Consider the following 57,671-nt stretch of genomic DNA (forward strand, 5'->3'; position numbering starts at 1 on the left):
CAGCGTAACAAACTGCTTTCTCATCAACATTATTTCCACCCAACGTTCATCTTCCCTCCTCAAATGATTATTATTTTTGCGTCCCTCTCAAGATTCCTCTCTCTAAAATAATAAGAGGCTGTCCTTTTGAGACAACCCCATTATTCTTTGCGGGGCCGACGGGACTCGAACCCGCGGCCTCCTGCGTGACAGGCAGGCGCTCTAACCAAACTGAGCTACGACCCCTTTGAAATTCTTTTTGTATTCACCATTTTTTCTTCCACAACCTCGTTCGACATTCTCAAAAGTGTTAGGTGTTGTGTTAGGTGGTTCATTGACATGCAAATATAAGAAAAAGTACAGTAAACACAAAGCCGTTATTTTTTCTCATGTGTTGCTAATTTTTCAAATGAGGTTCTTATTGATTTGAGAAAATCCAATCTCTCTAATCTATTCAACGCCTCAGTGTTGATAAAAAGGGGATGCCTTCAATCTTTTCATCTCAACTTTTCAAGAGGTCTAAGAGAGATGTATTTACATAGAGATGATACTTACCGACAAAACTTTCCCGCAAAATCTTTGCTTGGACAAGTTCGTTCAGGTATCTGCTCGCCGTTCTATAATGGACATCTAATCGTTTTCCCAAATTCACGGGAGTCATGACCGGGTGAGAAAATAACGCTTCGACCAACTCTGCGGTATATATTTTTTTATGCTTTGTGCGAACATGTTCTCTTATCTTTTCAAGCAATTTCATAACCCGCAACAACGTATCCTTTGTTTGTTTGGCTTGTGAGTGGAATCCCTTGAGCATGTACAGAATGAACTCATGCCAACGCTGATGCGAATTGACTCCCTGTAGCAACGTGTAATACTCACCGCGGTTCTTGTTAATATATCCGCTGATATATAAAATCGGGAGTGAGAGAAGTCCCTGTTCCATTAACGAGAGAACCATCAACATTCTCCCTGTTCGCCCGTTGCCATCAGCAAAAGGATGAATTGCTTCAAACTGGTAATGTGCAATTGCACATTTAATAAGCGGGTCAATGCCATCCTCTGCATGAAGAAAATTTTCCCAATTCCCAATCAACCCTTGTATGTTCTGTGCTGGAGGCGGAGTGTAAAGAATTTCACCCGTTGTACTGTTGGAAATTGCATTGGGAATTGTTCGATACCCCTTTTTTGCATCAGGGAGAAGTCTGCTATGCAATCCCTGAACAAGACGGGTGGAGATTGGTATTTTTTTTATTTGTTCCGCTCCCCAAGAGATTGCTTCACGGTAGCGTAATACTTCTTTATCGAGCGGTCGTTGTTCCGCTTCAGGAAATAACTGCATCTGCAACACTTGTTCTACGGTCGTATTAATATTTTCTATGCTTGAACTTGCAACCGATTCCCTGATGATTGCGGGCGAAAGAAACAACATAGGATTCGGCACGGAAGAGGAATAACCATTCAATTCCCCTAGCTCAGTTCTTGCTCTCAACAAAACATCGAAGAACTGTTCATGTCTGAAATTGAGAGACGGGGGAAGAAACGGTAAATCAAATGGCACGGCCGGGACAAATTTCATATAGGACAAAATACGAAAAAATATTCTGTATCGCCATTGATATGTGACACCGTGTCACATATTTCTGCTGTTTTTCAAATAGAGGAACTCTATTTTCCTCTTGCATCAAAATTCATTTTCATTTTTTCCTATATTACAGCATGATATTACCGCTCAAAAATAATACACTCAGGCAACTTACAATTATTCTCCTATTAGTTGTTTCTACCACGCTCGCCTATTGGAAAACATTCGATAACAAATTCCTCAACTTCGATGACAGCGGATATGTTACAAAGAACGAGCAGGTGAAATCTGGATTGTCCTGGGAGACAGTTCGCTGGGCTTTCACCTCCGTGAAAGAAAGCAACTGGCATCCTCTGACGTGGCTTTCCCACGCGCTTGATGTTTCGTTGTTTGGCGTTGACGCGAAATATCATCACGCAACCAATCTCCTCCTTCATCTTCTCAGCACGATACTATTATTTCTTGCTGTCGAGCGAATGACGAAAGCTGTTTGGCAAAGCGCGTTCGTCGCGTTTATGTTTGCGCTCCATCCGCTCCATGTTGAGTCGGTTGCATGGGTTGCAGAACGGAAAGATGTTCTCAGCGGCTTGTTCTGGATGCTCACGTTTCTCGCGTATATACAATATCATAAAACTTCCCGAACGCAATGGTATATTTCTTCTCTCATTTTTTTTGCATTGGGATTACTTGCAAAACCGATGCTTGTCACCCTTCCATTCGTATTGCTCTTGGTAGATTACTGGGCGTTGAACCGTTTTCAACTTCCATTTGATGTATCGCCGAAAGAGAAAAAAAACAATCTCGCCGCGTTGCAACAATGTGTCAAAGAAAAAATTCCGTTGTTCGTTCTTTCGATTGCATCAAGCATCGTTACGTTCATCGTGCAGAAACAAGGTGGAAGTATGGCGGGAACTGTTGACTTATCGTTTTCCGACAAAGCGGCAAATGCGCTTGTTTCCTACGCACAATACATCCGCAAAACGTTTCTTCCTACCGACCTTGCGGCGATGTATCCACATCCCGGCTCTCAGTTACCATTGTGGCAAATTCTGGTTTCGCTCATCCTCCTCGGAGCCATAACTGCGTTTGTCTGGCGAAGGCGACGTGAACATCAATATCTTCTCGTCGGCTGGCTGTGGTTTTTCGGAATGTTGGTTCCGGTCATCGGTCTAGTGCAGGTCGGGTTGCAGGCAATGGCTGACCGCTACATGTATCTTCCGATGATTGGTCTTTCGTTCATGCTCGCATGGGGAATTCCTTCGCTCCTTCAACGATGGAAATTTCCTCGATTCGTTCTTCCTGCTCTATTTATAGTATCCTCTCTTTTGATGTTCGGAGGAACGTTTGTTCAAACGTCATACTGGAAAGACAGCAAAACATTGTTTGAACGGGCAATTGCCGTTACTAAAGATAATCACCTTGCGCATAACAATCTCGGCGCAGACCTTGCCGACTCTGGGAAACATGCTGAAGCATTAGTGCATCTTCGTGAAGCGTACAGGTTGAAACTGAACGGTGTTTTGATTCGAAGTAACTTAGCACGCTCGTTAGTTGCACTCGGCGAGCGTAAAGAAGCGCTTGAACATTACAAGTTTGTTCTTTCTCAAATCGGAGACGACCCAGCTTTGTATTCCCGCATCGGGGATGTTCTCGCCGATGAAGGAAGAATTGCGGAAGCGATAGTGCATTTTCAAAAAACTCTTCAAATGGATTCCCTCGATATTTCGACACGATGTAAGCTCGCGAAACTGTACACACAAGTTTCAGAGATGGAAAAAGCGAGAACGGAATGTTCTGTTATCTTAACGCATCAGCCGAAAAATTCGCTCGCGCACGATATTCTCGGTACCATTGCCGGAAGCGAAGGAAAATACGATGAAGCATTGAAAGAATTTTTGATTGCGCTGGAACTCGATTCATTGAACAGTGAAGCGTATCTCGACCTTGGAATTCTGTACGAAAAAACCGGGAACATTGATGGCGCGTTTACAGCATACGAGAACGCAATCCGTATCAATCCCCAATTGATGGATGCAGAATACAAACTCGGGACACTATTCGCGCAGAAAGGTAAGCCGGTTGAAGCAGAACTCCACTTCAGGCGTTTAGTGGAACTTGAACCGGGAAATAATAAGAACAGAATTGACCTCGGAAGAATTTATACTATCAATAATAAATTTGAAGAAGCAGTCCTGCAATTTACGGTAGTGTTATTGGCAGATTCACATAACATTCTGGCGCATTATCATTACGCAAACCTTCTTGTAAAAACCGGACAGATTGAAAAAGCGAAGTACCACTTTTCTGAGGCGGTCAGAATTGAGCCGTCGTTTCAACCGGCTCAGGTTGCGTTGCAACGACTTTCAGAATAACACGTCACTGATTGTTCGGGGAGGCAGTAGATATTTTTCTCTTGTACACCACAAGACTGCTCTGCTGATATTGATTTGTCGTCAGAGAATCTTCCCATTGCTTTGATTGAATATCGAACCCGCCTTTTATTTCATACTCATTCTTCAGCAATTGATTCAAATACGCTAAGATGAATTTCGGACTTTGCTTCTGTGTCAGCCAACTGTTTTTTGAACGGGAAAAGACAATCACTTCCGGCGGATGTTCCTGCAAATCCCGTATCGTTTCCTGCTGGTACTTCAACACAAACGGAGATTGAAGCATCAGCGGATACATGATGACAAACCGTGTCGGGCTTTTTCGTTTGGCATAAAAATAAATCTCCGGTTCGGAACCGGCAACAAACACAACATCGTCCGGCGTGGAAAGCGCCTTCACCTTTTCTGCAACGATTCCCGCTTCGTTGAACGGATTCATCGTACCGTAGAACCATTCAATCATCTCTGCGGATGATTTGGAATATTGAGGAAGGATTGGCAGCGTTACCAGCACGATGACAACAGCAAGAACGATATTTTTTTTCAGAGCAGAATGCTGTGAAAAATATTTTTTGAACTGTTCAAAGAATGAATTCAACGAGAGCGCACTGATGATTGCCAAAAACGGGACCACGATAAAGTAATAATGTCCCGCCGCGCTTTTGTAAATCGTCAGCAAAGAAATCAACAGGAGCGATGAAGAGAACCACCACTTTGCCGGACGACGAATCAGAAAAAAAATCAAGAGCAGAATCAGAATCCACCAGTTATTGAAAAACTCTTTGAGAAAGAACATCGCCGGACCGAATCCTTCAGTGGCAAACTGCGCAAAGTACCAGTTATATTCCACTGCACACTCCCAGAATGTTTTTCCCGAATCATGCAGAAGAAACGGTGATAACAAAACGAGCGAGGAGATGACAAATCCGCCAATAGCGAAGAGAGCAGACCGAGCATGAACAGTTTGATGTTGGTTTCGTCTGCGCGATTCAAAGAACCAGACAAGAAAAACAAACGCACAAACTGTAATTGAAATCGGTTTGAATAAAATTGCAAGCGCACTGCAAACTCCGGCGACGAACCAAAGCAGTCCATCATTACTCCATGTTCTGTGGGAATAACAGAACAAAACGCCAAGCAACGGAAGCAACATAAACACTTCCGTATTTGCGGCGAAGGGCGAAAGGACAGGCAACGTAAGCATCGGAGCCATGAGCCAGACCGAAACAATTCCTGTCCATCGGTTGAATTCACGGGAAACGAGCAATCCGGTGAGCAGTAGCGTAAGCACTAAAGAGAGTGTCGCGAGAATTCTCGGCGGAAGAATTGAATCACCATCGAACAACTGACCGAGCATGTACGTGTAAATTATCATCGGCGGTTTTTGGAGAAACGAATTCTCATACGGCATAATGTTTTGTTGCATCAGCCATGCGGAGTATGCGTATTCTCCTTCATCGCGTTCGAACGGCATTGTGAAACTGTGCCAGCGAAGAAGCAAAAAGAACAAAAGTCCGCCGAAGATGGCAAGCCATTGCGCCGTTGAAAATTTTTCGCGGGGAAGTTGCCGGGCGTTACTCACCGATGCTCATAGTTAAATCCGTACACGATTTTATTTCGAGAAGAAATATTTTAATGCCGTCCACACAGTTCCAAGTCCATAGCGGATACTTCTCCGAAAATTGATGCTTGAACTTTCCGGAAAGTATCTTACAGGAACCGGAATTTCTCCAATGCGAAATCCCTTTGCAACAATCTGAAACATCACCTGACTATCGAACACGAAGTCATCGGAGTTGCTCATAAAGTCAATTTGTTCAAGCACTTCGCGTTTGTACGCTCTCATTCCTGTATGCCATTCAGAAAGATTCTGTCCACTGACGATATTTTCAAACAACGAAAGCAAACGGTTGGCGACGTATTTATATTTCGGCATCCCTCCAGCCAATGCTTCCTTGCGAGAACGAATTCTCGAACCCAACATCACATCGAAATATCCTTCCGAGATGTAACTGACAAAATACCGGATCAATTTCGGGTCGTATTGATAATCGGGATGAAGCATGATGACAATATCGGCGTCGCGCTCTAAAGCAAGCGTGTAACATGTTTTCTGATTACCGCCGTAACCTTTGTTCCGCTCGTGACGATGAACGAACATGCCCAACTGTGTTGCAACTTCGACCGTTCTGTCATTACTGCAATCATCCACGAGAATCATTTCGTAAACAAGTCCCTTCGGGACATCGTTGACAGTTTGTTCAAGTGTTTTTTCGGCATGATAGGCAGGAAAAACGACAACGACTTTTGGATTCGTTGTTTGAGGAGAGAGCGGTTGGTTTTCAGTCATAAGCGGATTGAAAATACCAACTCATCTTCACATATCAAAAAGAAAAAGCTCGTAAACAAAAAAAAATCCCGTCCTGCATTTCTGCAAGACGGGATAATTTTTCTCTGATTGGATTCGTGGAGTGTTGGAGTCTTGGAGTAACTTCTCGATACTCCAGAACTCCAATTCTCCATTATTCCTTTACTCCATTGGTACTACCGCACCAACATCATCTTCTTCACGCTGTTGAAGGTATGTTTGATACCATCGGCATCAAGTCCTTCCGCTTCGAGACGATAGAAGTACACGCCTGTGGGGAGACTTGTCGCGTCAAATTCGATTTCCTGAAGTCCTTCTTCAAGTTCCTGATTGTTCAACAACGAACCGATTTCCTGACCGAGAAGATTAAATATCTTCAACGTCACGTTCGACGGAACCTCAAGTTCGAATTGAATCATCGTCATCGGGTTGAACGGATTCGGGTAGTTTTGTTCTAACCGATACGTAAGCGGTTGAACATCGCTCTGCCCGAACTTTCGCTCGAACCGTTGTAATGAGAACGCGACTTCCGGTATGCTGTGCAAGTACGATGCTTTGTACAATGATTTTCTTCCTTTTACTGCCAAGGGCTTTGTCGAAATTGTATCAACGACAGCATTCGTAGTCGAAAGACTCTTTGAAAGGTCTTGTGAGAATTCTTTATTCAGTCGCAACATCACACTATCGAGAACCCGTAAATAGGATCTCCCGTAGCGATAGGTTGTATCGGAAACACTTGCACTAAGTTTGACTATTTTTCGTCCCATCGTTAATACCGTGTCATAGAAATGAGAAATCTCTCTCAATGTCTTTCCGACGAGTACGCTATCACTGAAATCTGCATTCTTCGGACAAGCATACACCAGTTCGCCATACCCGGGTGTTGTGATGCCCAGGTCGCTCGCCGCGATGTTTGTTTTGAATGTAAGGAATAGAATTTGACCGTAGTTCAATGCATTTCCTATTTCTGATTCAGCAACGTTTTCACCGTACGCAGTAATATAATCTGTCGGATATTTCTGCTTTTGTTTCCTACTGTCATACTTGAGTTTTTGATCATTATACAACCAATGCTTTGCCGCGCTTGCTTTGTACGGGTGTAAAGCATCTAATTTGTAATAATACCATCCATAAATGAGCGAACTATCCGGACGTTCAACACCAGCAAGCATATACCCTGTGGGTGAATCGAACCCGCGATTTATATGGACGGAATCCCGCACGTTTCCACCGGTCGGTTTTTTCGCAAATCCGCTCTTCTGTCTTGCACCGGCTGATTTATTATATTCACGAACAGTAAATGTTCTGAACTTTGTTGTATCAAGAATAAAGAAGTTCCCGAACACATATCCGCTTTCATCTTCATTACTTAATAACTGGAATGAATAAGGATTTCCGTTTGCCGGTTTTGTTTGTCTCCAGTATGAATCACCTGCTTCTTTCAATGTATAGTTGTCTGCCGGTACCGGGTCGAATGAGAAGTTTCCATTTTCATCCGTCACGGTTGTCTCAGGGGCAGTATGGGAACCGACGAGAACAATTTTCTGTCCTGCAAGATATTCTTCGCAGACTTCATCAAACGTCCCGGTGCTGTCGTAGTCACGGAATTTGTAACCGCTGACTGTACCAAACTGAACATTGGCAAAATCTTTTCCGGCATAAACGCTTCCGCTTGTCACAGACAACGTATATGAATCTGTTGAAGGAATCGTATGATACCAATCATCTGAAGGTTGAACTTCACTTACATCATACGTTCCGGCTGTTAAACCACCGAAACTGTACTCACCGTTTGCATCGGATGAATCTTCCGCAACGAGTGAATTACCGTTCCAAAGTTGAATGAGCCAACCCTGAAGCGTTGGTTCGCCTGCATCAATGGTCGAGTCGCCATCGGTGTCCTGATACTTCGTTCCACTGATAGAACCGAGTTTGAAGTTAGCAAAATCTTTTCCGCTCACATTCGAGCCGGAAGAAATCGTCACAGCGTATGAACCTGATGCGGGGATAGTCTGAATCCATCCCGACTGTAATACTTCACTCACTGTATATGTTCCGGGCGCGAGATTACTGAACATGTAATCACCATCGCCGGAGGTTGTATCTTTTGCAACCAATGTTTCACCGTTATACAATTCAATCACCCAACCGTTTAAAGTCGGGTCGGATGCCGTTACGCTATCGCCTGCAATGTCTTCATATTTCTTACCGGAAATAGAAGCCGGTTGGTAATTCATGAATGTTGCATCGGCGATGCTTACCGAACCGGATTGAACTGTTACCGAATGTGAACCGCTTTGCGGGAATGAACGAATCCATCCATTCTGCATTTGCTCGGTGATTGTCCATGTGCCTGCATCAGAAGGACCGAAAGTGAATGAACCTGTTCCGTTCGCGTTTGTTACAACTGTCTTTGTTGAAACGCCTTTCGTTGCAACAATCGTCCAACCGGAAAGTCCTTGTTCGTTATCATCATGTATACCATCACCGTCTGAATCCCCGATTTTCCAAACCGGAAGTGAGACACTCTGGAAATTACCAAAATTAACACCCGATACATTTTGACCGGCAGTTAAGTTAATATCTGCAGGATTTGTACTTGTCTGTGTCCAACCATTCTGTGCAACTTCACGAACTGTATATGTTCCGGAGGTAAGATTGCTAAAAGAATAATTTCCATTTGCATCGGTTGTAGCAGAAGCAGTTGCAGAACCGGTCAAGTTGATGACCCAACCTGCCAATCCGTTATCTCCTTCATCCCGTGAACCGTTGCCGTTTTTATCATTGTACTTTGTACCGCTGATGCTACCTTGAAGAATAGTAACATGCGCTGTTACAACACTGTCACATCCATTTGCCGCAACATATGCGTGGCTGTAATCACCAGAGCTTGTGACCATTTGACCCCATGGTAATTCGTATGGATTTTGTTCTGTACTTACTGAAAATTCAGTAGCAGCACCGTAATTGATTGTGATGTGTGCAGTCACTGTGCTGTCACAACCATTTGAGCCGACAAACTTATGACTGTAATCGCCGGAGGTTGTTACCGTCGTATCCCACGGGAGTGAATAGGTATCACATGCCGTTGCAGAAAACTCTGAACTTGTACTGAGGTTAATTGTCACGTGTGCGGTCACTACACTATCACAACCATTCACAGTCTGATATGTGTGTGAATAATCTCCTGAAGTTGTTACCGGCTCACCACCCCAAGGTAGTTCATAACTATTACATGCGGTAGCAGAAAATTCTGTGCTGACATTCGGATTGATAGTCACCTGGGCAACAACAACGCTGTCACATTCATCTGAGCCGGAATATGTATGCGTGTAATTACCGGACTCGGAGACTGTTCCGCCCCACGGCAACGTATATAAACTGCAAGCAGAAGCAGAGAAATACGTAGTCTCCGGTTCACAAACAATTCCTATCGTAACTGAATCAGATGCATAGTTGTTTGCTTCGTCCCATTCATCAATGCTCAGCGTCGGGTCAATGTATGCATAAAATTGCATCGAACCATTTGGCTGAATTGCAGGAATCGTATATGTCAGATTGACTGTTGATGATGCACCGATAGGAAGATTGACATACGAATCACTTCCAATCTGAGTTCCGGTTGTAAATGGATTTCCCGAATAGAATCTCACGAGAGCGTTACTAACATTGCTGTTAGAAGTAGCATCATTCTTGAATGTAGCGGAGAGATGAATATCACTTCCGGCATTCACGGCATTTTCGGTAATGGCGAACGATTCTACATACAAATCTTTTCGTGAAGCAACAATTGTGATGTACGCGTTGTTGCTGCTTGAATCTCCATGCGAATCATACACACGAAGTCCGACCTGACCGTTGTATTCGTTGGCAAAAACAACCGTTGCAGTGTCAGTGTTTGCATCTCCATACATACCGTCACCATTTGTATCCCAGTTGTATGCAACAACGGAATCGTTCGGTGCATCGGGGTCGTACGATGTGGAGCCATCCAGAAGAATTGGTTCTCCCACTCTGCCTGCGTATGCCGGTGCCCCGCCTGGAGGAATAGCAACTGCAACCGGTGCATGGTTGGCTTCATTAGAGATAACAACTGTCGCTGTTTCCAAGTCATATAGTGCTGGACTACTATTGTCTTTGACACGTAATGTAATTGTGTACGTACCGTTTGATGCGTATCCAGGATTTGTCGGGTTCAAACCAACTGCATCCGGAGATTCAAAATCGGTTCCATCTGCGGCATCAAAATCCCAGAGATACTCGATAATTGTTTTTGAAGGATCTAAATGATACGAGTTAGAACCCTTCACCTGAAACGCTGTGTTCGGTGGTTTCGAACTTATTGGGTCAATAACTGCAATTGGCGGAGGTACGACAACACCTTGCGTGAGGACAAGAACACCAAATGCTGTTCCCATATTTGTGGCGCCGTTCACCCAGTAATAATCATTCCAACTTCCATTTGCTTGCTGACCGTTGGTAGGATGGTGAAGAAGGACATCACGATATTCCTCGTACCAGTTGTGTGAACCGACGTTTGTTACACCTGTTCTGTTATCAAGGAGTCTCATACCTTTTGTAACAGAATACATGGCGTACATATTTCCGTTTTTATGGTCCGGGCTCTCGTGATACGTACCAGCATCCCAATTGTTATCTAAAAACGAGATAGCATTCACCACAGCGGCATTTGAGGAATTAGCGCCGATAGAAACAAGAGAGACAATTCCAGCACCCGTCTTTGCAATATTGAGCCATTCGGAACCACTGGTATAACCAAACCCACCGTTCGCGTTCTGTGAATATTGTAACCAAATCAGTAATTCATCTTTGACAAACTGAGGAATTGTCATGCCCCACGTGCTTTGAGCCGCTTCGAAAACAAGCGCACTCCATTGCACCGCAGAGTTATCACTACTACCATAATCGGCAGTGTTAATATTATAGCGCCAACCGCCCCGTTGATTACCACTTTCGCTTTGTGAATATGCGAGTTGGTCAATTGCGTCAACCATGAAAGCGTAATAAGATTGTCCTGCATGAGGACCGTTTCGAATAATATCCGCCTGTGCGCTTGCGGCAGTTCGATGAGCGGCAACAAGTGCGAGTAAGCCGACACCGTTTGCATAGTTGTCATAATTTAAGTATGCACCGAGTCCATCTCCATCAGAATCAGGATTCCCTGCGGTCTGGGCAGAGATTGACATTGTAGAAGAGAGATTAAGCATATAATTTAATCCCATGCGGACAAATTCTGCATAAATATCCGTGTTAAAATCGTTTGTCGGTAAATGTCCGTTTTCTTCAAATGATAGTAAGGGCAATCCGGTTGAACCGATGTAACTGTAAGAATCTCCGGTCCATGAACCATTTGGTTGTTGATTGAGATATAAATAGAGTAACCCGTGTTCAATTGCCATGTTCGTTTCAATCTGAGGCGTTGAAGCGGCATAAATACGAATCGTTGATTGGTCAACATCCACTGCGTTCACTGCATCCTTCACAGTCAGTGTCATTGTACGCGTTCCTGCAGTTGTGTATGTGTGCGGCGCGCCAATAAAATGCGGATTGGATACTGTTCCTGAATCTATGTTACCATCGCCGTAATCAAGCCAATATTGGTACGGTGGCGTTCCTCCATCAACATTTCCCCAAATAGTTAATGCCTGATTTGCAAGACCGTTTCCATACGCGCCATTGACGCCATAACTCGGCATCGTGTTGACACGAAGCGGCGGCTGCCAGTTACCGAAATTGCGGTTTGAGTGTGTACTTCCATTAGTGACATTGATGGTAAAGTTATTTCCGGGGAGAGATTGTTCCCAGCCAGCCTGAAGTTGCTCACCGAGTGTGACACTACCAATAACGGGCGCGCTGATTGAATAATCACCATTCGCATCTGTTGTATCAAAGTAGGTGTTGTTGACATGAATAACCCACCCTGGCAGACCTGGCTCACCGGCATCTTTTACGCCATCACCATCTAAGTCATGAAATTTAACACCGGAAAATGTGCTGGGTTGTAGCTGGTAATTTCCGAAATTATATCCGGGATAATTATTGTTATCATAAAAAAGAGGATAATTATAATAACCTCCGCTCGGATTCGATACTAACCAACCGGATTGAGTGGTTTCAACTACGTAAACATAGTCATATCCATAATAGAATGGTGAGAACGTAAGCGTGTAATTTCCGTCAACATCGGATATAGCAGAATAGCTACCACCCGAATAATAAGGATATGCATTAATAGTCCATCCTTGTAAACCAGATTCACCTGCATCTTTTACACCGTTACTGTTAAGGTCATTGTAGACAGTTCCACTAACCGTTGCTCCAACAAGGGATGTGGTTTTAGATTGACCAACAGATTTTCTTAACTCTAACTCTTTTGCTTCATCTAATTTGACAGCAAATTTACTTCGCGCTTCTTCTAATGAAGGTTGTTGCGGTTGCTGTTGAGATTGAGGTTTCGATTTGAACCGCGCGTTAAATTCATCTGCCTTTTGTTGAGCAGATACTGCTTTCGCTTGATAGAACTCTTGCCATAATTGGTCGGGAGTTTTATCCGGCTGTGCGGGAGGCTGTGGTTTTTGCGTATAACCATTCAGCAACTCCCTTCCCTTCCCTAGGATTTGATCGTTTTGTTGCGCTGACGTTGTGGTTGTAAACAACACGACAACCATCAAACAACAAAGTATAAATTGAAAGAACTTTTTCATGAGACCCTCATTAAAGAACATTGAATAATATGGTGATTTTGAAACTAAAACTTCTGAACCATTGTAAAAAGGACAAAGTATTTTCTATTTTTACAATGTTGTTGGCAAAGAAAGAACTCAATTTCTCTACCTTGAACGTTTGGATAATAAGCATTATTTACGACATAGTCAATACCACAAATAGGGTATTTTTATAATTATTTTGATAAAATAAAAATAGGCGACTTCTAATTAGAAGTCGCCCGTATTCAGATAAATAAGTCGTAGTGTTTTATTTAATTAAGAGCATCTTTCCCACATCTGAGAATCCCCGATGTAATCCGCCCACGTCTTTTCCCTTCGCTTCAATCCGATAGAAATACACTCCGGAGGGGAACATTGTTGCGTCAAACTCAATTTCATGGTACCCTTCATCATGGATTTCATTATTGAGGAGTGTTGCTACTTCCTGACCGAGCAAGTTATAAATTTTCAAGTTGACTGTACTATTAACCGATAACTGATAACCAATAACTGTTACCGGGTTGAACGGATTCGGGTAATTCTGTTCCAACCGATACGCAACAGGTTGTACCTCGGATTCACCGAATTGTTCGTCATATCGTTGCAAGCGCACGGCAACTTCCGGAACACTGTGAAGATATGACGCCTTGTACAGCGATTTCGCTCCGCGCACTGCCAACGGTTTTGTAGAATACGTGTCAACCTTCGTCGAAGTGAATTCATTGTTCAACCGGACAACAACACTATCAAGCAAACGCAAATAGAATTTCGGATAGCGATAGACTGTATCGCCGGTGTTGCGTATCAATCTTCCTAACGTCAGGACAGTATCATAGAAGTGAGAAATCTCGCGTAATGTTTTTCCGACAAGAACGCTGTCACTGAAATCCGCATTCTTCACACAACCATATACCAGTTCACCGTACCCGGGAGGTGTAATTCCCAAATCGCTTGCCGCGATATTTGTCTTGAACGAAATGAAATGTGCCTGACCATAATTCAACGCGTTCCCGATTTCTGACTCGGCTACGTTTTCACCATACGCGGTAATGTAATCCGTGGGCTTCTTTGGTAATTTCGGTTTGCCGGGAAGCCGCGGATACGTCACGATGCGAACAGCGGAAGGATTATATAACCACGACTTCGCGGCGCTCGGTTTATACGGATGTGTTGCATCAAGTTTGTAATAATACCAACCATACACTAACTGACTATCAGGGTTCGATTGGGGAACACCAACGAGCATGTACCCTGTCGGCGAATCAAATCCTCGTTTCACATGAACTGAATCGCGAACATTTCCGCCGGTCGGTTTTTTCGCGAAGCCGCTCTTCTGTTTCGCGCCCGCGGCTTTGTTATACTCATTAATTGTAAACGTACGGAACTTTCCTGTATCAAGGATAAAGAAATTGCCAAAGACAAATCCGCTTGTATCCACATTGCTTAACAATTGGAAAGAATACGGAGTACCGTTTGCCGGTTTCGTTTGTCTCCAGAGCGCATCTCCGGCTTCCTTCAGTGTGTAAACATCTGCCGGTACAGGGTCGAACGTGAAGTTGCCGTTTGCATCAGTCACGGTTGTTTCCGGTGCGGTATGTGAGCCGACAAGTACTATTTTCTGTCCGGCAAGATATTCTTCGCAGACCTCGTTAAACGTTCCTGTGCTGTCATAGTCACGGAACTTATATCCGCTAACAGTACCAAACTGAACATTGGCAAAATCTTTTCCGGTATAAACACTTCCGCTTGTTATACTCAACGTATAAGTTACTGTCGAAGGAATGGTTCGATACCAATCTGCCGAAGGTTGAACTTCGCTTACATCGTACGTACCGGCAGATAATCCAACGAAACTGTAATTTCCGTTTGCATCGGACGAATCCTCTACGACAAGATTCTGACCTTTCCAAAGTTGAATGAGCCGGTTTGGAAGTGTTGGTTCACCTGCGTCAATTGTCGAATCGCCATCGGTATCCTGATACTTCGTTCCACTGATGGAACCGAGTTTGAAGTTGGCAAAATCTTTTCCTGACACATTCGAACCGGATGTGACAGTCACAGAATGTGATGCTGTTGTAGGATAAGTCTGAATCCAGCCGGATTGCAAAACTTCCTGAACTGTATATGTTCCGGGCGCAACACTATTGAACTGATAATCTCCACTTCCCGATGTTGTATCTGACGCGAGTAATGCTTCACCATTATAGAGTTGAATTACCCAGCCGTTCAATGTCGGGTCGCCTGAAGTGACACTATCACCGGCAACATCTTCATACTTCTTTCCCGAAATGGAACCGTATTGAGCATTGCCGAAATTAATATTCGTCGTATCCAATGCGGAACGAACGGATATGGTGTGCGTTCCCGTCAACGGGAATGTTTGTGTCCAACTTGATTGTTGAACTTCGCTTACCGTCCACGTTCCCGTTTCGGTTTGACCGAACGAGAACGAGTACAAACCATTCGCGTCCGTTGTATCAAATTTCGCTGACGCGTCTTTCATCGCTTTAATGATCCAATTAGCAAGCACACCCTCGCTTCCATCTTTCACGCCATTCCCGTTATCATCGCGCCATTTCAATCCGGAAATTGTTGGTGATTTGAAATTGCCAAAATCCTGATTGACAGCATTGGAACCCGCTGTAACATTCACCGAATATGTACCACTTGCAGGCATTGTTTGAATCCAGCCGTTTTGATTTACTTCACTCACTGTCCACGTGCCTGTTTCCTGTTCAGTAAACCGGAATAAATAATTTCCGTTCGCATCAGTCGTATCAAGTTTTGTTGCCGCATCTTTCGTCGCCTGAATAATCCACCCTTGCTGTCCGGGTTCTCCTGCATCTTTCATACCGTCTCCGTCGTAATCATTGAACTTCTTCCCGCTGATGAAACTGAAATGCGCGTTCCCAAAATCTTTTCCGGTAACATGTTGTTCCGAAGCGAGATTGAATGTGTAAGAACCGCCGACCGGGAATGTTTGTGTCCAACCCGATTGTTGTGTTTCACTAACTGTATAATTTCCTGCATGAAGATTTGAAAATGTATAATTTCCGTTTGCGTCTGTCGTTGTAACAATCGGCGGAGGCGGCGAGGCGATATTCAACTGCAAGTTCATTGACCAACCTTGCAATCCAGATTCGCCATCATCCTTCGAACCGTTACCATTCATATCATTGAATTTCATCCCGCTGATTGAACCCAACACGACGAAATGATTTCCGAAATCTTTTCCTGTCAGATTTTCTCCGGCATTGAGTGTAACTGAATACGAACCACCCGGCGGGAATGTCTGATTCCAACCGGCTTGCTGTTGTTCACTCAACAAATAATCTCCCGCGCTTAAACTATCAAACGAATAATTGCCGTTCGCATCTGTTGACGTGAGAATCGGGACCGCACCGGAAGCGATTGAAGTATAGAGTTGAATCGTCCAACCCTGCAAACCATTTTCCCCTTCATCCTTCGTTCCGTTACTGTTCACGTCATTGAATTTCATTCCGGAAATTGAACCGATTTGATGATTGCCAAAATCATTTCCTTCGGAATAGGTTCCCGATGTAACTCCGACTAAATGATACCCTTGTTGTTCGTAGGTGTGTGGAAATGTTTGTACCCATTGAGATTGTTGAACTTCAATAATATGATACGTTCCCGGAAGTAAATTCTTGAACGTGTACCAACCTGTACTATCTGTTAAAACAGTATCTTTGATTGTTGGTTGATTCACTTCATACAGTACAATCTTCCAGCCGGAAATCAATGGCTCATTTTCTTCTCGGTCTGAGTTATTATTCAGGTCGTTCCATTTCCTTCCTCGAATTTCTCCGAACCGGAAATTTCCAAAATCTTTTCCGGTTGCATTTTCTCCGGCGTTTAATGCAACTTCATAATTTCCGTTCGGAGGAGAGGTTTGCGTCCATCCGACCTGCTGTTGTTCGGTAACAGTGAACGTTCCTTCAGATAAATTTTCAAACGAATAATTTCCATCTGCATCTGTTGTATCAAACACTGCGTCACCATTAAGTACTATGACCCAACCTTGTAACGGCGGTTCTCCTTCATCCTTCACTCCGTCGCCATCAACATCATTCCACTTCATGCCGGAGATTGAACCCACCGGTGGATTGTAATGATTACCAAAATCATTACCGATTGAATAGGTTCCCGATGTAACGCCTACTAAATGGTATCCTTGCTGTTCATATGTGTGCGGAAATGTTTGAACCCATGGGGATTGCTGAACTTCGATAATGTGATAAATCCCCGGCATCAAACTCGTAAACCAATACCATCCCGTGCTATCCGTTGTTACCGTATCTTTGATAGTGGGATTATTGACATCCCACATCACCATTTGCCAGCCGGGAATCAATGGTTCGCTTTCTTCTCGGTCAGAATTGTTATTGAGGTCGTTCCATTTTCTTCCTCCGATTGTTCCGTATTTATAGTTTCCAAAATTCACATCGTTAATCGCTTGACCGGAAGCAACAATTGTTGATTCAGCCAGAACAGAGGTACGCGTCCATTCTGCTTGCATGACTTCGCGAATGCGATATGTTCCCGCGCTAAGACTGCCAAACGAATAATTTCCTGCTGAATCAGTTACCGCAGAAACTTCACCGCCATCAAGCAGACCATTATTATTTGAATCTATGAAAACCGTCCAGTCGGATATTCCCGGTTCGTTTTCATCTTTTATACCGTCAGCATCTACATCATGCCACTTCATGCCGGAGATGGAACCAAATACAGGGGCCTGAACGATTAACGTACAACTTCTCGCGCCTGTACATCCGTTCAAATCCGTTGCAGTAATTGTAAAATATGAAGTCCCGGTTGAAGTAGGAGTTCCTGTGAGACCTCCTGCACTTGAGAGACTCAGTCCCGCCGGAAGCGAACCGCTTGTGACTGCAAATGAATAAGCCGGCGTTCCTCCGGAAGCAGATATTGTTTGATTGTACGAAGTGCTCGTTGTTCCATTCGGCAACGAAGATGGATTCACTGTAATCGTCGGGCAACTGAAATTATTCAGCAAGATGGAAACGTTCGGACTACTATAATTCATTGTCGCCGCATCCATATCTCCATCACCGTCGAAATCTCCGACAGGAAGTTCCCCAGCGATTGAGGCATCTAATCCGCCGTACAAGAACGATTGCGTTTGAGTAAACGTACCTGTTCCATTATTCTTCAATACTTCAAACCGATTATTCTCATCAATTGCAGTAAAATCTATATCACCGTCACCATCAACATCTGCCATTCCGCCAACACTAAATGTTGCCGAGCCGGTAATTGAATCGGTGCGAGTATAAACTCCATAACCATTATTCTTGAGTATTTCTAACCAACGGAAGTATGGAGTATGAAGAACTCCAAGGTCAATATCTCCATCGTTATCGAAATCCGCATTATAGATAGACTTAGGCGCATTCCCGCGATACATCGGGAATGATGAAAAATTCCCTGTGCCGTCATTAATAAAAACTCCAAGGTAATCACCGTATCCATTGCCGCAAAGAACATCTAAATCACCATCAGCGTCATAATCGAAATTGGCAATATTACCCGGGTTGTCATAACTACCCCACCACATGGTAATAGCAAGTATTTCAGTAAAGATTCCGGAGCCGTTATTTTTTAAGAAGCATACTCTCGGTTGTGTATAGGTCGAAGCATAAACTGCCAAATCAAGATCCATATCACCATCAAAATCACCTGCTGTGAGATTCGTGTAAGAAATGTTAGTAGTCTGTGAAGGAGTTCTCGTCGGAAAATTTCCCGTACCATCATTATAAAAAGTAACAAGTTGATTATAGTTATACGATTGCGACATTGCCGCGATGAAATCAAGGTCGCCATCACCATCAAAATCTCCAACGATAGTGTGTCGTTCTTGGCCTAGTTCGCCTTTGAGTCTGTAGGATGTAAATCCACCGGAGCCATTGTTTAACATAACGGTGAAAGAATCAATGCCCGATGTTCCTGCAATGAGGTCGATATCGCCATCGTTATCTAAGTCGGCCGATGTGCCGCCGACAGAACTTGTACCTGTTGTGATATTTTGTGTGTGCGTGAATGAACCTGTTCCGCCAATCGCCTGAACGGTGAACGAGAACCGATAGCCAGCCAATAATGAATCACCGCTTGCGGATTTAATATTTTTAGCAAGACGAACATGTATTTGTTCTCCTTTTCTAAACTCGATAACAGGGTCAAATGAAACGAGAGTATCACCGCTGAAAGAGAATGACCCGTTATACCTGCCTGAGTATGAACCTTCAACGACAAATGTGTTCGAAGTTATCGTCCCTGTATTGATTGCTTTATTGAATTCGATATTCACATTTGAGGTAACGCTCACATTCAACGCATTCTTCGATGGCGTTGTACTTTCCACCGCAATCGGCGGCTCACCAACAACGATGGTATATGTTTTTGATGCACTGCAACCGTTCCCGCGAACTGCGGTTACTGTGAATGTATAAGTTCCGAGCGTCGTCGTTGTTCCCGAAAGAACTCCACCGGACGAGAGAGATAATCCCGGTGGTAACGTTCCGCTTGAAATAATAAAGTTGAATGACTCCACGCTTCCGGTAACAGTAAATGTTTGGCTGTATGAAGCATTCTCCGAACTATTCGGAACTGATAACGGCGGGTCAAGAGCTATCGAAGGACAACCATAATCATTAAACACAACCGAGACGTTGCTTGAACTGTAATTTCCCGTTGCGAAATCCGGGTCTCCATCACCGTCAAAATCGCCGTAAGTAAAACCAAATGGGTCAGCGCCACCGTGTCCGTACAATGCAGTATTGGGAAAACTGCCAGAACCATCATTCTTGTAAACACGGACTTCATAGTTTCCAAAAGTTGGCACTATATCAAGATCGCCATCGCCTTCAACGTCTGTTATGATTGCCTTATTTCCACCGGAACTTAAATCATATCCGAATGTAAAATTCCCGTTACCATCATTATTAAGAATTGCATTGTATCCCGCGAAAAATCCACCGACTAACACTTCGCCGATTCCATCACCATTAAAATCTCCTGCGTTCACAAGCGTCGGGAAATTATGTAACCCCGGAAGCGTTAACGTATCCTGAGAAAAATTTCCTTGACCATCGTTATATAAAAACCGTACAAATGCTTGATTACTATTTCCAACCACACCATCTAAGTCTCCATCAGCATCAAAATCGTACAGTGAAACAGCATCGCCGACTATGCCAAAACCTATGAGACCAATGTGTGAATACTTCGAAAAAATCCCACTACCATTATTTTTTACTACGTAGACTGTATTGGTGTTACCACTTGGTACCAACATGTCAAGATCGCCATCCCCATCAAGATCACCCAATTCAAATTGGAGGGGTCCCGCTACATCAGAGACAGTATACGGTGCAACAGAAAAATTACCTGCTCCATCATTTACAAAAGTATAAATAAACGATTCTCCCGCAGAGCCGTAGTACGTATTACAATCTCCGACAATATCAAGGTCACCGTCATTATCCACGTCGCCGCTTCGTGCTCTCCAAAGAGATGAAGCAACATACAACGTTTCTTGTTTGAAAAAATGACCGGTTCCGTCATTGTACATTATATATAATCTGTGGTCGGAACTGTTAACCGGAGCCGCAAGGTCAACGTCTCCGTCATTATCCCAATCACCGGAAGTAATCCCCTGCATTCCGGTGTTCATCGGATATAAATTATTGAGAACAAATCCGCCCGTACCTGTTTGTGCCTGAACTGTGAACAAAGATTGATATCCGTTGGTCAGATATTCACCAGTTCCTGAACGGATATTGCCGGTGAGAGAAATTGCAATGTGTTCAGCATCTTCAAAATCCTCATCTGGATTAAATACAAAACCTGTATCGCCTAATAATGTAATTGTGCCGAAATGTCTTCCGGAAAGCGGACCGCCAATAACAATGTTGCTTGCAATGAGCGTGCTTGTGTTCATCGCTTTATTAAACACAACGGTAATGTTTGTTGATTTACTGATGTTAAATGCATTCTTCGAAGGAGTAATGCTCTTGACGGCAAGAGGTGGTTCATTGACTACAATGGAATATGCCTTATTTCCCGTGCATCCATTTGCATCAGTAGCCGTCACGGTGAAATTGTATGTCCCGGCAGTTGTCGGTGTTCCATCAAGCGAACCACCCGGCATGAGTGTTAATCCCGCAGGAAGCGAACCGCTTGCGACAACAAACGTGTGACTTGGTGTCCCGCCGCTTACCGTGAAGAAATGGTTATACAACGTTCCGACGGTTCCGTTGGATAGCGTAGTTTGATTGAATGAAATTGTCGGGCAAGTTACGGTATAAGAAAATTGTGTCGCTTGCGCGGAAGTAGTTTTCGGGTTAATAAATTCTCCGCTGTTGGCAAATATTTCCGAGCCACCACCGGAGTGCCACGCGCTGATAATATATTTTATTGTCTTACCCCCTTGTTGCGCAGGAATGGTCGCTTCCCACACATCTACATTTTGTCCCGCATTGAAAAGACATACCCAACTTGCATTGACTACCTGTGTTGTTCCGCTTGCGGTTCCGAACGCGCCCGAGGGATTTGAACCATCGGTGGTATAATATATTCTCGCATTATCTGTGTAGTATTGATACTCTACTTTGAAGCGAAGTGTAACAGCATCGGCAGAACCGGGCGTTAGATTACTAACGTACAGTCCGCCACAACCGGGATTGTTTGTTGTCCGTTCGTGGTAAACGTAGTTCGCTGTGGCGAATGCCGCTTGTGTTGATATGAAGAAAAGAAAAAGAGAAAGCACAAACAGGCTCATGCTTTTCTTACTGGAATTGATTAGGAGATGTTGACTTGCGGAAACATTACTCATATTTCACCCTATGGTTTTGATTTAGTGAGAACTTAATGAAGATTAGAAAAAGAACTTATGATAATTAATTTAAAAAACGATATAATTCCAAGTGAATCAACTCAATACCTGTTCCTTCAACGCCTTCGATACCGCCTGCGATTTTGAATGAACATGAAGTTTCTCGTAGATACTTCGAATATGCGCGCGAACGGTATGAAGACTCAGGAAAAGTTTTTCTGCAATCATTTTGTAGTCATCACCATTGACTAACTGTTTCAAAACTTCTTTCTCCCGCTCTGTTAAATCGTAATTGTTTTTTTGAGCCGGTGCGAAGTGTTTAAACATCTCCAACACTTTCCGTGCAATCCTCGGCGACATCGGCGTTCCTCCTTCATGCGCATCCTGCACAGCAACTACTAAGCGTTCGGGCATGACAGGTTTATTAAGATAACCACACGCACCCGCACAGATTGCCTGAAAAACATTTTCATCATCTTCAAAAACAGAGAGAATAATAATTTGAACGTCGGGATATTTATTCTTCAGTTGACGCGAAGCCTCCACACCGTTTAATCCTGGAAGACCAATATCCATGAGAACAACTTCCGGCTTCACGGAATCAAACTCATACAACAAATCTTCAGCACGTTCGTACGAGCCGACTAATGAACATAACGAAGAATGTTTTACAACCAACGCTGTTCCAATCCTGTAATCAGGATTGTCTTCAACGATGGCTACTTTTATTGACATGATTTGATTTCAGTACTACTAACGAATAAAACGACTACAATATCGTGAAATCGAATTACCGAGTCAATAGGCAGAATATGCTATTTTACAACTTTACGGCAAGAAGAATCTTGGTTCCATGATTTGGCTTGGAGAGAATCTCGAACGAACAATCCAGCGTTCTGCACCTCATTTTCATCGTTTCCAACCCTTTTCCTGTGGATTTTTCTGACTGGTCAAACCCTTTTCCGTTGTCTTCGATTTCGATGGAAAGCGTTCTATTGACATACGAGCATCGAAACTGAATGTTCGTACATTCGGAATGTTTCATAGAGTTATTGATTGCTTCTTTGAGTAAAAGCCAGAGATTTTTTCGTTGTTCCGGGCGTAAGTTAAACGATGGTAAGTTCTCTTTCGATGGAATGACGATATGCGGCTGTATTGCTTTTGCATGACAAGCCCCGTTTAAAAAATCCTGAACACGAATCAGCAAATCGTGCAGAGTTTCAGTGCGCGGGTCTATCGCCCAAATGATTTCGCGAATTGCATCCACAGATTGATTTGAAAGAATTGAAACGCGTTCTAACAATTGTTTTCTCTCCGGGTCGTTGTAACTATCATCCTGAACAATTTTGCTGTACATCGCGATACTGCTCAGGTTGGTTGCAATCTCATCATGAAGGTCAGCCGCAAGCCGCGTACGAAGTCGCTCAATTTCTACTGCTCGTTGAATCCGGTAGCGTACGATTGCATACACTGTTCCAACAAGAATAATAACGGACAAACTGAGAAACCACCATGTCATCCAAAACGGTTGAAGGATGGTGAACGACACAATCCCTGCCCGATTGCTCTCTACACCATCTGCAGAAATTGCTTTCACTTGAAATGTGTATGTTCCCGGTTTCAGTGAACGATACGTGACAGAACGTTCAGATGTTGGTACAAGCCAATGGTTATCTTCCGGCAGAAGTTGATATTGATATTTTATTCTGTTTTCGCTTTTGAAACTTATTCCGGTAAAATCGAACCGTACATTATTCCGGTCATACGGTAGTTCCTGGTCCTGCGTAAAATCCATATCAATATTATTGACTTGAAAACGACTGAGATGAATGAACGGAGGAGGAACATTGTCCGTCGTTTGTCCCACATCAAACCATGAAATGCCGTATGGCGTCATCATAACATAGAGTCCATTCGAACCTGTTACGGCAGTATAAACTCTATTTCCATCAAGGATAGTGATGGGATGACTTGCCTTAAAGTTTTGGGTCTCAATAGTTTGCACTCCCGATTGCATACATATCAATATTTTTCCTTGCTCATCTGTTACTACCGACCAGACAGCATTGGTCAACAATCCTTCTTGCTTTGTAATTCGAGTTACACTCCCCTGTTCCAACACTGCTACTCCTGAATACCGATATGCAAACCACATTCTGCCTTGCGTATCCTGAGTTATTCCCTTTATTTCTTCATCCGGTAAACCATCTGCCGCTGTATAATTTTTAACGGTTGTTTCATTCTCATCCCAATGAAGAACCGATACTCCGTTTGAAGTATTCGCCAACCAAAGATTGCCATCCCGGTCCTCGAAGATACATCTTGACCAGATGGTTTGTAATCCATCTTCTTTTGTAAACTTTCTAAGAATCCTCGGTGAGTTCGTAACTGAGACACAATACACACCGGAATCTATTACGCCAAACCACAATCTACCCTTTGAATCGAGAATAAGACCCCGCGCCCAATGCGTCAATTGCGTTGAATGTAATAACGTCGAAAACTTTTTCTTTTGAAGTAGAGTCGAATGATTTCCTCTGTTCCTTTGAATGGTGTAAGAAAGTATTTCCCCGGTTGTTGATGAACACCAAAGATTATCCTCCTCATCAATTCCCCGCGGAATAATTGCCTCGCGTGGCAATATCTTTCCTAAGGAATGAAAATACTTTTCAGATTTATTTGATGAAGTAAACCAAACTTCCCAAACTCCTGAGAGCGACGAAATCCAGTAATGCCCGGCAGTATCCACAAGAATATTCGCGGCTTCAAACTTGATGTGCATTTCATCGAGCGCTAATGATGAGAGATTCCTTTGCTCTAATTTTGCAAGTCCTTTTCCATTTCCCGCTATCCATAAATTATCTTCTCTATCAAACAGGATTCGTGTGATGTCGAAATCATGTAAACCATTCTCTGTTGAAATACGTTCGAATACTACTGCTGGATCATCGGGGCGAAATGAAAGAAGACCGTTCGTTGAAGCACAATACATTTTCCCCCGACCATCTTCACGGATATTTCTGATAAGACCGAATCCATGCTTCATCTCCTTGAGTTTTTTCTCTCCATGAAATTTCTGTAACTGGCTGTCTCCCCGCGCAACCCAAATCGTTCCTTTGCTATCAGGATAGATTGCTGTGACTCGTTTCGGATATGCTGTTATTTTTTCAATGGTGTGAAGTGAATCTTCCGTTCTGTTGTAACACCATAATCCATTTTCTCCTCCCATCCAGATATTTCCTTCTTTATCTTCCGCAACCCGGTACACCCAACCGTAAATTTCCTTTTTCTTGAATTCGGTTGCCTTGCCTGCCTGAAATGTGTACACGCCATTATCGGTACCACACCAAAGAATTCCTAAACGGTCTTCAATCATACTGTACACTCGGTTTTCATCTCCTGTTTTGCCAAGTCTGTAGGGAGTGAATGTTCCTTGTTCGTACTCGCAGATTCCGCTCCCCGTTCCAATCCACATTACTCCCGCGGTTGATTTGCTTTCAAAAATAACACGAACAAGTACAGCAGGTAAGCCATCGCCGAAGGCATAATTGGTAAATGAAACGCCATCGAAAATACTGATACCTTCCGATGTCCCAATCCACAAAAATCCTTTTGAATCCTGACAGAGTGTTAATACGGAATTATCAATCAGACCGTCTTTAATCGTGTACTGGCGGAATGGATAAACCTGTGCCGTTCCTGTTTGAAAGGATAAAACAACAAGCGCAGAGATAAGTATTATTTTCACTCTGGAATTCATTGGCTGTAATAGTACGAATTCCAGATTGATTCTTCAAATATTAAGAGATGGTAACCTTGCGAAGGTTCTCCCGTCAAATTCCAAGTTGTGTACAAATGCAGTAATCACCTATTGGAAAAACCTTCGCAAGGCTTTCTCAGTAAATTTATTTCGGAAAGTAATACTTCTCCGCATACTCCATCACCATCCGATGCGTGTTATACATCGGAATAATAGTTTTGATGGAGTTACGGATTTTCGAAATCCATCCGCGGGGAATGGCTTTCTCATCCCTGTCATAAAACAACGGAATGATTTCATTCAACAAGACATGATACATCGCTTCTGCATCGAGTCGGTCTTCATCTTCAGGGCGCAATCCTTCTTCCGTCCCACCGATTGCCCAACCGTTTTCTCCGTTGTAGGCTTCAGACCACCAACCGTCAAGCACGCTTGCGTGAAGTCCGCCGTTGATGGCAATTTTTTCTCCGCTTGTTCCGCTTGCTTCCATCGGACGGCGAGGGTTATTCAACCAGACATCGCAACCGGAAACAAGATGACGCGCAATGTTCATATCATAATTTTCAATGAATATCACTTTCCCCCAGAACTGCGGAAGATTCGTCACCTGCACGACCTGATTCAAATATGCTTTTCCGTTTTCATCCTTCGGATGCGCTTTGCCTGCAAAAATTATTTGCACCGGTCGTCCTGCTGTATTAAATATTTTCTCTGCGCGCTCCACATCAGAAAACAACAACGCCGCACGTTTGTACGATGCAAACCGCCGGGCAAATCCAATCGTCAACGCATCGGGATTCAACAATTTTTGAAACGCTTCTTCACCAAACACGCCGCCGTGAATCCGTTGATTGCGCGCTTTGTTTCTCATAAACTCCACCAACTGTCGCCGCAACTGGTATCGCAACGACCACAAATCTTCATCGCTCACAACTTTCGGGTCAGACAAATTGTTCCAGAACTCTCCATCCATCAATCGCTCCTGCCACTGATGCGAATCGTGTCTCTGCCAGAACTTCCACGAAATATCCACCGACCAACTCGGCAAGTGAACGCCGTTCGTCACGTGACCAATCGGCACATCATCCAACTCCAATCCCGGGTATAAATTCTTCCACATTATCCTGCTCACTTCTCCATGCTTTTTGCTGACTCCGTTCGCGGCGCGAGAAAGTTTCAGCGCAAGCACCGTCATCGTGAACGAGTGATGACCTTCCGGTTCAGGATTTTGTCCATAACTCCAGAGTTCTTCCATGTTCATGTTCAATGAGTGAGCCATGGAACGCATCGAAATCTCAAACACATCGCGCGAGAATCGGTCATGTCCTGCCGGCACCGGAGTATGCGTTGTAAAAATACATTTCTCACGCACACGCGCTTCCGCTTTCTCTCTCGATTGTCCTGATTGAATTTGTTCCCGCATCATCTCCAACGTAAGAAATGCCGCGTGTCCTTCGTTCATGTGATATACTTTCGGCTCAATCTTCATTGCACGAAGCAAGCGCACGCCGCCGATTCCCAACACCATTTCCTGACGAATCCGTGTCGCCGTATCTCCGCCGTATGCCATCGCCGTCAATCCCCGAATCTCCCTGTCATTCTCCTCGACATCAGTATCGAGCAAATATATTTTACATCGTCCGACATTTACTTGCCAGCCCTGAGCGTACACATTCTGGTCCCCAATCTCGACCAATATTTTCACCTGATTCCCATCGGCATCAATCGCCGGCTCAACCGGCACAACCTGTGGGTCAACAGAAGGATACTCCTCATGTTGCTTCCCTGCATCATCCACATGCTGTTTGAAATACCCTTGACGGTAAAACAATCCCACACCGACAAACGGTAAACCCAAATCGCTTGCCGATTTTGTATGGTCGCCTGCAAGCACACCAAGTCCGCCCGAATACAACGGCAGACATTCATGCAAGCCAAATTCCGCGCAAAAATAAGCAACCAACCCGACATTCCGCTTCGAGTTTGGCTCGCCGAACAATTGCGGCTTCTTCTTCATATAAGCATCGAATGTATCCAACACGTCAAGTACTTTCGGCTGAAATTCCTCATCACCCAAACGCGCGTACAACTCCTGCCCGGAGATTTGAGAGAGTAAATAGACCGGATTATGATTCGAGATTTTCCATGTCAGAGGCGAGAGTTCTTTGAAAAGTGTTTGCGCCGCCGGATGCCATACCCACCAGAGATTATGTGCAAGTACATGCAACCGTTGCGCCAACGAGGGGACAATATTTTTGGAGTGCTTACCCAATGAGGATTCCTTCAAGAAAAAATTACAATGATTATGATGATAAAAAACGGGAAGAATTTACGGTTTTTCTGACTGCGAACAAAAACCGTTTTACAAAAGATATGAAATGAATATTGCCCCGAGTGTTACCTTAAACTTGCGGAGAGCTAGGGATTCGAACCCCAAAGCCCGTGAGGGCGCCGGTTTTCAAGACCGGTGCAATAGCCGTTCTGCCAGCTCTCCAAAAGAAAACCTTGCAAGTATTTTGCTTGCAAGGCGATGCAAATATAGCCAAATCTTCCCGACTATCCAAGCCTACCCAAACTGCGTCAACACAACTCCTACAAGTGCAAGAAACCCACCGACAAAAAATGCCGGTGTTAATTCCTGTCCCAACAACGTCACTGCCAGCAACGTCGTGAGTACGGGTTGCATGTTGGTAAAAATTGCCGCCTTGCTCGCCTCGATTCGTTCGAGCGCATAGTACCAGAGATAATAGGAAAATATCGAAGTTGCTATAGCCAAATAGAGAAGCCCGCCAACGTGTGCAACGGTCAGACTTGAGTAATCAAACTGTACCGCTCCAATCATTCCTACCGGGAGAAAGAACACACCGCCGAGTATCATCGTTGCGGTGCTTGTTGAGAACGCACCATATTTCAACGTCATCGTCCGACCCTGCACAGTATATAATCCCCATGCCAACACCGCAAGGACAAAAAGAATATTTCCAAACGTGTACTCTGAACGGAAATCAATTCCCCGTTCAAACACTATGATGACGATTCCGGTCAAAGCAACAAAAACGCCTATCCCCTTTCGAAACGTTATTTTCTCTTTCCCCAAATAATGAGACAAGACAAGGACAACGGCAGGAGTTGTACCATACAGTAGAGCCGCATTTGCCGGAGTAGAATAGTTCATCCCTGCAAGAAACAGAAATTGATTAAGAGGAATAGCAAGAAAACTAAGCCACATGATCTTCTTTTTATCCTGTTGTTCAAACTTCAGCCGACTTCCTTGTATCCACACATAGATAAGCAAACCCGACGCCGCCAACACCGAACGAAACAACGTGAGCGTCAGTGGTTCAATATCGCGCACGACAATCTTGGCAACGATGTGAGTACCGCTTGCTAAAAATTGTTGAAAGATGAGAACGAAATAAACAAACATGCTCTGGTAAAAAATAAGGATGAGAATATACTTCAATTCACTTGATAAGCAAAAGCGGGAATTTTCGTATCTTGGGCTCGCCGATGGAAATCTGGAAAAAGAACCTCTACACATTGTGGGCGGCGCAGTTCCTCACCATGATTGGAATGAATCTCGTCATTCCTTTCCTCCCGTTTTACATCCGTCATCTCGGCGTTACCGACCAGCAAGAATTAGCAATGTGGAGCGGACTTGCATTCTCCGGCACATTCATGTCCTCATTTATCGCCACACCGATTTGGGGTTCCCTCGGCGACCGGCACGGAAAAAAAATGATGGTCGTTCGGGCAATCTTCGGTCTCGGCGTTGCTCAAATTTTCGTCGGCTTCTCTCAGGATGTCTATCAATTATTTTTCTTCCGCATGGTTCAAGGAGCGATTAGCGGATTCATCCCCGCAGCAATTGCGCTCGTCTCCAGCTCCACGCCAAAAGAAAAGATTGGCTATTCTCTCGGATTTCTTCAATCCGCCACAGCAGGCGGAGCCGTCTTCGGTCCCTTCGTCGGCGGTATTCTTGCTGATTTTATTGAATACCGATACATCTTCTTCATTGTCGCAGGTTTATGTTTCATCGGCGGTCTGTTCATTATGAAGTTTGTACAGGAAGTTGAACAACCCGAAACGTTGAAAACGCGCTCTTCCGTCTTCGATAATTACAAATTCGTCTTCACAAACAATCAACTCCGGCTGATTGCCATTACCATTGTCATCGGTCAGGCTTCTGCATTGATGATTGAATCAATCTTCGCGTTGTTTGTCGAACACTTCTTCCAGCAAACGGAATATGTTTCAACATTAACAGGAATTGTCGTGGCGATTTCAGGATTGTTCATGTTCATCGCAGCGCCATGGTGGGGAAAACGAAATGACCGAATCGGATTCAAGAAAAATCTTTCCGTTGCGCTTGCCGGAACGGGCGCGTTTTATGCCGCGCATATTGTAGTCCCCGGTCTCGTCGTGTTGATGATTCTTCGTGCAGGTCTCGGTTTCGTGCGCGGCGGAATTCTTCACACGCTTTTTTCTCTCTCCAACCATCACGCTCCCGCCGACCGGAAAAGCGGCTTGATGGGAATCGCCTCCAGCATGGCAGTGCTTGGAAACATGCTCGGTCCGCTTACAGGCGGTTACATCGCTTCACAATTTGGCATCACCACAGTATTCGCAGTGAACAGTGTTATGCTCATGACTGCCGGATTTGTTATCAATCGTTTCCTCACCGAAGTACGAACCGATGAACCGGATGACACAACTGAGTCTGTCGAAGTTCCTTGAACACGCTTGAGTACTGTCAAAGAAAGTTGGAGGAGAAATTCCCCCAACTCCATTTCTAACACAACCTATAGGGTAGTTCCAAAAACTCTATTTTCTTTGCGCCACTTTGCGTATTCTTTGTGTGCTTAGCGGTTAAACATTTGTAATTGAAGTTTTTGGAACTACCCTATAGTCTTATCTTAACAAGATGAGACGTTTTACATCAGAAAAATTTCCGGCAGTCAATCTGTACACATACACACCGCTCGGCAATAACGATGCATCCCACTCAACAAACCTGTAACCGCTAACCTGTAACCCGTCACTAAGCGTGGCAACTTCCTCCCCGATTACATTATACACTTTCAACGTCACCCACGAATCAACCGGTAACTGATAACGGATAACCGTTGATGGATTAAATGGATTCGGATAATTTTGTTCAAGTGCGAAGGTTTCAGGTTTAAGGTTTAAGGTTTCATATTCATTGCCGTCGCCTTCAGGCGGCGGAGGTGGAAGTTCATCCGATGCAATAATCTTGATTTTCCCCAATGACAAATTACCAACTTGCCCGCCTTTGGTGGGTGAAACTAATGACGATAGTAGAAGCTCACCGGACTGATTTGCTTTCACCCAATACCCCTTCCCCGGTTCGATATTATTCGTCGCGAAGTATCTGCCATTGAATCCATAGAATAGTGAAGTAACCATTCCCGGTGGATTGGAAGTAATCGAACTGACATTGATTGATTGAGAAACAGAACCGACAAGATTCCATCCTTCGTGAACCTGAATAGTGTCTTCATATTTTGGATAACCTTGTAACGAAGCAACTTCTGCATTGGGAAACTTCGCCCAATATCCTTTACCAAATTCCAACCTCGCATCCTGATTGTAATTTGTCCCGTCGAACGAATAAGCGTAAGGATGAACTGCGTTCGGGAAAATTTCATGCACGGAATCTTCAACAGGAACGACCGGCAAGGAGAGAATATTCCATCGGGAAGAAATCGGGACATTGACTGTCAGATAAATTCCGGTTCCTTGCAATGTCACCGAATCAGTTGAAGAAACAGCATTGTGTGTAAACTCCACTACTCCGGTAATCGCTCCAATCGAACTCGGAGTACATGTTATGGTGAATGTTCTGCTTGCAGACGGGAGGAGTAATGCAGTAGTTGGAAAAATGGAGTAATCGGAGTTGTTTGATTCTGCTAAAGAAATTTCAAGGTCGGCTGTTCCAACATTAGTAACAACCACGCTGTCGGTCTTGCTTGAATAGACAACAACATCTTCAAAATTAAGTGAGGTTGGTGCGACTGAAAATAATGGCGCGATACATCTTCCACCTACAGAAACAGAATCAGGCGTTCCGTTCGCGTTATGGTCGAAAACAACAAATCCATTCTTCACTCCCATCGAACTCGGCAGAAATGTTACATAAAATTTCAAACTTTCGTACGGGGGAACCGTCGCCGATGATGGACTGACAAGATAATTATTGTTGTTCGCTCGCGCTTGAGAAATGAACAACTCGGATGAGCCGATGTTATGAACTGTAACACTATCGAGTTTACTTTCTCCGAGAAGAACATCACCAAACGATAAACTTGCGGGAGCGACAACAAATGCTGTTGCTACTCCTCTTCCGGTTACGTCCACTGAATGTGGTGAACCACCTGCATTATGTGTAAAACTGATTTGCCCGGAAATTATTCCCGTCGAACCTGGAGAAAATGTAATGGCAAACTCCTGGCTTTCTGAGGGTTGGAGTGTGGCTGAAGTTGGAGTGATGGAGTAATCACTGTGATTAGATTCAACAAGCGAAACGACAAGTTCTGCAGTTCCGGTATTTGTTACTATGACGCTGTCTGTTTTGCTATTTCCAAGTTGAACATTATTGAAATCAAGCGACGATGGAATAACAGAAAACTCAGGAGCGATGCCCTCTCCGCTGACCGGTAATGAATCAGGTGAACCTTCAGCGTTATGCTCAAAAATGATGAAACCATTCTTCACTCCACGAGAAGATGGTGTGAACGTTACGGTAAATGTTGTGCTGTCATTCGGTTCCAACCATCCCAGCGTCGGAACGACGGAAAAATCGGGATGACTCGAAGTGACGGAGTTAATACTCATCGCTTCGATTGCCACGCTCTTTGCCGAAACAGTCGCAGTCGAATCCGAACCAACGTGAACATTTCCAAACAATAACGGCAACGGTGTGAACTCAAGATATTGAGACGGGTCAGGCACACCGACGAAGACACGACCGTCATACATTCTCACGGTAGGTGTCCCGCTTCCCGGTTCATTCAACGAGAACTGTGTAAACCTGATGAGCGAGTTCTGCCCGGTGATTGCAGCCGGTGCAGTTTTGAATTTCAACCGAAGCAAAATACCGTCGTTGGAAAACGGCAGAGTTCCTGCCGCTGCAATTCGAACAGTGTCGAGCGTATCTTTGAAGGAAACGCTGAACGATTCACACAACGTCCCCTCGTTTTCGACATTCAACAATCGAACAACGGATGAATTGTACGTCACTCTCGTCTCGAAGGAAATTACTCCGAAATTGTTAGCGCCGGAAAAGAAAATTGGGATATCAACCGAATCACCGAGCGCAACAATCGAAGTGTCGGGTAACTTCGCACGAATATCATTCACGGTGATGGTTCCCGTCGTTCTTATGAATCCGAATGAATCAACCACGGTAACGGTAGTTGTTCCGCGGGACAATGCAGTTAACCATCCATTTGCCGGATGAATCGTCGCAACGGTTGGATTGCTTGTCGTCCATGCATACGGCGGCGTTCCCCCGCTCGTCACTCTGAACAAAAGATTATCGCCGCCTGCAAGCGTTGCCGTGTTCGGTTGAATGACAAGCGTCGGCGCGGGAATGGGAGTGAATTGTTCAGCGCTCGTATTTGCAAAGATTTCTTCATTGAACAAAACATTGGAGAACGTCAACGTCGTCGTTCCGCTTGCCGCGCTTCCCACACGCATCCGAACGTACGCAAGAATCCCGCTTCCGTTAATTGGTTGCGCGCCGGCGAGCGCAACATCCACTTTACCGCTGAACACATTGAACGATGGAGCAGACCAGTTCGTTGTCATCGTTCCGGCTGTGAGGACATCAACCGCCTGCAAATGCGTACTGCTGTAATTAATTGAAAACCGTGCTGATACGATGCCGAGCGAAGTTACGTCGGTGACATATATCGGAAGATTGAATGTAAGAGTTTGTGTATAAGAAGTATCGCGTGTATAGATCGTCAGACTTCTGAGCGAAGGGGAGTTGATGGCAAATTGCACGGTCGAATCCTTCAAACCCTGCGCGTCCGCAACATGAATCTTTATTAAACCAACTCCCACTCCTCGCATCTTTCCGTTTGTATCAATAGTCGCTATTGCCGGATTGGAACTTGTCCACGTAAGCGGAAGTTGCCTATCCCCCGTTACACTGAATTGCAACGAGTCGCCAACGACAAGATTTGACGAAGGACTTTGTGGCGAGATGTGCATATCGAGAACTCTGACGTAGCCGTTGGTTGAAGTCGCAGTCGGTGAACCTTCATTCAACATGATGCTCTGAAACTTCAGTGAATCATATAGCGACGAAGGAGTTGCATTGATAATTACGCGCAAGTACGCAAACACTCCGCTTCCGGTGATAGCGCCTGTATCGGAAAACCCGAGCCTCTTGTTGGCAATGTTGTACTCGTAATCCAACACACTATCCAACATGGTGCCGGGTGTTTGCAAACCAATGACATTGAGAACGTTCGTGTTAAATGTAAAAACCATCTGCCCGGAAATCACTCCATGCCCGGAATTTATCGCGTTCACGGTGAGAGGCATGAGAAGCGTATCGCCCCGTTTGCCGGTCATGCTCGAAAGACTGAACTGTATTGATTGCGCTTGAAGGATTGTTGAACAAACCAACAGTGTGAACAACAATATTTTCATAGTAGTAAGAAATCTGTTTTTCATAACTCACCTGGTCGTATCATTAAGACTATGGTTGGGTGAAAAAACCTGTTGACGCCTCATTGCATTTTGATTTGATGACAACTTCAACCTCCCGTTCGCGTTGGCTTTAAGCCAATATCCTCGCATCGGAACAATGAAGTTAGTCTGATAGTAAGACACATCAAAACCGAAAAAATCAGAGGCAAGAATTGAATCAGGAAGTTGTTTGATGGAATCCCGCTCCACACCATCCGAAATCGAGCCGACTAAATTCCATCCTTCATTCACGGCGATCGTATCCGCAACTCGAACCGTTCCGGTGATTCCTTTGTACGTGATTCCTGAATCCGCTGATAACTTTATCCAGAATCCTTCTCCGTTCCGGATTGAATCAGTCGGAACATACCCTGCCGGAGTGTAAACAAACGCGTTCAATCCTTCGCCGAACAATGTTGAGACTTTTCCATCATCAACCGTGAGCGGCAACGAGAGTAAGTTCCATCCGTTGTGGATTTGTGTTTGAATTGTAATTCGTTGAGCGAACGTCACCTTTCCGTTCGTCAGGAAAGCGGGAGGGGAACCTTCATTGAATTGAAAACGAGTAAACTCAAGTGGTGAGTACCCACCGCTTACCACGTTGGTATCAATCGCGAACCGAATCCGAATCAATTCGCCTCTTCCGCTCAACGCAGACGTTGCGCTTGCGGCAATCAGAACGGTATCAGCTTTCCGATTGCTGATGATGCTTGCATCATTGCTCAACGTTCCTGCTTTTACAAGAGTGACAAAATGCAATACTGTTGTGTCGAATCGGATGTTTGTTTCATACGAAAAAATGTTCAACCCGCTCAGGCTACTGGCGAAGAGCGGCACTTCAATCGTGTCGTGCGAATTCACAATCGTATCCGGCATTGATACAGAAACCGACATTTTCCCCGCTCTTGGAATTTGTGAGTACGTCATTTCAATCGACAAAAAAAATACAACAATGAATGTGCAAAGACATTTCAAATTATTTTTCATTGACTTCGTTTACCGAATGAGCGACATCTTCTTTATCATGTTGAACGTTTGCTTCCCATCAGCAAACGCTTCAAGACGATAGAAGTAAATTCCGCTTGCAAGTTGTTGTCCGTTTGCATCAGTTCCGTTCCATGGTTGCGCATAGTAACCGGCTTCCTGCATTCCATCAACAAGTGTTGCAACTTCTCTGCCGAGCATGTCATAGACCTTCAGCGTTACAACATTGTCAATCGGCAATTGATAATTGACAATTGTTAAGGGATTGAAAGGATTGGGATAGTTTTGTTCAAGAGCAAACTCCGTCGGTAAGCCCTTCACTTTGTGAACAACTTCTCTCACCGATTCCGTCATATCAAGTTCATTGAGTTTGAAATTATTGAGAGTAAACCTGATAACATCCTTTGACTTCGCTGCATCCTTCATCTTGAATACAAGTTTTACAACGCTTCCATTCTCTGCAAAGGGATTGCTTCCCGCCATCGCGACATCAACAGAACCATCGCTTGAATGATGATACAAGGACATCTCTTTCGATACTTCCGTTTTCTGTACGCTTGTGAATTCAAGTTCATTCACATCGTATGAAAGTTTGAAATCAGTTGCATAAATTCCCAGAGCGTTGTTGAGATTTAGATAGAGATGAACAAACTCATCTCCGATTTTTTCCGTCTTGAAGTTACACGCAATGACTGAACCTGCATCAACAGAAATTTTTCCTGAGCCGGGGAAACCGGTGATGCTTCCAACAACAAACCGAAGAATGAGCGAAGCATCATACGCGCTCACGGTTGCATCGCCGCTTACATTGGCGGCTGTTTGTTGAGTTGCACTGAAAGTAATAATGCCAACGACATGTTGTAACGTCAGTGCCGCATCGTATGCTGTAATCGAACCGTTGAAACTCGGGTCACCAAGCAATATTCCCGATCGCGATGTTAGGAACGGACGATACTGCACGACACCGTTGGGAATGTGAATACGGTTTCCTGTTCCAGTGAGATTTTGGTCTGCGCCCTGATTCACATACGGACCGCTTGCTGCGCCCCAATAATTTTGCCGGGCATCAGTAGTGGAAGTTGTAGCATTATGCAATCCGTACGAACTGTTATCACGGATGTTATTGTTTCGTAAAACAGGCGTGTTCGCTCCGACGACTCTAATTCCTTCGACATTGCTGTGAATCTCGTTCGCACTCGAAGCAGAGAGAGAATTATTGAAATACAATCCAAAGTTGCTACTGTATGAAATGTAACTCGAATCAACCGGACAACGATTACTGACGATATAGATACTTCCTGCATTCCCTCGTCCGCCATAACGGATAATCGAATTCAGGATGTGAGAACTATCGCTGTAACCGGCTGATAAATAAATCCTGTCCCAGTCGCCCGGACCGGGAACCGTAGCGCTACTGTCAGCATTCGAGTCGCCGCCGTAGGAATCATCTTTCCACGAAGTAAAAACATTCTTGTAGATTTGTGTTCCTTCGGAAAGCAAACGACCATCAACCTGAAATAATCCGTTGCCGAATTGTCGTGTGAATTTCAGAATTGTTCCCGGCGCGATATACACCGTGTTACCGCCGGAGACCGTAACATCACCGCGCACCGCAATCACGTTTGAAGTAAATCCTGTAGGATACGACCCTCCGATGCGTCCAAGGATATTTCCTTCAAGTGCAATAATTTCATTGTGTGTATTCCCCGATATGTAATTATTCTCATACACATTTCCATGCGTATTTCCCGTGAGAGCAAGATTCAATTGACCGGTGATACCGAACGGGAATTGATTTCCCATAATTGAATCGTTCAGGATATATGCGCGCGAGGAAAAAATTCCTGCGCGTCCGTTATTCCGAATCTTGTTTGTCGTAATAACAAGAAGCGAATCGAGCGCGTCATTTCGACTGATGATATTGACGCCATCCTGCACATTGTTGTTGATAGTGTTTGAAATTATTGTACACCCGGTAGTAGTGTTCAGCACATGGATTCCTGAGCCGCCATTGTATGATATTACGCAATTACTGACTTCGCTTACTTTAGCATTACTCTCCGCATACACTCCCGACGAGCCATTTTTCAAAAGATTTGAATTCTTCAGGGTGAGATTTGTTGTTGTATAACCATACAACCTGATTCCATACGTGTTACAACTATCAATCAACAGTGAATCAAACGTGATTGTATTATTTTGATTGACAGCAATACCAGCCGCGTATGATTTACGGATGATATTATTGGTAAACAGTATTCCGTTGCAACTATTGCCAAACGCAACAGCCTGAACATTATCTCGTCCGCCAAACTTGAAGATGTTATGACGGACTTTGCAATTTCCGTTATAGTATGCAATATAGTTCCAATCACCCGGCGCAGGATTGAGTGAATCCGTTGCGTGAGAAGTTTTTCCTCCCACAGTATTGTCGCGCCATGATGTCCATGTAATTGGCAACTCTGGCGTCCCCTCTGCAAGCAGGATACCATTGACACTGAAATTTTGATAGCCACCGAAATATTCAAATTTAATTCTTGTTCCAGGGTCAATCACCAAGGTATCACCGTTTGAAACGGAGAAATCATATCTCACGACATAGGTTTTGGATGGTATATCTTCAGGAAAAGTAAAAGATAAATTTCCTTCAATACTTCCGTTGTAAATTGCAACAGCATTGTATTGATTGTTTGAAATGATGTTACCGTCAATGTTATTGTTGTCCACATAACTGTTACCGGTTCTCCTCCACACAGCAATCGGGTAACGGTTGTATTGAATGGTATTATCAATGTACCGAGCCGAGGAACTAACAATCCCTTCACCGGTATGGTGGGATACTGTATTACCGATATACATGACGCTCGTCCATGTATATACCGTATTATTGTTTGAAATTCCACCGGTAGCATTACTGTCAATAAAATTTCCCAGATACGTTTGCGGCAGGCGTCCGTCCGATACATAAATTCCCCACCCGTTATTCCTGCGGATGATACAATTTGATATCTCACGGAACGTTGGCGAAGAGCCGCTTTGATACGAACAGTATAATCCATGGTTTCCGTTATCTTGAATCGTACTCCCACGAATAGTTACATCATCTCCGCTGTAATAACCGACATACATGCCGTATGTCGTACTGCTGTCAATCGTACAGTTTTCAAAAGAGACAACAGAATTGCCTGTAACGTAGACACCGTAATTGCTCGATTTTCTGAATGTTGAATTGGAAATTGCATTTGCCAAAGTTACCCCCTCAACATTCAATCCATATTGAGAGTATTTCAGAATACATTTATCCATGATTGTATTATTCGCACCGGTACCATTCAATTCAATGTATCCCCAATTCCCTGACGCAGGCGGGGTGTTATCGGTCGGTAAATTTGTCTTTCCGCCATACATCGTATCACGGTAGGAAGTAAAGATAATCGGGTCATTTCCATCGGCGATAAACCGACCTGAAATTCGCCAGTACAAACCGCTCGCGAATTTTACTATGACACCGGGTTCAACAACGAATGTTGTTCCCGTTGCCGTCGTTGTGGAGGTAGAGTTTTCAATCATCACATACGTTTTCGAACTCATGCCGGCAGGGAATGTATAAAACAGAGTATCGCTGAGATATTCCCGGTTACATCGTAATGCGATTGCATTATTATATACATTTCCTGTTATCGTATTTCCGTTGTATCGCGTTCCGCATCGCCCTGCCAAACCAATCGGGTAACGGTTATTCGAAATAATATTGTTCGTGAGAAATCCTTTCGACGTTACAAATCCTTCCTCACCATTATTGCTTGCCGTATTGTTCTCAATCGTGACCAGCGAATCAGGATTGTAGCACCATAATCCGACTTTTGTATTTGCATGAAACGTAGAATTGGAAAATGTTTGCATTCTGTCTCCGTTCCAGGCATACACTCCATGTCCTGTGTTTTGAGTAACAGTGCAATTATCCAACAACAATAATGTTGCTCTGCTTCCTCCGCCATCAGTATGAATCCCGTTATTCCCGTTACGCGAAATAGTCGAATTGCTGACACTGTAATGCGACGTACCGAGCGCCTGAAGACCGTAACTTCCGTTTCCCACAATTTCCGAATTCGTGATTGTCGTATTAACATTGTTCATGGAAACCCCAACTCCTCCGTTCCCGCTAAACGAACAATTCGGAAGAGCCGAACTTGAATTCGTCATATTCATTCCTGTATTCGAACTGTTCGTTACATAAATATTTGTTATTGAAGGAGAACAATTACTTACAACAAGTTCAGCATAGGTGTAGAGCGTTCCCCCGAATTTAAAAATACAGTAGTTCAGGATACTCGAATTATTTCCTCCACCGCTAAGATAAACTGTTTCCCAGTCTCCCGCGGTTGGTCCGGTTACTCTCCCATCGCCGTTACTATCGCCTCCGTAACTGTCATCTTTTTCCGAGGTAAAGACAATCATACCACCGTCAATCCCGCCGGCTTTGATAGTACCGGAAATAGTCAATGAAACTCCCGCCGCGAATTTAATGACTGTACCCGGGGCTATCGTGAGTGTATCTCCCGCTGTTACAGTGACATCATTCTTTATCCAATACACCGTGTTGGCGCTCCATGTTGTGTTCACTGTTATGTTTGCGGTAACATTAACAACCGGATACGCGCCAACCCAGATATTCCACGGATGAAAATCCACATAATTTGTAACAGCATCTCCCAAACCGGTTGGGTTAAAATCAGAATTGTACGGTCCCATATCATGTCCCCAATAATTATATTCCGCCTTGACAGTTGACGTACCGCTATTTTTGAAGCCGTACGTCGTGTTGTTCATGATGACGTTATCTTTAATCGTCGGTTGCGATGAACCGACGCTCGTAAATTCAATCCCTATGGTATTCGCTCGAATTGTATCGTACCAGATTGTCGGGCGTGCGCTTGCGTCAATATAAATTCCCGTCCCGTTTGAATCAACAATACAAGTATTGACAACTGTAGTCGCGTTCACTGCGATGCGGATTCCGCCCGTTGTATTTCTGATAACAAGACACGTATCAACCGTGTAACCAAGACTTAAATCCGTAAAGATTCCAAAGCCGGCATTATCGCTGAACGTACTGCGCGCAATTCTTGGAGATGATGCACGAACATTCACTCCGTGATTCTGACTATATCGAACCGTGCAATTGGTGATGGCAATACTGTACGCCCCGGTTTTGTAAAAGATGTTCGCCGCGTTCGCTCCGGAACCTCCATACTCGACCAAACAATAATCAAACACAGAACCGACATTCAATCCGTTTTGAAACTCTATGCTGTTCCAATCGCCGGCGGCTGGTGTTCCTGCATTCGACGTGAACGTGATGACGCTATCCGCTTTCCCGTCAGCAAGCAATTTCCCGGCAACAATAAGTTGAGTTCCCGCATCGAACTTCACAACCACTCCGGGTTCAATCCGTAACGTAACACCGTTGTTCACCGTAACGGTTGCCGTAACAATGACAGGGCTTCCTGCGACAGTCCACACAGAATCCGTCGTCACCTGTCCGGAAATATTTCCGGCAAATATTTTTATTGAAAGAACAAAGGTAAATAATGATAGAAGAAACAGTAGTCGCTTGTGCATACAGTTACCTTTCACAAATGTTGTATTGTTGAAAACCTATTGAGAGCGTGTTACCGCATGGTCATTGCGAGTGAAGCGACGAAGTCCCAACGGGATGGCGCAAGGCGCTCACAATCTCACTCTCGAAAACAAAAATGAATGCGGGATTGCTTCATCCGACACATCCAGTTATAATTGCTCATTGTATAGTATGGGCAGATTATTAGATTTTACACTAAGGGTTGAAAGATTTTTACTGTAGGTTTCATAAAAAACGCCCTAAACCCTTCCATTAATTGGCTTTCACGGAATATTTCCGTTTCTTACTGCAACTATGTTCCGAATTGAACAAAAACGATGAGCAACAACGGTAACGAAAAAAACGTATTTCTCCTGCTTGCTTTGAGCTTGATGAGTATTTCTCTCTTTAGTCTTGCTTGCGAAGAAGAAGAACTGAAAATTATTATCCCGCCCCACGTACCGACAATTGCAATAACTGTTGATGATGTTGGCGTAACCGAAGCGTGGCTGAAAATTGGAAGCATAGACAGCACAACGCTTGGCAATATTATGGTGAAACATGATACCACCGTTGTACTGACTGCAAACGTTACGGCACGTGAAACAATAGTTGTAAGCGAACAACTCCTACCAAACAAACACTATACATTTAAAACATACAAGTTGGACAACACAACACTTATTGACTCCAGTTTACCATTGAACCTGACAACGATCGATACTACAAGCCATGATTTCACATGGACATTTGATACACTTGGAGACGGGAATGCGAGTATACTGCACGATGTGTGCATTGTGAATGATACGCTGGCGTATGCTGTCGGGGATATAGAAATATTAGATACAAGTAATAATTTTGTACAACATAATCTTGTGGTATGGAATGGAAAAACATGGGAAGTGAAAAGGATGTATTTACCCAGGTATGGATTTGATTGTTCGTTGGTTACCCATAGGGCTTCACCACTCTATTCAGTTTTTCAATTTCCATCGGGGAGGATTATCTTTTCTGATGGTAGTAGCACGATGGTATTATTGGGGGATACTACAAATACAAATTATCCCTGTATGCCTGCAGGAACAGGGTCGGGGACAATATTGAAAATCTGGGGAGTGTCAGAAAATGATTTTTATTGTATTGGTAGGAGAGGAACACTTATCAGGTATTTGAACGGGGTATGGAAAAAACTTGAAAGCGGTACGGGGTACAACGTAGAAGATATTTGGGGAGCGGAAAACCCAAGAACGAAGGAAACGGAAATACTTGCAATTACAACCAGTAATCCGCTTCTGTTAAAAATAGAAGGAGAAACTTCAACTCTCCTTTCTGGCGAAGGATTACGTTTTTCTCAGAGCGGAATTTGGTTTGTTCCGGGGAAAAAATATTTTATAGCCGGAGATGGGTTATTTGCAAAAAACTCACCGTATTCAACAGAGCAATGGAGGGAAGTAGTTGGGACAACAAACTTTAATTATTACAGGGAAGCAATCCGTGGAAATGGATTGAACGATTTTGTCGTGGTATGCCACTACGGAGATATTTTTCACTTCAACGGTTTTACCTGGAAGAGCTATCGGCAAATTACTTATATGAACGGTGTGTATTATCGTGTTGCAATGAAAGGGAATATCGTTATTGCCGTCGGAAGGGTAAACAATACGGCAATTATTGCTACGGGAAAACGAAAATGAAAGGTGTGCCACCATGAGAAGAAGATAAAAATCCCGTTCCGTTGTTTGTGCCACCGAGACTGGCAACTATCGTACATTTCTCTGGCTAATTGCCACAGGAAGGCATCCCTCAAAACACCACATTTTTGGCAATTTCAAAAAACCTCAAAAACAGCGCCATCTGGCACATCCTCCAAATAATGCCCGTTTTTGAAGCGAACGGAAGGGTTGTCCCAAGTAACGGAACGCCCGGCACTTGTCCCGGAACAGTTTGCACTCGTCCCGGACCGGTCCGCACTTGTCCCGGAACGGTCTGCACTTGTCCCGGAACAGTTTGCACATGTCCCGGAACGGTTTGCACATGTCCCGGAACGGTTTGCACTTGTTCCGGAACAGTTTGCACTCGTCCCGGAACGGTCCGCACTTGTCCCGGAACGGTCCGCACTTGTCCCGGAACGGTCCGCACTTGTCCCGGAACAGTTTGCACTCGTCCCGGAACAGTTGCACTCGCGCGGAAATGGGTCGCACTTGTGCAGAAACGGGTTGCACTCGCGCGGAAACAAGTTGCACTCGTACAGGAACAGTTTGCACTCGTACAGGAACAGTTTGTTCACGTGGGAAAGCAATGTGAAATTTCCCATGGGGGTTGTCCAAAAAAATCCAAAAGAGGGTAGCCGCAGACTTCATGTCTGCGGTTTTGATATGGAAACTCAACCATGTGGCTGTCCAACAAGCAACTTTGGAGTTCAGGATTCATCATTCGATTTTCGTCATTTACTCAAATATCAAATGTCGAACAATGAATGTCGAATGACGAAGGACTATTCGGACAGCCTCAATCAGAAATCAAACATCGAAAATCAGATATTGCTACTTTCCAATCAGCACAAACGAAGCCCAGTTCATCGGAGCGGAAGTTTGTTCTGAAGAAATCATCCGGAGTTTTGCGGCGCGCAGCGCAGCGCTGTTGCTCTGCTTCTGAATCATCCCTCTGAAACATTCCACCATCAACCCGGAAGTTGATTCATCATTCACCTGCCATAAGGAGACAAGCAGATTCGACGCGCCTGCGTAGAGAAAGGCGCGGGTCAATCCCAACATCCCTTCTCCGTTCATAATTTTTCCCAATCCTGTTTCACATCCGCTCAGCGCAATCACATCTGCTCGAAATGTGAGATTGTAAATTTCTCCCGTGTATAAAAATCCGTCTTCGTTCGCGTTCTTCTCCTCCGTAAATACAATGGCGGAAAGTTCCGGCTGTTCCGTGTTGACCACAACATGCGAAGCGAAATGAACATACCGGTAATTCCAGATATCGGCAGATTTGAAATTCTTTTCCGTTGCATCACTGCCAATGAACGCCACTGCTTTTGCCGTCTTTTCCGAACTCCAGAGTTTTTCAAGGAACGGGCGCGTATCAAACAGAGCAAATGTTTCCTTCACTTCCCGCTCTGCAAACGGGAGAGCGGGAAACGTTCTCTGCTTCCCCGAAACAAACCGGTTCACCGTTTCTTCATTTTCCGATTCATAGTTCGGCGCTACGGCAAGATACTGCTTTGGAGTTGGCGGTTGCTTTTTGTTTTTCAATTCCAACAACAACGTTGCCGATGGCGCGTAACTGACTGAATGGTCTCTGAGAAGATACGGCAAGTCGGCATACGAATTATCGGAACGGTTCACCTCTGCCGTCAGCAACGCCTCGAACGGGATGAGATGCAACATTCCGTCCGGCACGATGATGAGATTTTTGCCGGTGATGGATGCTTGCACAGGTCGGAGGAGATAATTATACAAGGTGAACGCGTTTTTTGTGTACTGGATAAATTGCCGGTTGGTTATTCCTTCCCGAAATTGCCTGATAGAAGTTTCCAACATCGCATCCACGGGAACAGAGACTGCTGTTAAGGAATGTTTGGTCACGACAAAAATTGCAAGCGCGCTCTCTCCCGCGACATATTCAATCAACACATCATTCGTTCCCAACAATTTCTGCTGAAGTTCTTGTACGGTTGCCGTTCGTGCCTGGTATTTCAAGGAATAATACTCCGGGTACTTTTTTTCCAAATGATTGATATGCGATTCGTACATTCGCTTCAGAGAAAACAATCGTGACCGCCATTGGGTAATTTTCTTTTGGTCTGCCTTCTTCCCTTTTACACCTTCTTCGTTGAGATTTTTTTCCAACGAACTCAAATCCACTTTGAACTGATATTCCTTCCGCAGAACACTGTCCGGGAGCCCGGCAAACTGTTTCGCTTTGGAATCGTTCATTGCTTCCAGTAACAACCTCGCTTTGCTTTTCTCGGCAAACCTCAACGCCTTCTCCCGGTACGATGCATTCTTCGTTTCTTCAAACAATTGCATTGCAGTTCTCACCGCCCCTTCATCTACGCGTGAATATTTTTGTGTGAGATTGAGTTTGGAATATTCTGCTGAGTAGCGCCTGTTCATTCTGTCAATCAAATCGGAAGCAAGCGAATACGTTTGAAACGATGCCGAAAGGTCGCCGGGGAATGGTTGATAAGCCGCCGCACGTACCTCGAACGCTTTTGCTTTTGCCTCAAGCGCAGAAAGAAGCACGACCTCGGAACGAATGTTCTCCAATGCGGGATTCTCAGGAAACGATGTTGGTTTGAAGGAAGGTACAACCGTGGCAATGGCAGATTGGAAATACTCTATGGCCTCATCGAATTTCTTCAATCTCAATGATGCGTTTCCAAGTCCGATATAAATTTCTCCGGTTTCCGGGTGGTGCGCATCTAACTTTGCCTGATTAATTGCCAACGCTTTGTTGAAACAAAATATCGCTGAATCGTATTGTTGCAAATCAGAAAAAACTTCACCGATAGTTGTGTATCCTTTCGAGAGAAGCGGATGCAGACTATCGTACACAGCCAATCGAATTGCCATGGATTTCCGTTGATACTCCAGCGCACGTTCGAGATTGTGCATGGATTGATACACTTTTCCGAGGTTCAGATAGTTTATAGAAACCGTTGGATGCTTTTCACCAAACACCTTCAGCCGTATCCGTAGTGATTTAGTTTGGAACTCGATTGCTTTTTCATACTCTCCCGTTTCATGATAGATGACAGCAATATTGCTGTATGGATTTGCAAGGTCAGGACTCTCTTCTCCTTTTTTCTTGAGTTCAATTTCGACATCCTTGAAAAAATACTCCAATGCTTTTGCGTGGTCGCCCATGTTCCACAATACTAACCCGATATTATTGAGGGTGTTTCCGATTTGTGCATCGTCGGGAGGAAGAGTTTTCTGTTCGATAGAATATCCCTTGTTCATATATTCGAACGCTTTCTCGTAATCGCCTTTGTTCCAATAGACTATGCCGAGATTTCCATATACTTTTCCAACCTCAGAATGAATATCCCCAAACAATTTCAACCTCACGTTGAGCGATTTGTTGTAGATGCTGATTGACTGGTCGTACTCGCCCATTCTTCTATACACAATGCCAAGCGAGTTGTATGCCTGCGCCATATTGAAATGAATTTCTCCCAAATGTTTCTTTCCCAACTTCACTGCTTTATTGAGATACTCAATCGCGTCCTGATAAATTTCCTTCGCCGTATAATTTCTCCCCAGCACAATCAAACTCATCATCTGCCTCTCAGGATTTTTCTCTTTCTCGAATTGCTTCAAAGCATTCTTCAAAACGGCAATGGAGCTATCATACTTGTTTGCTTTGTACAATCCTTCACCGAGGGCAAACAGAACATCTCCTTCAGTTTGTTGCTTCGTGGTATCGGCTTGAAGTATTTCATTATTCTTTCCATCAAAAAAAGCAAGGCATACCACGCCCTGTATCTTCATCAGCAAAATACAGAAAGAAAGAAATCTCAATAGACGAAATATATTTGAATGTGACATTATACCGAGTATCTCATCGTAAGTCCGGCATAACGTAAGGGAAAAGTTGGAAAGAGACAAGAATTGTTATCAGCCGAAGTTACGCAACACCGTTGTTTGATGTCAAAAATCCTAATATCGAAATTCGAAATATTAAACAAATCCGAAATTCAAAAAACTAAACCGCTGTTTCCAGTGAAATTGAGCCCTTGAACATTCGAGATTAGAATTTGTTTAGAGTTTCGAGATTAGGATTTAGGATTTTCTCCTCGCGTTATCCATTGAATAAATTCAACGGCAATAACTATCAAGACACAACTAACAGCTATTTATTGCCGTCCGATTCATCGGACGGATAAGTTATTTCAGGGCAAATATATAAACGACGCAGACTCCGAGCTGATGATACTCCCTTCCATCATAACCGCATCCACTTGCCAGTGATATGTTTTTTCTTTTTCAAACAGTTCGGCTTGCTGAAATTTCAGTTTCGCTTCGGTGGTGATTTGCTTGGAAAGTACTTCTCCCTGCTCATTCATCAGATAAAATTGATACTGTACGGCTTCTTGAACAGGCGACCACAAAAATTCGAGAGGCATAGTACTGATAATTTCTCCTTCGAGCGGGGAAACTAATTCGACCGATAATGCCACTTCTCCTGAGCGATAAACAACCTCTTCCGATTTCCATGGTTGCCAATACATCGCGGCGCCGATGAAAAGCAACAAAAGTATCGCGAAAGCGAATTGCATTCTGTTAGTACCGTAATTCCACATCGAACCCTTGCGCGGGGTTACTTGAACCAATCGCTCTGCTTGGTGGAGAACATTGTTATCCAATTGCGGAACGGCGCTTTCGGTTATTGCAGACATCATTTTGTATGACGATGCAAGATGTTCACAACACATCTGGCAAACGCCAAGATGTTGTTCGGCTGAAGTACGCTGCGCGGGTGAAAGTCGTTGTTCAAGAAATAACGCGACTTCGGAGTCTGTTAAATGGTCTCTCATATTTTCTAACTTATGATATGGACAGAACAGGATGCTTTACGCTTCGAGATGCCGACGGGCATGCGCACGAAGGGTTTTCAAAGCATTTTCTATGATAGTATAAATTTTACGCTGAGGATGTATTTGCAATAGTTCACCGATTTCAGGGGCGGTCATCCCTTCCCAAAATCTCATGCGGATAATAATTCGCTCTCGTTCCGGTAACTGCCCGACCGCTTCATCGAACCACTGTTGCTCGAACATTTCTTCTGATTGCTGAAATGACTCGCTCATCTTCGCGTCGGTATCATCATACGAAATCCGGTGAACTGTCTGAGAAGATACCGGGTTCTCGTCTTTTACAACACGTTCAATTTTCAAAAGCGACTCAGCAACACTAAGGTTGTTCTTTCCTCTCCCGGCAAGATGATGTTCAATTTCATCCCGGGAATAACCTTTCCAGTAGTAGAGTTTGAACACACAACGGTCAAATTCGGAAAGACGGAGTAATGCCGCAGGATAGCGTAATCGTCCGTGAAGCGTTCGGTGTTCTTCGATACAGAGGTTCTTCACGACAACAGTCAGCCACGTCGAAAGTTTCGGTTGATGTTCTTGCGTTTCGGGTTGAAATTTTTTCAGGACAGCAAAGTTGTTGGCAGAAAGTTTCGTACAGACAAACAGATATTTATCCATCACGCGGTCATGGTCGCGTTCCGTCTGCCAGATAATTTTCAGGAAGAGATTTGAATAACGACGGAGAAATTCTTTCCAGGCATGTTCTGTAGTAGAATTGCCAGAAAACAATTTCTTGAGAAGAACCGTATCCGACTGTAACCGAAGCATAGTTTATGACATCGTGTAACTAATTTCGGAACAATGATAGAAAAAAGGAGAGTAAGATGCAAGTGAAAATGTTACAGACTTCAGATACTATTCAGTATTCAAGTTATTCAACAATAACGAGGAGGTTTTAGATTAATTGAATCCCCTTTACATTCTATGATAATTCAAGTCATTCGTTAGAGCGCATCGTTGGTCGTGTTGCTGATAAAACAATCTTTCCATCCTGAGCAACTTTCACCCAATATCCTTCTCCGGCATACAGCATATCGGTAACAGTATAACCGCGGTTATAACGATAAAATCCACCGGATATAATTCCGGGTGGATAGGAATGGACATATTCCGTTGAAAGAGTCATTGATGGAGTTCCAATGACATTCCATCCGGCTTTCACATCAGTGGATTCTTCGTACGTGACTTGACCATCAAAATAAATACTTCTCGTGCTATCAAACTTTAACCAATATCCTCTTCCGATTTGTAAGGTGTCGAATGTACTATAACCGTCATTGTATCCAAACGCATGAGAAATTGCATCGGGGAAAAGTACCGTTTTCCGAAAATCAGAGACACGTTTTGGTACGCTAACTAAATTCCATCCTTTCGAATATGTTTTCCAACCAGTTATTATTTCGGCATCACCGTGCATACTAAACCAAATATTGAAATTCAATTTTCCAATAGCGTGCCACCCACTGTCATGCTCATAAAATATCCATGCACGAGAAAGTGAATCGCTCGTTTTAGATGCTTTAAATTGAGTTGGATATCCGGAATTAAACTCTCCATTGTTAACTCTGCAACTTATCACTATTGCATCACCACGAGAAAAACAAGGATTCCATTGCCACATTTCAAAATAGTTTCCAAAGTTTGGACGTAAAATTACTGGGAAACCACCGAGTCCAAAAAGATCTTCACCCCATGGTTGAAATGAAGGAATTAAACCCGAAATAGTTGATATCCATTGTGTATCAGTTGCATCTTGATAGAATGCGGCTAAACCTTGGTCAGTGTCACGAGTGTTTTTCCAATAGCCCCAACGTATAGGTGGTGAAGGATAATCGTATCCCGGACCTCTCCCCTGCCGAATGTTCGATTTGTGTACTCGAAAATATCCGGTCGAATCTAACGCGCTTATTGTATCACCCATCAGCCAGAAAATAGAATCTATACATCCTGTTGCCGGTGCAATAAACCACATTGCAATTACATCCTTCCCACCAACGCTCACAACAGTGTCAGGTGGAAAAATATCAGGAGAATATCCGTGCAAAAAATTCTGCCCGAAACTATGTTCGGACATCAGAAGAACAAGAACAATAATGATAAAAATTGAATTGTGGTTCTTCATAACTTTCCTATTTCACCAAATTTAAATATCAACATTCACAAATCATACTTCTTGATCAAGTTACAACTCTTCCGGCAAATAATCAATCAGGGAATCCCTGGTTTTTGGGCAGACAAAACTTTAGACTCGGGAATTACCGCATCAACAGCAACTTCTTTACCGATGAAAACTCACCCGCTTGCAGTTTGTAGAAATACACGCCACTTGGCAATCCCTCTGCATTCCATTGAACAGAATATTTTCCTGCTTCCTTCTTTTCATCAACCAACTTTGCAACTTCCCTTCCCAACACATCAAACACTTTCAATGTTACAAATCCGAAATTGGCAATCCGAAATCCGAAATTTGTTGAAGGGTTGAACGGATTGGGATAGTTTTGTTCAAGTGAAAACTGCATCGGTTGTTCATTCCAAAACTCACCGACACCGTTTGGTTGTTTCGGTCCGTAAGTAAATATTTTTATTGCGGAAACACTTGGGTTGTCAATGAAAAGAGAGTCCTGAGTGAACATATTGATTGCAGGAGAAGAAACTCCACTTCGTGTTATTTTTGCGCTGTCATAATATTGATACAGCGTGGGTAACCAATGAAATGTAATCGGGAAGATTGATACGAACACAACTTTGTAAGTATCTATCTGCGATGAACTATAAGAAGGACGCACATCTAAATATGTACCTTGTCCCATACACGCACCGTTACCAATAGGCATCACATCAGCAAAGTGAACACAGGCACTGATTCCACACGCCATGGGAGGCAATTCCACCTCTCCGGAATCCGTAGCACAATAAGATGCACCGGGGCGAAGCCCCCAATAAATTGTATCATGAAATATCATACTTGTATCGTGATACATTAACGGGAGAGTAAACTCTACCTGCCCCATAGAAACGCTTCCCAATAAGAACATAAAACTGATAATCAACTGTGTAAAAAATATCTTGAACGACATAGCCAACCTCGTTACTTGATTATTAAACCAGTGAGCCATCACTTAAAAGTTTCGGCTCATCAATGAATTATTTCAGCCGTAGTTTAGCAAAAGTTCAAATAAAAGTCAAGTCACACAGAGGATTTGTGAGTGGTTAGGTGTGAGTGGTGAGTAGGTTGTAGGTAAAAGGTGGAAGGTGATAGAAATATTCACTGCTCAGCGCTCACCGTTCTAAGCTCTATGCCCTAAGCCCAATGCCTAAATCGTCAATCGTCAATCTTAAATCATTTTTCAATCCGCAATCCGCAATCGGCAATCCGAAATCCGAAATCAGTAGATTCCTCGGTCGCTTCCCGACTTCGTCACTTTCAAATCCTGCAACTGCGATGCCTTCACGCGGATTTCAAATTGGTAACTTCGATATTGCCCGATGGGAGTCCATGAGAAGTTCATCGTCCAGCAATGCAAGTCGCGGGAGATATTCATGCGGGGGTAAACAAACTCCTGACTGACAAAATCGTAGCCGCTTGCAACTGCAAACTTCCATTTCTCCGTCAAATTGAAATCAAGATTTCCGTTGATGCTCGATGAACGAACGACTTGCGGGTTTCTGCTTTCCGAGTAACTCCAATCCAAACTTAAATTCCATGGAATACTGAAATCCGGTTCTGCCATGCTGTCATACGAACGGGAACGAACGGGTTGCACTCCGGCAGAGGAATCCCGCTGTGTCGGCTGACCACCCGATTTTTTCTTCTCGCCGGAAAGCGATGTGGAAAACCGGATGTTGAAATTCGTCAGACGCGCAAGCCGACCGTTCTCGCTCAACTCGAACTTGTTTACACGATTGAACCTTCCGGGTGATGATTCTTCCAACTTGTAGAAATCAAAATTCGCACCTCCATTAATATCAAACGTTCGTCCAATGCCCGTTCTGAAATTCATTCCGAGATTACTCAGGTTCATGCTGTCGGCGGTGAAATCATAACTTGCGCCAAGCCCGACATTGAGCAGTTGAATCTTCGTCCCTTCTTTTCCTTCCGCTTCGGGAATCGTTTTCATCTCAAACACATTCCCGACATTGAAGTTTGCATAGAGCCGTTTGTCTTCGGGATTATCGCCATAGACTTGTTTATCATACGCGAACGAAACGGAAGGCGTCAGCGTATGACGAATCGCTGAAATGCCAAGCACGTTCGGTTGAAGGATTCCGAAAATACGTGTGTTCAACGAAAGACCTGTCGAGAGTGTGCCGATACGCTTTGCCTCTTTTTTATTCATGTATGAAATGGAACTATCGGACGTATCGGCAACGGGAATATCGGTACTGCTGAAATCCCGCGAATCGCTGAAGTGAAGCGAGGGCGAAACGGTGATGTAGCCAAGTTTCGGCGCGATGCTGATGCTCATGCTTTGCCCGATGCGCTGTGCGTTGCCGCGCTGAAATTCCTCGACGGCAAGCAACGTGTCAACTCCGTTGAGATTCGTTTTGATATTGTTGACCGAGACATTTGTTTTCGAGCGGGAGTTCGATGCGCTCATGCCGTAATTCAAACCGATTTGTTCGTACCAGTTCAGGTCAGATGATTCATCGCCCGCCTTCTTTCTTCTGAACGGATAACTCGTTCCATGATTGAAACTGAGCGACGGCATCGTTTCATACACATCTCCCTTCACCAAATATTGCTGACGACTGACATTGAGCGAAATGCTGTTCGGCGATTCCCAATGTTTCGAGAGTGTCGCGTTGGAGGAAATTGTTTGTTGAAGCGCTTCCTGATAATCAATTGTGTTTCGATACGCGTTATCGCTCGCGAAAGTGAAGTCAACATTCAGGCGCGTCGTCGGGTCAATATCCTGATTATGGTTGATGGTTGCCCGGTACGATTCTTCTTCCGTTCGCCGCGGGTCGTTCTCTTCGCCTGCGTGAAGCCTCTTATACTCGCCGCTGAACGAACCGGTGAAATTATATCGAACATTATATTGAAAGTTGGAAGCCGCCGCCCATCCGCCTTTTGAGTACAAATCGCTTTGCACTTTCCAATCCATGTAATCATTCATCGCCCAGTAAAAACCGAGATGACGAAGGAAGCGACCGCGTGTTCCGTCCTCGCCGTACGCCGGCGCGATAATCCCTGAACGCCTCCCCCCCTTGTTCGGAAAGACTGCGAACGGCAACGCAAACACCGGCACATCAGCAATGAACAAATAGACCGGCTCGGCGACAACCTGATCCTGCATCTTCACTTTCATCCTCGGACTTCCGAAATAATAGTGTGGCTCCGGCGCGTCACATGTTGTGTATCGTCCTTTTGCGACGAACAAAATATCCTTGTCCACCTTCTTGATGTCTTCGCCGTGATAAAATCCTTCGTCCATTTTTGTGTCGGCGATATTGATTTTTCCTTTCTTCGTTTGAAAGTTATACGTCAGCGTTCTGCCATCGTACTGCTCGCCTCCGTCTTTCATCACCGGCGTACCTCGGTAACCGCCATGCAACGTGTCTGTCGAATCGGCAACTCCTTCCGCACTCAGCATATTCGTCTTCCAATCAATCCCGATTTGCTCCGACTTCAATTCCATTGTTTGATATTGAATTGAAGAATTTTTGTAGAGCGACATTGTTCTCGTCGAGAAGTGATAAATAATCGAATCGGTACACGAGTATGTCACCACCGTATCAATTCCACCCGAAGCAGCAACTGTATCTTTCAACACCGAAGTCGAGTCCGTCAGAACAGAATCAACCCGAACTGTATCTGTTGATGAAAAAGGATTACTCAGTCGGGATTCTTGCGCACTTCCGTTTCCATAAAATATGAAAAACAAAAATAGCATCAATCCGAAATCCGAAATCCGAAATCCGAAATCCTTCCAAAGACTTGTACGAATCTTGTTTACAGATTGGGTTTGTAAAAGGCGATGCATCATTCGATTAGATAACAAGACTTGCCGCCCCAATAATTCCCGCCGTATTTCCGAGTTTCGCTCTCAATACCTGAATGTTCGGACGATGCGGTTTGAGAACCCGCGCACGAAGCGCATTTGTGACAGCATCATACACAAATTGTGGCGCGGCAGAAATTCCGCCACCAATAATCACTGTTTCCAAATCGAGAATGTTGGAAACATTAGAGAGCGCGTACCCAAGTAATGTTCCGGCTTCTGTCAGAATTTCTTTCGCTACTGCGTCTCCCTGCTCTGCGGCGAGAGAGATGACAGCGGGTTCTATTTTATTGAAGTCTCCTTCAACAAGTTCAATAATTTTGGAATGAACGTTCGACTTTTGCAGTAACTCTTTCGTCCGTTGAGAAAGATACCGCTGACCGATATATGCTTCGATGCACCCTTTGTTCCCGCAATTACAATCAGGTCCGTTGAAGTCAATCGTCGTGTGACCGATTTCTCCCGCACCACCGTTCGGTCCGTGATAGATTTTTCCGTCGAGAATAATACCGCCACCGACGCCGGTTCCCCAAATAACAAAAAGAAAATTCCTGTGGTGAATTCCCGCTCCGAACTTTGCTTCAGCCAACGCCGCACAGTTCGCATCGTTCTCAACAACGACCTTGATTCCCGTAATGCGATTGATTTCATTTTGAAGATTTACTTCATCCCACGCAGAAATATTCGGTGGCGCTTTGACGATTCCGTTGTTCACAATCCCTGGCGCGCCGATACCAATTGCTTCTAACGAATCGTTGCCATATTGATTGAACATCGAATCCACCGTCTTCATAATTTGTTGAACAACAGCGTCCGGTCCAAGATGCGCTTCTGTCGAAACCTTCGTCTCAGAAAGAATTTTTCCGTCAGAAGAAACACACCCGGTTTTAACAGTTGTTGCGCCGAGGTCAATGCCTAAAAAATAATGTTGAGTTGACATAAGTAATATTAAAAGGTAAGTAATTGTTTTTTTGAAATCACAACAAGAGACCTTCCTTTTTTGAGAGCATATTGTAATTCTCCCCAGTGTTGGTGAAGAATCAGGAATAAATTTTCGTTAGAACAGTTTCCGAAATCAAGATAAACAATTTGTGGCGGCGAACCATAGACAATAGACCTGTCAAAAAAATCTCTATCCTTGCTGATAACAACAAACTCGTCTCGTTTAGCAATACTCCAAATTAATTCATCAGGCATTGATATGCCACCCAGCAGTTCTGAAACATGAACAGCCAACTCATTTCGTGAGCGAAACCAATCACAAAGACTCGGTGGCAACTGAGCATCCACCAACCATTTCACCCGGTTGCCTCAGACATTTCAAATGAATAAGAAGACACTCTTGCAGCAAAGCGAAGACATTCTTTTATATCTTCTAACTCGAGGTAAGGATAGTCATGAAGAATCTGCTTTTCAGTCATTCCACCGGCAAGCATTTCCAAAACATTTGAGACCGTGATTCGCATACCTCTTATTGTCGGTTTCCCGCCACACAAACCAGGAATAAGTGTAATACGTGATTGTTGAGTTACGTTTTCCATATTCATTCTCTTTTTGTTTGGAACAATATAAAAATCAAAGACTGAACTTTCAAACTAACTACTTTTTCCTTTTGGCTTTTAAATTGTTCCACCACTTCTCCAACCTTTCTTTTATCTCTTTTTCTTTCCCTTCTTCCGTCGGCTGATAAAATACTTTCTCTTTCAAATTATCCGGTAAATATTGTTGCTCAACAAAATGTCCGTCATAGTTGTGACTGTATTTATATTCCTCGCCGTACTTCAATTCCTTCATCAACTTCGTCGACGCGTTGCGGAGATGAAGCGGAACTTCGCCGCTCGATTGTGTTCGTACAATTTCCAACGCATCCTCAATCGCCCGGTACGACGCGTTACTTTTTGGCGCAGATGCAAGATACGTTGCCGCCTGAGCAAGAATAATTCTCGCTTCCGGCATCCCGATGTAATCTACTGCGGTGAAGCAACTTGTGGCAATCGTCAGAGCGTACGGGTCGGCATTCCCGACATCTTCCGACGCAAGTACTATCATTCTGCGCGCAATGAATTTCGGGTCTTCGCCTCCATCCAACATTCGCGCAAGCCAGTAAACAGCCGCGTCCGGGTCGCTGCCACGAATACTCTTGATGAATGCAGAAATAATGTTGTAATGTTCTTCTCCCCCTTTATCGTACTTTGTAGTTTTCTTTTGAAAAACTTTTTCAACAATTTCCTTTGAAACAATTCGTTCGTTCTTCCCGGTCGGCTTGGTGATTCTCAAAGCAGTTTCGAGAGAGTTCAGCAACACCCGCGCATCGCCAGCGGCATACAACATCAACAATTCCCGCTCGGATTCACCAATCGTCACCGACATTTTCTTCAATACGAAATCTTCTGCAAGTGCATGATTCAAAATAGTATTCAGTTCATTGACTCCCAACGGTTCAAGCACATACACGCGGCATCGGGAAAGCAATGGCGAAATTACTTCAAACGATGGATTCTCCGTCGTCGCTCCAATGAGCGTAATGTTTCCATCTTCAACACTGTGAAGTAACGCGTCTTGTTGCGCTTTATTGAACCGGTGAATTTCATCTATGAAAAGAATTGTACGCTTATTTAATTTCTTCCTGTTTATTTCCGCTCTGTCTAACACTTTCCGAACTTCCGCGACTCCCGAAGTTACCGCGCTCATTTGAAAATATTCTGCTTTCGTATGCTCTGCAATCACACGAGCAAGTGTAGTCTTCCCGCATCCTGGCGGTCCCCAGAAAATCATCGAAGGGACTTCATCCTTCTCGATGAGAATGCGAAGCGACTTCTCTTCACCAACTAAATGCGTCTGCCCGACAAACTCGCTGAGAGTTTTCGGGCGCACTCGTTCCGCAAGTGGAGCGAATTGTTGTTGTGAAGATTTTTCTTTGGAAGGAGAGTCTCGTTCAAATAATTCCATCAACTACCTCGACTGATATGCGATATGAGATTTGGGATATGAGCGATAATATTTTGCAAATATCTCATTTCCCACATCTCACATCACTTCTTAATCTTGTATACCGTCTCGCCTTCTCGAATCATTCCATATTTATCACGGGCGACTTTTTCGATGGCAAACTTCGATGTGTCAAGGTCGGCGGATTGTTTCTGAAGATAAAGCGAATCAACGCGCGCTTGTTGGATGAGCAACGCCATTTCTTCCTTTTGTTTTTGGAGATGATAACGGTCGAGCAATCCTTTGTCGCTGAACGTTATCATTCCTGCAACGAAGAAAAGAATGACGACTGACCACATCAACTTTTTATTTCTGAAAAGCCGACGGAGCCAGTTCGGTAGAAATTTATGAGAAGAATCTTTTCGGTAGTAGAGGTCGTTCATGGCGATTGAATGTAAGACTTCTCAGCCAAGAAATCAACTTTTCTGATACCATTTTGTCTTGGGTTGGTACGATGTTTTGAGTGATAGTTTCTGACGATGTCGCTCGAACGCCAAACCGATAAGTTTATCGAGCAACGTTGAGTAGGAAAGCCCGGACGCCTGCCATAACTTCGGGTACATGCTGATGGAAGTGAAGCCGGGTATCGTGTTGATTTCATTCAAATAAAACCTGTTTGTGCCTTTTTCGACCAAGAAATCCACCCGTGCCATGCCCGCACAATCAATCGCTTTGAAACCAAGCAACGCGTACTTCTGAATCTTTTTGATGACTGATTTAGGAAGTTTGGCGGGGATGACTTCCCTTGATTTCCCGTCAACATACTTTGCATCGTAGTCGTAAAACTCGTTCGAAGAAATTATTTCTCCCGGAACCGAAGCGAGAGGTTCATCATTTCCCAAAACGCTCACTTCAATCTCACGAGCATTTACGATTCCCTTCTCGATAAGAATTTTTCTATCGTACTCCATTGCCAACTTCATTGCACGTATCAATTCCTTCCTGTCATGCGCTTTGGAGATTCCCACACTTGAACCGGAGTTTGCCGGTTTCACGAAACATGGATATTGTAATTTTGTCTCGACCTCTTTGATAAGACGTTCGCGCCTTGTTCTGAACTCCTTGCT

The 57,671-nt window shown here is 44.1% G+C and carries 28 protein-coding genes and 2 tRNA genes (1 of these 30 running past the window's edge); 3 read left to right on the forward strand and 27 right to left on the reverse strand.

The genetic code is table 11. The features are described 5' to 3' along the window. Positions 1 to 150 precede the first annotated feature (150 nt). Together HY960_01175 and HY960_01180 are read right to left on the reverse strand one after the other, a co-directional pair. Positions 151 to 225: transfer RNA gene (locus HY960_01175), tRNA-Asp, on the reverse strand. A gap of 256 nt (positions 226 to 481) precedes the next feature. Next, a complete protein-coding gene (locus tag HY960_01180) occupies positions 482 to 1,555 on the reverse strand; it encodes a Fic family protein (protein MBI5214344.1) in 1,074 nt (357 codons plus the stop codon). 140 nt (positions 1,556 to 1,695) lie between these two features. Here HY960_01180 and HY960_01185 point away from each other — a divergent pair, with 140 nt between their 5' ends. After that, complete coding sequence (locus HY960_01185; GenBank protein ID MBI5214345.1) at positions 1,696 to 3,933, forward strand: tetratricopeptide repeat protein; 2,238 nt, start codon at positions 1,696 to 1,698, stop codon at positions 3,931 to 3,933. 4 nt (positions 3,934 to 3,937) lie between these two features. On the opposite strand, the gene HY960_01190 is transcribed toward HY960_01185, so the two are convergent. The 9 genes from HY960_01190 to HY960_01230 form a co-directional block, all read right to left on the reverse strand. Next, positions 3,938 to 5,533, reverse strand: coding sequence for a glycosyltransferase family 39 protein (locus HY960_01190; GenBank protein ID MBI5214346.1), 1,596 nt, complete (start codon positions 5,531 to 5,533; stop codon positions 3,938 to 3,940). A gap of 30 nt (positions 5,534 to 5,563) precedes the next feature. Next, positions 5,564 to 6,301 (reverse strand): glycosyltransferase family 2 protein, encoded by a 738-nt coding sequence (locus HY960_01195; protein MBI5214347.1) that lies wholly within the window; start codon positions 6,299 to 6,301, stop codon positions 5,564 to 5,566. A gap of 194 nt (positions 6,302 to 6,495) precedes the next feature. Next, on the reverse strand, positions 6,496 to 13,044 hold the full coding sequence (locus HY960_01200; protein ID MBI5214348.1) for a carboxypeptidase regulatory-like domain-containing protein: 6,549 nt from the start codon (positions 13,042 to 13,044) through the stop codon (positions 6,496 to 6,498). 271 nt (positions 13,045 to 13,315) lie between these two features. Then, positions 13,316 to 21,922 carry a VCBS repeat-containing protein gene (locus tag HY960_01205; protein MBI5214349.1) on the reverse strand — a complete coding sequence of 2,869 codons (8,607 nt, stop codon included), beginning with the start codon at positions 21,920 to 21,922 and terminating at the stop codon, positions 13,316 to 13,318. 96 nt (positions 21,923 to 22,018) lie between these two features. Further along, a complete protein-coding gene (locus tag HY960_01210; protein MBI5214350.1) occupies positions 22,019 to 22,657 on the reverse strand; it encodes a response regulator transcription factor in 639 nt (212 codons plus the stop codon). 85 nt (positions 22,658 to 22,742) lie between these two features. Beyond that, positions 22,743 to 25,670: a hypothetical protein gene (locus tag HY960_01215; protein ID MBI5214351.1), complete on the reverse strand. Its 2,928-nt coding sequence runs from the start codon at positions 25,668 to 25,670 to the stop codon at positions 22,743 to 22,745. Positions 25,671 to 25,827: 157 nt separating this feature from the next. Beyond that, on the reverse strand, positions 25,828 to 27,921 hold the full coding sequence (gene glgP, locus HY960_01220) for an alpha-glucan family phosphorylase (GenBank protein ID MBI5214352.1): 2,094 nt from the start codon (positions 27,919 to 27,921) through the stop codon (positions 25,828 to 25,830). Positions 27,922 to 28,093: 172 nt separating this feature from the next. Next, positions 28,094 to 28,176, reverse strand: a tRNA-Ser gene (locus HY960_01225). 72 nt (positions 28,177 to 28,248) lie between these two features. Beyond that, positions 28,249 to 29,109 (reverse strand): EamA family transporter, encoded by an 861-nt coding sequence (locus tag HY960_01230; GenBank protein ID MBI5214353.1) that lies wholly within the window; start codon positions 29,107 to 29,109, stop codon positions 28,249 to 28,251. Between the two features lie 83 nt (positions 29,110 to 29,192). Between HY960_01230 and HY960_01235 the strand changes: the two genes are divergently transcribed. Further along, positions 29,193 to 30,419: an MFS transporter gene (locus tag HY960_01235; protein ID MBI5214354.1), complete on the forward strand. Its 1,227-nt coding sequence runs from the start codon at positions 29,193 to 29,195 to the stop codon at positions 30,417 to 30,419. Between the two features lie 174 nt (positions 30,420 to 30,593). Here the strand turns inward: HY960_01235 and HY960_01240 are convergent, their stop codons facing one another. The 3 genes from HY960_01240 to HY960_01250 form a co-directional block, all read right to left on the reverse strand. Next, on the reverse strand, positions 30,594 to 34,388 hold the full coding sequence (locus tag HY960_01240) for a choice-of-anchor D domain-containing protein (GenBank protein MBI5214355.1): 3,795 nt from the start codon (positions 34,386 to 34,388) through the stop codon (positions 30,594 to 30,596). A gap of 3 nt (positions 34,389 to 34,391) precedes the next feature. Further along, positions 34,392 to 35,330, reverse strand: a complete 939-nt coding sequence (locus HY960_01245; protein ID MBI5214356.1) for a hypothetical protein — start codon at positions 35,328 to 35,330, stop codon at positions 34,392 to 34,394. Positions 35,331 to 35,399: 69 nt separating this feature from the next. Beyond that, positions 35,400 to 41,009, reverse strand: coding sequence for a right-handed parallel beta-helix repeat-containing protein (locus HY960_01250; protein ID MBI5214357.1), 5,610 nt, complete (start codon positions 41,007 to 41,009; stop codon positions 35,400 to 35,402). Between the two features lie 336 nt (positions 41,010 to 41,345). On the opposite strand from HY960_01250, the gene HY960_01255 reads away from it, so the two are divergent. Next, a complete protein-coding gene (locus HY960_01255; protein ID MBI5214358.1) occupies positions 41,346 to 42,704 on the forward strand; it encodes a hypothetical protein in 1,359 nt (452 codons plus the stop codon). A gap of 109 nt (positions 42,705 to 42,813) precedes the next feature. On the opposite strand, the gene HY960_01260 is transcribed toward HY960_01255, so the two are convergent. The 13 genes from HY960_01260 to HY960_01320 form a co-directional block, all read right to left on the reverse strand. Continuing rightward, positions 42,814 to 43,170 carry a hypothetical protein gene (locus HY960_01260; GenBank protein ID MBI5214359.1) on the reverse strand — a complete coding sequence of 119 codons (357 nt, stop codon included), beginning with the start codon at positions 43,168 to 43,170 and terminating at the stop codon, positions 42,814 to 42,816. 383 nt (positions 43,171 to 43,553) lie between these two features. Next, positions 43,554 to 46,514 (reverse strand): CHAT domain-containing protein, encoded by a 2,961-nt coding sequence (locus tag HY960_01265; protein ID MBI5214360.1) that lies wholly within the window; start codon positions 46,512 to 46,514, stop codon positions 43,554 to 43,556. A gap of 401 nt (positions 46,515 to 46,915) precedes the next feature. Then, positions 46,916 to 47,560 (reverse strand): hypothetical protein, encoded by a 645-nt coding sequence (locus tag HY960_01270; GenBank protein ID MBI5214361.1) that lies wholly within the window; start codon positions 47,558 to 47,560, stop codon positions 46,916 to 46,918. Between the two features lie 36 nt (positions 47,561 to 47,596). Next, positions 47,597 to 48,382, reverse strand: a complete 786-nt coding sequence (locus HY960_01275; protein MBI5214362.1) for a hypothetical protein — start codon at positions 48,380 to 48,382, stop codon at positions 47,597 to 47,599. A 169-nt stretch (positions 48,383 to 48,551) separates the two neighbouring features. Beyond that, positions 48,552 to 49,736 (reverse strand): hypothetical protein, encoded by a 1,185-nt coding sequence (locus tag HY960_01280; protein ID MBI5214363.1) that lies wholly within the window; start codon positions 49,734 to 49,736, stop codon positions 48,552 to 48,554. 133 nt (positions 49,737 to 49,869) lie between these two features. Next, positions 49,870 to 50,730 (reverse strand): T9SS type A sorting domain-containing protein, encoded by an 861-nt coding sequence (locus HY960_01285; protein ID MBI5214364.1) that lies wholly within the window; start codon positions 50,728 to 50,730, stop codon positions 49,870 to 49,872. 270 nt (positions 50,731 to 51,000) lie between these two features. After that, positions 51,001 to 53,601, reverse strand: coding sequence for an LPS-assembly protein LptD (locus HY960_01290; protein ID MBI5214365.1), 2,601 nt, complete (start codon positions 53,599 to 53,601; stop codon positions 51,001 to 51,003). Positions 53,602 to 53,605: 4 nt separating this feature from the next. Next, entirely contained in the window at positions 53,606 to 54,556 is a 951-nt protein-coding gene (locus HY960_01295; GenBank protein ID MBI5214366.1) for an ROK family protein, read from the reverse strand. Between the two features lie 8 nt (positions 54,557 to 54,564). Continuing rightward, entirely contained in the window at positions 54,565 to 54,918 is a 354-nt protein-coding gene (locus HY960_01300) for a DUF5615 family PIN-like protein (protein ID MBI5214367.1), read from the reverse strand. Further along, positions 54,915 to 55,157, reverse strand: a complete 243-nt coding sequence (locus HY960_01305; GenBank protein ID MBI5214368.1) for a DUF433 domain-containing protein — start codon at positions 55,155 to 55,157, stop codon at positions 54,915 to 54,917. The genes HY960_01300 and HY960_01305 overlap by 4 nt, the downstream gene beginning before the upstream one ends. A 58-nt stretch (positions 55,158 to 55,215) precedes the next feature. Beyond that, entirely contained in the window at positions 55,216 to 56,565 is a 1,350-nt protein-coding gene (locus tag HY960_01310) for a replication-associated recombination protein A (GenBank protein ID MBI5214369.1), read from the reverse strand. Positions 56,566 to 56,648: 83 nt separating this feature from the next. After that, positions 56,649 to 56,987: a septum formation initiator family protein gene (locus HY960_01315; protein ID MBI5214370.1), complete on the reverse strand. Its 339-nt coding sequence runs from the start codon at positions 56,985 to 56,987 to the stop codon at positions 56,649 to 56,651. 33 nt (positions 56,988 to 57,020) lie between these two features. Then, on the reverse strand, positions 57,021 to 57,671 hold the 3' portion of the coding sequence (locus tag HY960_01320) for a D-alanine--D-alanine ligase (protein ID MBI5214371.1). 564 nt of this gene lie beyond the right edge of the window; 651 of the gene's 1,215 nt are visible here — the last part of the coding sequence; its start codon lies off the right edge, out of view; it ends in the stop codon at positions 57,021 to 57,023.

The sequence above is a fragment of the Ignavibacteriota bacterium genome (assembly GCA_016212665.1).
In the GTDB taxonomy this organism is placed as follows: Bacteria; Bacteroidota; Ignavibacteria; order UBA10030; family SZUA-254; genus FW602-bin19.

Bases quoted from the DNA above. Each gene is read 5' to 3' on its own strand.
- HY960_01250 (MBI5214357.1), bottom strand. From the start codon at position 41,009: ATGCACAAGCGACTACTGTTTCTTCTATCATTATTTACCTTTGTTCTT.
- HY960_01245 (MBI5214356.1), bottom strand. From the start codon at position 35,330: ATGACGTACTCACAAATTCCAAGAGCGGGGAAAATGTCGGTTTCTGTA.
- HY960_01280 (MBI5214363.1), bottom strand. From the start codon at position 49,736: ATGAAGAACCACAATTCAATTTTTATCATTATTGTTCTTGTTCTTCTG.
- HY960_01305 (MBI5214368.1), bottom strand. From the start codon at position 55,157: ATGGAAAACGTAACTCAACAATCACGTATTACACTTATTCCTGGTTTG.
- HY960_01285 (MBI5214364.1), bottom strand. From the start codon at position 50,730: ATGGCTCACTGGTTTAATAATCAAGTAACGAGGTTGGCTATGTCGTTC.
- HY960_01275 (MBI5214362.1), bottom strand. From the start codon at position 48,382: ATGCTTCGGTTACAGTCGGATACGGTTCTTCTCAAGAAATTGTTTTCT.
- HY960_01200 (MBI5214348.1), bottom strand. From the start codon at position 13,044: ATGAAAAAGTTCTTTCAATTTATACTTTGTTGTTTGATGGTTGTCGTG.
- HY960_01185 (MBI5214345.1), top strand. From the start codon at position 1,696: ATGATATTACCGCTCAAAAATAATACACTCAGGCAACTTACAATTATT.
- HY960_01265 (MBI5214360.1), bottom strand. From the start codon at position 46,514: ATGAAGATACAGGGCGTGGTATGCCTTGCTTTTTTTGATGGAAAGAAT.
- HY960_01310 (MBI5214369.1), bottom strand. From the start codon at position 56,565: ATGGAATTATTTGAACGAGACTCTCCTTCCAAAGAAAAATCTTCACAA.
- HY960_01255 (MBI5214358.1), top strand. From the start codon at position 41,346: ATGAGCAACAACGGTAACGAAAAAAACGTATTTCTCCTGCTTGCTTTG.
- HY960_01295 (MBI5214366.1), bottom strand. From the start codon at position 54,556: ATGTCAACTCAACATTATTTTTTAGGCATTGACCTCGGCGCAACAACT.
- HY960_01210 (MBI5214350.1), bottom strand. From the start codon at position 22,657: ATGTCAATAAAAGTAGCCATCGTTGAAGACAATCCTGATTACAGGATT.
- HY960_01230 (MBI5214353.1), bottom strand. From the start codon at position 29,109: ATGTTTGTTTATTTCGTTCTCATCTTTCAACAATTTTTAGCAAGCGGT.
- HY960_01240 (MBI5214355.1), bottom strand. From the start codon at position 34,388: ATGAAAAACAGATTTCTTACTACTATGAAAATATTGTTGTTCACACTG.
- HY960_01315 (MBI5214370.1), bottom strand. From the start codon at position 56,987: ATGAACGACCTCTACTACCGAAAAGATTCTTCTCATAAATTTCTACCG.
- HY960_01235 (MBI5214354.1), top strand. From the start codon at position 29,193: ATGGAAATCTGGAAAAAGAACCTCTACACATTGTGGGCGGCGCAGTTC.
- HY960_01180 (MBI5214344.1), bottom strand. From the start codon at position 1,555: ATGAAATTTGTCCCGGCCGTGCCATTTGATTTACCGTTTCTTCCCCCG.
- HY960_01290 (MBI5214365.1), bottom strand. From the start codon at position 53,601: ATGATGCATCGCCTTTTACAAACCCAATCTGTAAACAAGATTCGTACA.
- HY960_01270 (MBI5214361.1), bottom strand. From the start codon at position 47,560: ATGAGAGACCATTTAACAGACTCCGAAGTCGCGTTATTTCTTGAACAA.
- HY960_01205 (MBI5214349.1), bottom strand. From the start codon at position 21,922: ATGAGTAATGTTTCCGCAAGTCAACATCTCCTAATCAATTCCAGTAAG.
- HY960_01195 (MBI5214347.1), bottom strand. From the start codon at position 6,301: ATGACTGAAAACCAACCGCTCTCTCCTCAAACAACGAATCCAAAAGTC.